Consider the following 57,671-nt stretch of genomic DNA (forward strand, 5'->3'; position numbering starts at 1 on the left):
AGGCACCGCCTCACTTAAAGTCCGGATGTATGGCTGCAACCTTATCCCGTCTGTGTTTTCACGAATTGAGTGCTTGGCATACTGGGGGCGTCCATGTATGAGCAGGCTTGCCCTGCGCTGGGCTGCGGAGCAGCCCCATTCCAGGCGATGTGATTTCAGCTGACACTCCGACGTGCCTGGGTGTGGGGCCGCTTCGCAGCCCAGCGCAGGGCAAGCCTGCTCACCACGGAGTTCACGGCCTCTCCCCAGCGCTACTCACGCTTAGCTCCGCTTGGGCAATGTCCAATTCGGCCGAATGAAGTGGCAGGTATACTTGGTGAAATACCCGGCAGGAGTTCATACTCAATGTTTGCTGTTGTTCTTACCTATTCATGCGCCTAGCTGCGAAATTGCACACCTGATTGCATCGGAGCTGACCCACTCGTTTGCATTGCACTTGACCAGGAGTTTGCATTTCGACTGACCACCGACTGCATCAGATTTGACCAGCACACCTAGTAACTATGATCGGCAGAGAACTCTCGCCTAGCGCGTCAATTTTTGGGTAGGGCTCACGTACTATCTGAGGAATGGGTCATCACATAGACACTTTCCACAAGCATCCGCGAACATTTGACCGTCCGTTTTTGGCCGACTCCCGCCTGGACCATCTAGCGGAGAGCGGCCAATAGCGGTCAGCCAGTTAGCGGACTGGCTGCAAATTTAGTTAGTCATACCCTCGACAAACACGACTCGAGCATCGAAAGCGAAATGCTCTTTGAATTCATGTGCGTAGCGGGGATTAATCCATCGTATGTATATACGTTCAACCGATTTAGGGATTTTAGCGCACAGATTCGAAAGCAACATACCATCCGAACCACTTAAAAAAAGGTCCTTGGCATCGAGCCAAACCTCACGACAATTTGATAGATCACCAAGAGGCATGTAAGAGAACGCGTAGCCGCGAAGATCTTCGGCTGTCAGCATCAAAGTACAGAAATAGCTCTGGCGAAGCTCACAAGAAAGTTCCTTCAACCTAAAAACCAGCGATTGCGATCCATCTTCCGCATACCAATTAACGTCAACGATCCCACTACCCGATGGCCCATACGCGCTTAGGAACGAAGCCAGATCCCTTTGACCGCCCCCGCTCACTTTCATCTTTTGAAATTCAGTCAGAGGATTGAACACTCTTCCATCGCTATCTAGTGTGATCTCTTGCGCACCTCCCCGAAGTTGAATTCGAGATGACTGCCCCCACTTAACCGAATTCTCAACCATTTCCTTCAAGACAGCGATCAGGTGGGATCTAAATCCAGCGTCATAGCTGACTCCAAGAGAACACTTATTGACAAACCCACCAATCTTTTCAGCGTACGTTCTGTTTCCCATTAACTGATGTACAGAGGCGTCATCGAGAATATCAAGCATAGGATCATCTCCATTCTCGCCAATATACTCGCTGAGCACTTTTGATACCGAAAGCCCCTCGGTACTTATGAATTCCTGTGCTAGGTGGCAAGCAGCGATTGCAGCAATTTTTGCGGAGTATACTTGTGCGTTCTTTGTGCCAGCAGTACCTCCGCCTTTGTCACTTGGCGACTTGGCGAAAATCCAAGGGATCTCTCTCTGATTACATTGAGCTGCAACAGGCTGACCCTCCATGTCCCCGCCAACTGCGCTGCTGTCGGCACCGAATAACGTCGAGGCGAACGACTCGTCTTCGGAAAAGACTTCCCCGCTATATACCGTACCCGTGACAATCTTCGACGATATCCCCAGCGCCTTAACACTTTGGTTGAACCTCGGCGTAACCGCACCAACGATCCTGCTCAACTGTTCGTCGTCGATACGTGATGACAAAACAGGTTGAGAGCGCAGCTTCAAGCTTCCCTCCTTCGCAACAAAGTCTATAAGGGAAACAATTTTGTTCGAAATAGCTACATCATGCAGGTCGCCAACTGCGGAGTTTCCGTAGCAAAAACCACTGAGCACGACGAGTCGTGGACATAGTGTTTGCAACACCTCAGGTAACAACATCCCTACTGACGCCTTTCCATGACTGCCCCGCTCTGCGCTAAGTAGGCAAACGGGATACCCCGCTAGAACACCCACCCTAAGACGCTGCAGGAGACCGATAGCCTTGCGCTGCATCTTAACGCCGCAAATGTTCAGCGCTGAGATCAGCGCATCCCTCTCTATATCGTTGGAGGTCACAAATAGGATTGTATGATTACGAAGCTCGAGGGATAGCTGCATTGAATTGCTCTCAGTTCGACAGAGGTTTCGGGTTTAGCGTTGACGTAGGAATTCCGCCTAGCGTGAATATTTCGTTTGAATTTAAAGACTCACCCAAAGATAGAAAGGGCGTGCCATAATAATTCTTGATTACCCGCTAAGCGTTTGCAATAGGCCGACTTCCGCCCGATACGTCGGTCAGAGAGCGGCCATTAGCGGGTGTCCGCAGTGGAGAGGTTGACTCTCCGTCTCTCTGCGGAGCAGCATTCTCGATATGCCCGTATGAAACGTTTCTCTTTGCTTCGGACACTCACAGGTGAGCCAGTCGTCATCGGCAGATACTAACCGTGCCCCGACTGAAGCGTCGGGCAGAGAGCGGCCACAAGAAGCATCCAACAATGACCGATAAGATATAATGCGGACGACCATGCGCTCTATGCATCAAATAGCCCCTGAATTAAAACCACGATAGCTCTGTCAGGGAAAGGTTATTTTTGCTATGAAGAGAAACAACCTGGCTACATTAAAGCTCGCAGCTAATGCAGCCAGGTCAACATAAATCTAATCGAATAGATCAAGCTGTGGCTTGACTGTCAATTTAACAGCTACAAGCGAGCAATCGTCCGTCGGCACCAGTCGCACGATACGTCTTCGCAAATTTGCCGCAAACCGACTTGGATCTTCCAAAGTGCTCTCAAGAAAGCGCGGCCTCAATTCCCATGGATGATAAGCGCCATCAGACATAATGAACAAGCTGACACTTCCATCCTGTGCACAAACTTGATCATACCTCAAAAAAATCTCTTGGAAGTGCAGGTTGATTTTTTTTGATATGGCCGAAAACAGCGTATTTTTTCCGCTGGCTTCTTTGAGCTCAGAAGGCTTGTATAAACCTTCGTCTATAAGCATCTGGTGTTGGGTATGATCTTTAGTGACCTGGATAAGCTTACTATCACTTTTCAGATAAACACGACAGTCTCCAACATGACCTATTTTTATACCCTTTTCTCCCGCATAGCAGAAAGTTAAAGTGGTCGCGGCTTCATAGTAGCTAGGATCTTCATGAGTAAGATTTGAGACGCGAACTTTGATCTGTTCAAAGATTTTTTCAATAGCATCAGTGCTTTCGAAAGCCGACGGCTGCAACCCTATCAAATACTCGATAGCAGACTCGGATGCGCTGCTTGCCCCAGCATAAGACCCGACACCATCTGCAATCGCCATAAGAAAGCCACTTCCTACCTTGCGTGGTGGTAGAACAGAATCTTCATTTTTCCGCGCTACCTCTTTTGGAAATGAGAATACACTTGAGCTTAATAATTTTATCATTTCGGCTCTCCTGAGATGGCGGCGACAAGCTCATTTCGCATTTCTTGAACTTCTGCGTAACGATCGGGGGGGCGCCGGGCCGTACTTTTCATATAGACTTTATGAACGCCTGGATTTTCCAGCATTTCCAGATCCTCTAGCAGAACCCCGAGAGCAAAAATATCCGTTCTCTTGCTGTAATCGCCTGCAATGGATATCTCAGGAGCCATATATTTCGCGGTGCCCATTGCTGTTGCAATTTTCGTGATAACTTCTGATTCTGAGCTTTTGTCTAAATTCTTAACCAAGCCAAAATCTGACACCTTGTAAATACCATCTTTGAACCGGAGAATATTGGAGGGCTTTATGTCGCGATGTAGATAGCCCATAGAGTGTAAGTATATAAGGCCATCCGCAACCATTAGTAGCACATCGATCTTCTGAGATGTGGTGAGCGTCCCTTTTTCGATGTCCTTCTGCAGATCGCCAGCCGCGAGATCCATAATAAACCATGGCAGGTCTGATTTAAGATCGCACAGATATATGTTAGCTACATGAGTGTGCACGCAGGAAGCTTGATATGACACCTCACGGGCAAAACGTCTTCGGAACTCAGCGCGAAGTTCTGGATCAAGATCACTTAGGGATTTTCGCGCATACTCACCGCATCTATGACCATCAATATTGAATAGCTCAATTTTCTCTACAAATCCGAAGCCGCCTTCCCCGATTTTTTCAATTATTTTGTATTTGTAGTTTCCGTGATAGCCATCCATTCCCTGATCCACGCTGTAACGATTAGAACCGACTGGGTTGAAATTCGATGTTAATAATACGCCGCGTCAGTGATGCTCGCCCACGGACGGTATCATAATGCCATAGAACATGTGCGCTGCGTGTTCAATGCCCCGCACCTCCACACGAGCACCAAACTTTTACGACCGGTGGGCCGATGCCTTCGGTAATCGAGGTGCAAACGGTTGCCTGATCGCGTCCCAATTTGCTGCTGGCCTGGGTGAATTTATAGCTTGAATCGACCTGCATAGCGGATTGACTGTTGGCCGGTATCGTTCGCTTGCCAACGTCCGCTTCTGGCCGACCTGCGCCATTACCTCGCCGATTTCTACAGTCCTATTGGGCATCCTTCGACTGATCCCGAACTGATGATTCTATGCTGATCGTGGGCTATTGCTACGGCATTCGCTCCGAGCGGCGGTTGTGCGAAAAGGCGCATTTGAACCTGGCGTATCGTTGGTTCTGCCGGTTGAGCCTTGAAGACGAAATCCCCAACCACTCGAGCTTTTCAAAGAACAGACACGGCCGTTTTCGACTCGACCAGCGAGTCAAACATTTCGCCATTCATACGGCTCAGCCTTCAAGTCGTTCCACATCAATTACCGCGGCGATGTCCTCGCGGGGAATGGTTTGTCCGGTGCCCTTGAAGGTGTGGGTGAGGTGACATTCTCCGTCATCCGAAAGCAGGTAGGCCCAAAGTGACGCACAGTAGTCCTCGATGTCAGTCGTTTTCCCTTTGAACTTGACTACGACAGGCTTCAGTCGCTCTTCGATGACACCGCGCAGGTCGACAAATCCGCCACTTCCGCAAAAGCTGCTAGACCATAGATCTTGGACTGCCTCTGGTACGCGGTATCGGATGCCGCTTTCACTGGTGCTTGCAGCAGTGAAGGTGTTCCACGCGTAAGGGCCCGTGCCCTCAGCTGTAGACCCTTCATACTCGCTGCGAAGCTTCACAATACCCTCAGCCCGCTGTTTTGCAGTTGGTCGTTTTTCGGGGGGTACCCACTCCATGATCTTATCCAAGAAGCGCCCCACGCCTTGCGAGGAACCCAACAACCCCTCGGCAAACCACGAGTCGCACCCCGCATAACTCGTCGAGTGGTAGTAATACGCGTGGGTGATGTCATCGCGCGGGTAGGCTTTTAGCAGGTGCCAAACAACCCCATGGAACTCCGGTCGCTTAATTTCAGAGTACACCTGTGCGATTTCCAGCACTGCCGGGGCTAGAAGCACTCGTTCGATCTCATCGGTAGAAACCGCGTAGATCTCAGCAAGAGAGCAAATGGCGTCGTGTCTGTTGTCACAGCTCGGGATAAAACTCATCTCAGGCTCCCAGCCTTACCTTTGCGATAGGGCCGGGAGGATATCAGGTTCGATATCGCCGGATAAGTCCCGCAAACCGACCTTTAAGCGTCGAGCCGTCCTCCAGCTCGTGCTCCATTAGACCACCCTTGGATTGTATGTGGCCAGTGCAGGAGGCGTTTCTAAGCATACCGCCAGGATCAATCCCCGGTGGTAGATGACCAATTGCGTTACTTGAGGTCTGAGCTGTAGCTAGCACGGATGCAATTGGCTGTCATTGGCAATGCAAATGAGTGGTCAAGTCAGTGCAATTACGCACCTAGCTTTGCAGAATTGTTTGAATGGCAAGCACAAAGGCAGGCGGGAACACCTTGTCTCCATGTTCATTTTGAATACCACCATCATCCGTGATGCTGAGGCCTTGTTGCGCCAAGCGGGAAGGGTCAATACCTTTGCTAAGCGCATTTCGCAGGCGAGGCGACAATTCGGGAGATGCCGCGACCGGAGCGGGTAAGGTAGCGGGGGCCTCGGGCGATGTCGGCGTAATAGAAGCTCCGACCTGAAGCCCCTTAAAGGCCGCGTGAAGGTTGTCGTTGGTAACCTTGAGCCGCTTGGCCTCGTCCAGTGCGACCCGGAGAGTTGCTCGGATGCTGGGGTCGGTTATCAGCTCCAGGGCCTGTTCGACGTTTGACTTGCTCTTGGCCACATATCGGGTGGAGCCGCTGACGGCATTGGCGAAGGCCGTGATGATTTCCCGGTAGTACGCGCCTTGGGTATTGCGCAGGCTTTGCGTCTTGGGCCCGCCGATGGACTCCAGGCGCCGACCCACTTCGGCCAGCGAATAGTCGCGGTCGCCATCGTCCCGTATCGCGTTCAGCACCTCCCAGACTTTATCAAGGTTCTCAACTTTCGAGGATTTGCTGGCGGCAGCCCGGTGGGCCTGATATAGCTGTCGCGCATCCTTCAGAATATCCGGGGCAGTGAGGGGGAGGCCGTTGCTCATCATACTTGCTCCAACAAATTTGCCGATTGCGCAAAGCCGAAGGTCTTGGGCTTCATGAAGTCCAATTGGGTAGCGAAAGCCTTGTCCAGCCCCACGGCGTGCAAAGTCGTTCGCCCATCTACCAAGGCATGCACTGTGTTGGCCTCCAGCCGAGCATAGAGGAATTGCCCCATGGCATTGGCCACGTGCAAGGCGTCTTCGTCATCCAGCAAGGAAAACCGGGGCTCATGGCCAGAATTTCGCAGCATTCGGTCAAACAGGCGAGCGCGCTCTAGGTTGGGTTGCCGCCAATTGATTTTCAGCCCGTCGAAAAGGGTGGCATTAACGCAGATTCGATTCAGCTGCTCGAACTCATGGCCTTCCGACAAGACCGCTTCAAGCTGACCAGTGCCACCCGCCGCGACCAGGGCCAAACCATCACCCTTGTCTTGGGCTGCAATGCGGATGCACTGCTCGGTAAGCGCATACGCGGCTTGTAGGCTTAAGGCGATTTCGTCCACCTCAGCCGTAGAGGACTCAAAGGCGGTCTCTGCAATCTCTAGCTCGCGTTGTTTATGGAAGGGGGCACCACCACTCAAGGCGTCAGCGTGAGCATCCGACAAGGAATCAAACCGTTCCTGGGCTTTTTCGAAGGTGAGCGATGCCTTCTTCAGCCGATACGACAAGTCATTGACGTGGGCCTCCAGTCCAAATAGGAAGGCCGGGCCTGTCATGAAAAACCGGCACCGTGCACAATTAGATGCACCGCCGGGCACTGCCTGAAAGCGGGTGACATTACTGGTGAGGTCTTGGACCACCAAGCCTTCGTGGCAGCGCTTGGCCGCGACAGGGCAAATGCCATGGTCCATCACCAATAGGCCTACCCCTGTGCCGCCGCTTGCCGCATCGAGGGCGGAGGGATGCCGGTAGGCCGCCGCCTGCTCCAGTTCCTGGCGGCTTGCACACTTGATGAAGCCCGCCATTTCAGCTTGGGATTTGCGTTGCCGCTCCAGGAGCGCCTCGTCCATGCGAAGCGTCAAAGTTTCCACGTGGAGCTTGGTGTAGTAGAGGGTCATGAGCACCGTCGCATGTCCCACAATCTTCATCAGGTACTCGGGCGGCACGCCCTCCTCGTACATGGCCGTAATAAGGGAGACCCGAAGGCTATGGAGGTCAAAGGTAGCTGTAGAGGGTTGGCCCGTTTTCTTATCCCGGGTCAGCACCAAGCGAATGGGGTCCCCGTTGCTCAAAGTTTCCCCGGCATCGGCCAGCCGGCGTTCCATCTCGTCCATCAGCTTGAGCCACAGATTGCGGATACGCACGTCGGTCACGGGCAAGTCGGGCCGGGTTTGGTTCGCAGGGTCCCGGAACAGGAAGTAATTCGCGCCCATCTTCTCCAGGTCCTCAACGTGCTTGACCTTTTTGAGCTCGATGATGTCGGTCCAAAGGGTGGGGCCCTTCACGGGATTGTATTTTTCCTGCCAGTCCCGAAACTCTGACAAAAGGGTCAGCGCATCATGCTTTTCCCAGGGCATTACGTAGCCCTTGACTTCCTTGTCGGCATCACCGGTCTTGTTCGTGTTGAAGTAAAAGACGGAGCCATCGGTTCCATCTTTTCGCTTGTATTTTCTGAATACCCCGCGTTCTACGGGCTCGCCACCGGCTTTGGGATGGTGAAGCCCTAGGTTCGTGTCCCAAAGGCCATCCTTGCCGTAGCGATAGGTATCGCCCTCTCCACTGTCCAGCATGCGCACCTGATAAGTCCGTGCCGGCAGCAGAAGCTTGATAAGAAGCGTGTACGCCCGCACCGGGCTCCAGACGGTCTCGTATTGCCCCGCTACCGGGTTAAGCCACCGGAAGGTATCCTTGATTCGTCCAGCCTCCTTCGCCCAGGCAAAGTCGTTTTCGGTCAGGATATGCTTGGCAAGACTAATGAGCCGCGTAGGCATGGCTTCCCGATGAGTCTCCCCTTGATTCACGTTCTTATAGGTGCCTTTGGGCAAGGGGTTCGCAAAGCCCGGCCTCAGGATAGGGACCTCATTATCATCGGGCTGAGCACAGACCTTAAACAGCACCTCATTGTGAAATTCATGAAGGACCGTCATGGTTTGCCGGCCCTTCCTGCCAGGCACCACATAAAGCTCAGTGGGCCTCCGGCGGATGTCAAAATAAGCGGCGGGGTTTCGAGGCAACTCCGGATGTTCGTGGTAATGCTTCAAGAAATTGTTGACCGACGACTTGCGCCTCTTGAAGTTGGCCGGGTTCGCTTCTAGGTGCTCAATGGCCAGCCGGACCCAATCGGCCATTTCAGGCTCTTTGGCAAGCAGCCAGTTGAAGTTGTCGTCCCGAGCCAAATGGCCCATCTTGTTCTTGAAGAAGCCAAAATCGTCGGGAGTCCAGTTGATGGCCACAACAGGATATTGCTCACGCAGCATGCCCAGGACAGGCTGTATCGCTACGGAGTGCAGCTTACCCAATCGACTGCGCTCAACCGTAAGCTGAAAGGTTTCGGGAGTAATGTCGCCAATATCTTCGATTCCACACCGGCTAAGCAGGTTGTCCAACAGGAACCGAAACTTTGCAGTGTCCCCAAAATTGGTGTCTTTGCTTTCAAGGTCGCGGCTTAAATATGAATGAATTGTTGTCAGATACGCCGGGGGTGCGTTGCCGAATCCAGCATTTGATATATGTATGGTAGGCATGTTGAACGGCCTTTGATTGCGGCCAGGCCACGCAATGAGCCCCGCATGCCATAGCTGCACCAGCAATTCGACCAAGATGTGCTGGGAATATTTCGGGGGCTTAATTTCGGCATGACGTTTATGCTCGTTCACCAGCAGGTTATCGAGGGCTTCCGCAAAGGATTCACGCGTAACGCAATGTGAAAGTGCCCGAACTGCATTCTGCAAAGATTCTGGCGGACGGCGCCGAACCCTCGCTACGATAGACAATCGAACAAACCAAGATTCGATAATGCCAGGCAGCGGAGTCGGGTCCCAGTGCGGATTCACTAGGTATCGATTCAAATCATTGTTCACATAGACGGTGCGCCCCGTTAGCGAACTGACCGTCGTGGTGTAGTCGTCGAGATGGCAAATCGAGGTCATTCCGTGTCCTTAAACGAAGGGAGTGCTGTCACTGTGAGTTTTCCGATGGCAGCCACCACCTTGGCCAGGCCCACCTGCCGATAGACATCCTGGCTCTTGGCATTCAAATGGTGCATGGCCACTTGCCCCTCTTTGTCGCCGAGCCCCAGGTCATTGAGCCATTGGCCGTAGCGATGCCGAAGGCCGTGGCTCGTGGTGCCGGCCCATTTGGCAGGGAGCAAGCCGATTCGGCGTACTGCGGCTCTAAAAGAGTCGTCGAAGCCCTCGACGCCGAGAGGTTGGCCATCCTGGGTCAGAAAGGCCCAGGGCACCTGCGGCGTCACCGGGCGCACATACTGGATATACATGCGCCAGAGGGTCAGGAACAAGCGGCCCGCGTTCTTATCAATCCAGAACACCTGGTAGGCCTTGCGCTCCCGATGGGTCAGCAAGCACCCTTTCCACCCGGAATGGCGGCGGCCTGTTTCCTGCGTGAGGGGCTTTCTGCCGCCACAAAAACGCTGAAGAAAATCGGCTCGATTGGTTTTGCGCTTACTGCCGGTTATCGGGTCGATATAATCCACTAGCCCATCCGTGGGTTCATGGACCAGCACAAGCGCAATCGAGGAGTCATCCGGATCGGTGTATACGTCATCAACCCATAGGTGCAGAGGCTCCGAAGGCCGACAACCTCCATACGTACAGAGAAGCGTAATCAGTATGTCGCGTAGGTTGTACTTCACCCAGGGGCGCGTATCCGCTTTCCGGCCTGGGTTGATAAACCCTTGCCATATCAAGTCATCGAGACGCTCCGCCGGGAAGGCCTTGGCTTCTGCCAAAAAGCCATTGCGGTCTCGGGGCAATCGCGCTTGTCGCCCCCGGTGAGAAGATTCCTCCGCCCGAGTACGACGCTTCGTATGCGCGAGGAGCGAGGCCGCCTTCTGCTTGTTCCACTTGCGCCAGAAGATAAGCTGGTCCGCCGGGGAGGCTTGGTGATGAATCGGATTCAGCATCGTGGCCCCATGGCGCTGATTCAGCCAATCACTGAACTCCAACAAGGCTCGGGTAAGGCGCTTGGCATTTTGCTGTGAAGTCGCTGTCCAGTTAAGCCCGTAGGCATCGACGCCCGCTTGGTAAGTGCCGAACCGCAGGTCATGGAGAAACGCCGTGTACAGCAGGCTGCGCTTGGGGGTGTCCGTGAACTCATGGGCGCGCACGGACAGCCATTCAATGAACCGCCCCGTCGCTTGGGCGTAGGTGCGTTCCATTGACAGGGAAACTAGCTTCTCCCGGAAGAACTCAAGCAGTTGCTCAAGCGGAGAAACGCCCACGATAAGAAGCACCGTGGACGCGAAAGCACGAATCTTGTCCTGAACCAGGACCGTTTCCGTATAAATCATCAGGGAGACAACATCCTCTTTGACCTGCTATGAAATTGAGCCGGTAACGCGTTGGCCCTCAAGTAGCCGCATGCCAGTCATCTTAACGAAGGTGGCGTAATCCATGGGGCGAGTCAGGAGGGATTCTGCGTTAGGCAACACGAAAGCCCAGGCGTGACCCGTCGCTTCGTCATAAACTAGCTTGAAGAGGCGCGTGGGCTTCCAGACGTTGTTCTTCCCTACTGTCTCGTGACCTTCATCAAAAATGGGACCGGAGAACACGAACACATTGCCCGAAGCGCGGAGCGCGTACTTGCGGGTGTCCTGCTCAGCCTTATTCCACGTTTTTCTGTTGGACGAAGGGTCCTGCGGCACCATATTGGAGAGCGCGAAAGACTGTGCCATCGCATGCTGGTCGGCGGAATCGGCTGCCGGGCTAAGGTGCCCTCTATCCACGGCGGGTTGCTGACTACGGTAGTCACTCAACTCGGCGCGACCACTGGTGGGGATGCGGGGGTCAACAAAGAACTCATTGGTGCGCTCCTCGCCCTTGGCGTCCCGCAGCCGTGAAGCTGAGAGTCGTTCCACCACCACCACCGGGGTCTTGCTGGTCTGGGAATAGAGGACCGCAAAACCGTTCGAGCACAAGGCCATAGGCTTCATGCCCACTGGCACACTGGCAAGGTCAAGGGGCTTATTACCAGGAAACTGGTCAGCACATGCCTCGAAGGAGTTCTGACGCTGCTTTGCCGTATAAAGCGCAAGCGCTTCGTCGGCCCCCAGGCTACCCGAGCGGTATTCCTTTTTCTCGGCATGGTGCGGCAGCGCAAAGTCCAGCAGGCCCCGCGCATCAGCAACCCCCACTGAGAGGGAAAATACGGCAACAAGAGCGGCGAGGCACTTAGTCATTTTCATTAAAATCCCCGAATTTTGATGCGTATATCGCATTGAGTACAGATACTCAAGCGCAAGCATTATGGTTAGGTGTTGAGTATGGTTCTGACCGGATATTTTTGGTGGCCGCGGTCCATTGCCGGCTGCACGCCACGGTAGTCGCTCAACTCCGCGCGCGCGCCCTTGGGAATGCGCGGGTCCGCGTAGAAATGGTTGGTTCGCTCTTCGCCTTTGGCGTCCTTGAGCTGGCGGGCGTTGAGGCGCTCGACCACCACCAGCGGTGTCTTGCTGGTTTGCGAATACAGCACCGCAAAATGGTCGGAGCACAGCGCCAGGGGTTTGAGGCTGGCGGGGACGGTCGCGGTTTTGATCGGTGTCGCGCCGGGGAATACATCGGCGCAGGTGTCGAACGACAACTGCCGTTCCTGGGTGGAATAAAGGTCTATCGCGCCACGGGCATGTGCCCCGGCCGAAAACAAAACAAAGGCCGATAGCCCAACTGCAATTTTGCGTAGGTACATGGATTGAATCTTCGAAAGAGAGCGACGCGGCAGGCTCCGCGTACGGAGCCAAGTGAATGATATTTCGAGGATTATGGACTAACAGATGTCAGATTAGTGCCCGAGCGACGTAGGTTTTCCCGCACCCCGCGCGCCCGGCCTGAAGCCATGGGCGCTGGCCGCCCAGGTAATGGCAAACGCCACGCCGACCAACAGCAGCATCGCCCACGCAAATGCGGCCACGCCCCATGTGTCCAGCAGCACGCCACCCACTACGCCGCTGCCCGCAATCGCGCTGTTCCATGCCACCACGTTCAGCGACAACGCCACATCCGCGCCATCACCCGCCGCGTCCGCCAGGGCGGTTTGCAACAAGGTCGCAGCGCCGCCGAAACTCAGGCCCCATACCGCCACGCCGAGGTAGATCACTTGCGGCACGTTCCCCAGCAAGCCCAATAGCACGCTCACCGCCGCAAACGCCGCCAAGCTCACCAGCACAGTGTTGCGTAACAACGGTTCGACCAGTCTGGCCGTGACCCCAATACCCACCAACGCAGCGATGCCGAAGACCAGCAACACCAGATCCACCCGCTCGGCCAAGCCTGCCGGGGCCACGAACGGGGCAATGTAGGTGTAGAGGATGTTATGGGCCAGCATCCAACTGATCACCACCGCCAGCACCGGGCGCACGCCCGGCGTGGTCAGCACCTTGCGCAATGACAGGCGCTGATGCGCGGGCTGCGGCGCAAAGTCCGGGACCTTCACCAGCACCCAGCCGATCAGCACCAGGCTCACGCCCGACATCAGGCCGAAGGTGGTGCGCCAGCCCAGCAGGCCACCGAGCCAAGTGCCCAGCGGCACACCCAACGACAGCGCAATCGGCGTACCGACCATGGCCAACGCCAGCGCCCTACCCTGTTGCTGCGGCGCGACCATCCGGCGGGCATAACCGGCGAGCAAGCTCCAGGCCAACCCTGCCGCCACCCCGGCGAAGAAGCGCGCCACCAGCGTGACCCCATAGTGGGAGGACAACGCGGTGATGGAGTTGAACAGCAGGAAACCGGCGATGGTCAGCAGCAATACGTTGCGTCGGCGCCAGCCACGAGTGGCGATGGTCATGGGGATCACCGCCAGTACTGAACCCAGCGCATACGCGGTGACCATCTGCCCGGCCATTGACGGCGAAATCGCCAGGCCGTCGCTGATCAACGGCAACAGGCCAGCGGGCAGGGTTTCGGTGACGATGCAGATGAAGCCGGTCATCGCCAGGGCGAGCAAGGCGCCGACGGGCAAGCGGTCGGACGAAGCCGATAACGTCAGTGAGGGGGTCACGGGAAACTCCTGGGCAAGTTGATTTAAATACTGATCGATACAAATGTTGCAGGCGGGCGCAGCGCGTTGTCAACGACTTATGTATCGACTAGTATCTATTTCGCTTTCCGAAGGAGACCTCACATGGCACAGATGGGCCGCCCGCGTAATTTTGATCGCGAACAGGCTGTGGAACAGGCGTTGCATCTGTTCTGGCAGCACGGCTATGACGCCACGTCCCTTGCCCAGCTCAAAGCGGGTTTGGGCGGTGGCATTTCCGCACCGAGTTTTTACGCCGCTTTCGGCTCCAAAGAAGCGCTGTTCGAGGAATGCGTGCAGCGCTACCTGTCCACCTACGCCCAAGTCACCGAATGTTTGTGGGACGTATCCCTACCGCCGCGCCAAGCCATCGAAACCGCGCTGCGCCAATCGGTGCGTATGCAATGCGAAGACGGTCACCCCAAGGGCTGCATGGTTGCACTTGGCGTGATGAGTGCGCCCAGTCCGGAAAACGCGCGGGTAGCGAATGCGCTGACCCAATCGCGACTGCGCACGCGGGCGGGGATTGTGGCCTGTGTGGAGCGGGCCGTGCGTGAAGGTCAGTTGCCTGAAACAACCGAAGCTGCGGTGATGGCTACCGTGTTTGACAGCTTTTTGCAGGGAGTGTCGATCCTGGCGCGGGATAACGTGCCCCATGCAATCCTTGATGCCGCGATCAGCCAACTGTTGGTGACGTGGGACGCTGCGGCTTCTTCCGTGCCGGCCGCTGAGCCTGAAGTCGGTGGCGCAAAATAAAGGCGCTCCGAAGAGCGCCTTTATTCATTGCTGTATTACTGCTCGCTGATCGACTTCACTTCAGCCTTGTTCGCGCCGCCAATCGCAATGCGTTTAGGCTTGGCTTCCTCCGGCACCACTCTGAGCAGATCGATGCTCAGCAGGCCATTGGAGAGCTGCGCGCCCTGCACTTCAATGTGGTCGACCAGGCGGAACGACAAGCGGAACGCGCGCTGGGCGATACCTTGATGCAGGTAGGTGATGTTTTCGTCGTGTTCGCGTTTGCCGCCGGCGACGGTCAACACGCCTTTTTCCACCTGGATATCCAGGTCGTCTTCCACCAGGCCGGCAGCGGCGATCACGATGCGGTAGTGATCATCACCGTGCTTCTCGACGTTATGGGGTGGGTACGTGGTACCGGCCTCGCTGCGAAGCGCCGATTCGAAAAGGTCGTTGAAACGGTCAAAGCCAACGGAGTGGCGGAACAGTGGGGCCAACGAGAGAGTAGTAGCCATTGCAAAATCTCCTGAGTTTTCTCCAAGTGATTTGATACGCGACCCGTATTCGGCATCGCGTAAAACCTAAGTAGGTTCAGGGGAAAAAATTTCAAGCGACGACCCAAAAAAAATTTTCCTGCCGACAAACGGCTGTTTGGCCCCTCGGACTGAGGTATCAGAACAGGCCTATTCCGCAGTCTCGGCCACACCCTGATCCTCCCCCAGAAACCCGCCGCTCTGGTGATGCCATAACCGCGCATAGGTGCCGTTCCTCTCTAGCAACTCGGCGTGGCTACCTTGCTCGATGATGCGACCGTTATCCATGACGATCAGTCGATCCATGGCGGCAATCGTGGACAGTCGGTGAGCGATGGCAATGACGGTCTTGCCCTTCATCATTTCATCCAGGCTTTCCTGGATGGCGACTTCGACTTCCGAATCCAGCGCGCTGGTAGCCTCGTCAAGCAGCAGGATCGGAGCGTTCTTGAGCATCACGCGGGCGATGGCGACCCGTTGGCGCTGGCCGCCGGATAACTTGATGCCCCGCTCACCCACCAACGTGTCGTAACCGCAGTGGCCTTGTTTATCGCTCAGTTGGCTGATGAAGCCATCAGCCTGGGCACTCGCGGCGGCACTGCGGATTTGCTCATCGGTTGCATCGGGGCGCCCGTAGGCGATGTTGTCGCGAATCGAGCGGTGCAGCAGGGATGTGTCCTGGGTAACCATGCCGATGGCGCTGCGCAGGCTGTCCTGGGTAACGTGGGCGATGTTCTGCCCATCGATGCAGATCTGCCCTTTGTCCACGTCATAGAAGCGCAACAACAGATTGATAAGCGTCGATTTACCGGCACCGGAGCGCCCCACCAGGCCGATTTTTTCGCCTGGGCGGATGCTCAAGCTCAGGCCATCGAGAACCTGGCGTTCGCCGTTGTAATTGAAGCTCACGTTGTCGAACGTCACGGCGCCGCCGTGGGTGAGCAGCGTGGCGGCATCCGGCGCGTCCTGCACCTTGGGCCCGCGGGTCAAGGTTTGCATACCGTCCTGCACGGTGCCGATGTTCTCGAACAGCGAGGTCATCTGCCACATGATCCAATGCGACATACCGTTGACGCGCAACGCCATGGCGGTGATGGCCGCCACCGCGCCGGTGCCCACTGCCCCTTGGTGCCACAGCCACAAGGCATAACCGCCCGCGCCCATGATCAACGCAACCACCAGTGCCTGATTGACGATCTCGAACTGGCTGACCAGGCGCATCTGGCGAAAACCGGTCTGCTTGAAGTCCTCCATCGCCGCGCGCGCGAAATGCGCTTCACGCTTGGAATGGGAGAACAGCTTGACCGTGGTGATATTGGTGTAGGCGTCCGAAATACGCCCGGTCATGGAGGAGCGCGCATTCGCCTGCTCCTGCCCGACTTTGCCCAGGCGCGGCACGAAGTACCCCATGGCCAGGCCGAACAACGCCAACCAGGCAATGAAAGGCAGCATCAGCTTCGGGTCGAAGCCGCCGGCCAGTGTGATAAGCGCGATGAAGTACACACCGATTCCGGGGGCCATCTCGATTAGGGTGAACAGCACCTCGCGCACCGACAGCGCCGTCTGCATGACCTTGGTGGTGACACGGCCGGAGAACTCGTCGGAGAAGAACGACAGGCTTTGTCGCAGCATCAGCCGATGGAAATCCCAACGCAGCCGCAACGGCAGGTTGATCGCCAATACCTGGTGCTGCACCAGCGTGCGCAGCGCTACCAGCCCAATGCTGGTCACCAGCACGATACCGATCCCCCACAGCACCCGGCTTTCCTGCCCGCCTGCATCGCCGCCGGCTTGCCAGGTCGACAGCAGGTCCACCACCTGTCCGAGAAAAGCAAACAACCAGGCTTCGTAGATCGACACCCCGGCACTGAGCAGCGCGAGCGCAACGATATAACCCCGGGCACCACGGGTGCAGGCCCACAAAAATCGCGCCAGGCCCTCGGGGGGTGGAGGCGCCTCGTCGGGCGGGAAAGGGTCGAGGCGTTGTTCGAATGCACGAAGCATAGGGTTCTCCAGAACGATCTAGTGCGGGGATTCTGGCATTTAAAGCTTGGCTTGAGGGCGTATCGGGATAGAACCCTGCTCTGCAAGCAGGGTCTGCTCTTGAATCAGATCTCAGGAATACGTCGAATGTCAGCGCAAAACAGTCTTGTCATGCTCGCTCGAGGAGGCTACGCCGCTCGGGGAGTGCTGTATCTGATCATTGGTATCTTCGCGCTGCTGGCAGCACAGGACTCGACAAAACCGAAGGATAGCCACAAAAGTCTGGAGGCATTGCTCAGCCAACCATTCGGCTATTTTTTAATTGGGGTTGTGGTGGCGGGCCTGCTCTCATTTGCGTCTTGGCGCATGCTGCAGGCTACCCGTGATGTCGATCATCATGGCAAAGAACTCAAGGGTTTGGTGATTCGAACCGGCCTGTTTGCCGGGGGCGTCGTTAATGGCGCGCTGGCGTTTTTTGCATTGGGTCTGCTTATCAGCGGCATTAAAAGCTCGGGTAATTCCGGGGGGCAGGCCAAAGACTGGCTGTCCCATCTATTGTCCTCGGAACATTCGAACATGCTGGTTTACCTGATCGCCCTCATTCCGCTTGGGGTCGGTATTGCTCACATCATCAAGGGATGGAAGGCATCGTTCGAAAAATACTTTGAGGCCGATGAAGATGTCATGCGCTACGTGCGCCCCGTATCGCGATTCGGATTGATCGCCCGTGGCGTGGTGTTTTTAGAGATTGCAGTGTTATTGGCCATCAGCGGTTCCACTTATCAAGCCATGGACCCACCCGGCATGAAGGAGGCGCTGGACGCCCTCCAGAACCTACCCGCTGGGTGGTTGCTTTTGATGGTAATGGCCTTGGGGCTGATCGCTTTCTCGGCTTACAGTTTTTCTGAAGCCTTCTGGCGCAAGATCAATATGGATGTGCCGGGGGTGGCGAGAACGTAGGAGGCCACAGCCATCTATAGCGGGTTTAAAGACGCGCTTATGCTGTGCGCTTTGATCACTCCGGAAAAATCCAAGGCAAAAAAAAGCCTGCATCGCTGCAGGCTTTTCCCTATCTGGCTCCACGACCTGGACTCGAACCAGGGACCCAATGATTAACAGTCATTTGCTCTACCAACTGAGCTATCGCGGAATGCGCCGTATGTTACTGATTGAAAAGGAGAAGTCAAGCATTGACTGGCAAACGTGAGGATTAATTCCCCGGCCCGCCCGTCAGCGGCTGTTCTGCAGCCAGGTCCAGCCAGGCGCGGGCGGCCGGTGGCAAGTGGGCGTTGGCGCGCCAGGCCAGGGCGATGTGCCAGTCGGTGTGGGGCTCGTCCAACGCGACCAAGGCAATGCCGGCGTGTCGATGCTTGTGCGCCAACATGCGCGGCAGGAAGGCGACGCCCAGGCCAGCCGCGACGAGGTCGACAATAAAATCGATCTGCCCGCTGCGTGCCGTCACGCGGGGGGTTACGCCTTTGCGCTCGCAGGCCGCGAGGATCTTGGCGTTCAGGGCGAAACCGGCTTCGAACAGGATGAAGGGCGAGTCTGCCAGGTCGGTAAAGTCGATACACTCACGCCCTGTCAGGGGATGGTTCATGGGCAGCACGGCGATCAGCGGCTCATTGCGCACCGGTTGATAGTCGAAGCCCTCGTCAATCGGTAACAACAGTGCCGCCAGGTCGACCTCTCCTTCTTCCAGGCATTCGCGCAGGCGCTTGCTGCCGTATTCGGTCAGCTCAATGTCAATGTCCGGGTAGCGGCTGCGGTAGGTGGCGAACATGGTCGCAAACAGCACGCCGCAGCCTACCGGTGGCAAGCCGATGCGCAACATACCGCGCTTGAGACCGCGCAGGTCGTTGATTTCGCCGAGCAGGTCGCTGTGTTCGGCCAACAACACCTGGGCGCGACGGTAGGCAATTTCGCCGGCGGCAGTCAGTTGGTTGCGATGCCCAAGGCGGTTGAGCAGCGGCATGCCCAGTTCCTCTTCGAGGGTTTTGACCGCCTTGCTCACGGTGGACTGTGTCAGAGACACCACCTCGGCTGCCTGAGAAAAACCGCCTTGGCGCACCACCTCGACAAAGGCGCGCAGTGTTCGCAGATTCATCGGTATTCCTTTGGCGACTGGAAGCCAGTGATAAAAGTTGTTTTTATCATGCCAGAAGTTCGCTTATGGTGGAGCCACCTTGCCCTGTGGATTGACCGTTGATGATCATTTCGTCCGCCTCCGACTACCGCGCCGCCGCCCAACGCAAACTGCCGCGTTTTCTGTTCGACTATATCGACGGCGGTGCCTACGCCGAGCACACGCTGCGGGCCAACAGCGCGGACCTGGCCGACATCAGCCTGCGCCAACGCATCCTGCGCAATGTGGATAACCTCAGCCTCAACACCACCGTGCTCGGCCAGAAGCTGGCGATGCCGGTGATTCTCAGCCCGGTAGGGTTGACCGGCATGTACGCGCGCCGTGGCGAAGTACAGGCAGCCAAGGCCGCCGCCAACAAGGGCATTGCGTTCTGCCTGTCGACGGTGTCGGTGTGCTCCATTGAGGAAGTGGCATCGCAAAGTCCGCAGGCCATCTGGTTCCAACTTTATGTGCTCAAGGACCGCGGTTTCATGCGCAACGCGCTGGAACGCGCGCAGGCAGCCGGGGTGACGACGTTGGTGTTCACCGTGGATATGCCCACGCCGGGGGCGCGCTATCGCGATGCTCACTCGGGCATGTCCGGGCCGTACGCCGCCTCGCGGCGCATGCTGCAGGCTGTGACCAAGCCACAATGGGCCTTCGACGTGGGCCTGATGGGTCGCCCCCATGACCTGGGCAATATTTCCAAATACCTGGGCAAACCCACCCATCTGGAAGACTACATTGGTTGGCTGGCCAACAATTTTGACCCGTCGATCAGTTGGAGCGACCTGGAGTGGATCCGCGAATTCTGGAAAGGTCCGATGATCATCAAAGGCATCCTTGACCCCCAGGACGCCAAGGACGCCGTGAGCTTCGGCGCCGATGGCATCGTGGTGTCCAACCACGGCGGCCGCCAATTGGATGGCGTGCTGTCCACCGCCAAAGCGTTGCCAGCGATTGCCGAGGCCGTGGGCGATGACCTGACGGTGCTGGTGGACTCCGGCATCCGCTCCGGCCTCGACGTGGTGCGCATGCTCGCCCTGGGCGCCAAAGCGTGCCTGCTGGGGCGCGCGCCCTCCTACGCGTTGGCCGCCGACGGCCAGCACGGGGTCGAAAACCTGCTGGATATTTTCGCCAAGGAAATGCGCGTAGCCATGACCCTGACCGGTGTGACCTCAATCGAGCAGATTAACGCCGACACCTTGGTACAAGCAGCCAAATAACCGGCGCGGGCCCTCCACACCTGGGGCTGGCCTGCTACAGCGACCATTGATTCGTAAGGTTTTTTATTAAATTAAACGAAGTGGCATGAATCTCGCTCTAACCTGTTCCAAGCAGGTCCAGCGATGACAAGACGTGCGGCGGTGCCCAGGGGTTAAAACCCACTGTAAAGCGGTTTAGACTGTTTCCATGTTTTACGAAACTGACGGAACAGTAAGACCCCGGCACTCGCCACACGCATCGGGCCTGTAAGACTCTTAGAGGCCAAACGGTTATGAAAACACCTACCCAGACCAACGCAATTGATTTCGACACAGCCAAATTGCAACGTCTGGGCTTTGGCCAGCCGTTCCCGCCACCCCGCCGCCCCACCACCGTCGCTCAACTGCGCCAGCAACTGGGCCTGCAATTGCAGACCAGTCTGGAACCGGAGCGCATCCTCAGTGTGTTCTTCCGTGAGATCCAGCGCCTGGTGCCCCTGGATGCCCTGCATTATCGTCACGACGCCGCAGACCTGCGCCTGGAGTTCGGCCAGCGCGGCCATCACTCGGTGAGCTACAGCCTGAGCCACGAGGGCGAGCATCTGGGAGAACTGATCTTTCGCCGTAACCAACGCCTGAGCGAAGAAGAACTCGGCCAGCTCGAATCGCTGCTGGCCACCCTGCTTTATCCCATGCGCAATGCCCTGCTCTATCGCGCGGCCACTCGCAACGCCCTGCGTGACCCGCTGACCCAGACCGGCAACCGCATCGCCATGGATCAGACGCTGCAACGGGAAATCGACATGGCTCGCCGGCACCTGAACCCACTGTCCCTGCTGATGCTGGACATCGATCACTTCAAGCACATCAACGACACCTACGGCCACGCCGCCGGCGATAACGTATTGCGCGAGGTGGCGGCTGTCATCAAGGCGCAGCTGCGTAACGTGGACATGGTGTTCCGGTTCGGCGGGGAAGAGTTTCTGGTCCTGCTGTCCAACACCAGCCGGGAGGCAGCGGCGGTGGTCGGGGAACGCCTGCGCAAAGCGACCCTGGCCCAGGACTATTGGGCCGACGGTAAACGGATTGAATTGACGGTAAGCCTGGGCTGCTCGACATTGCTGGCCGCCGAGTCGGCCGAGAGCCTACTGCGCCGGGCCGATAACGCGTTGTACGTGGCCAAGCGCGAAGGCCGCAATCGCTTGGCAATGGCGGGGTAAGCACCCCGCCACCGCGTTACATCAGGCTTCGCTGGCGACACGCTCCTGGCGCTCGCGCACAGGGGCGCTGGCGAGGCTGACAGGCTTGTCTTTCTCAAGACGCATGCAGCTTTCCAGGAACAGGTACATGTAGTCGTAGCTCTTGCACACGGCTTGGCGCAGTTCCACCTGCAAGGCCTTGCTCGGGTTCATCCCGGCCAGGGTGCAGATGATTTCCAGGGCTTCCCACGGGTGCGCGTCATCGTACTGGGCGTGCATCTTCAGCCACTTCATCGCCCGTTTACGCTCCTCCTCAGGAAAGGCCGCGGCGTAGACACCCGTGGAGCAGACCACGGCCGACCATTCCCCGGTCGCCCCTTCGATTGCGTAGTTGGTGGCGGCAATTGCCACGATCAACGAATCGGCCGAGCTGGTATGCCAGCACCAATGGCTCAGTGCATGCAACTCCGGCGGCACATGCTGGGCCTGCAACTCTTCCAGGCTCACCCCATGGGCGTGCGCCCAATTGACCCAATAGTCGGCATGGTTGAGTTCCACGCGAATATTGCGCATTAGCCAGCGCCGCGCCATATCCTCCCCAGGATGGCGGGCAAACTTAGTCTTGGTGAGGTTTTGTGCCATGTACAGGGCAAACTGTTCTACCACGGGCCAGCCACCGATCAAGTAGTGACGCATGGTCCGCGCGCTGAGCGTGTTGTCGCGCATGCGCTGGTACAGTTCGTGTTCGACAACCCGGCGCTTGCTCTCGCTACAGTCCTGGATCAGTTGCTGTGCCCAGGCAGGGTAACTTGAGGCTTCCATCAGCGGGCCGGTTCTGTTGAATGTGTCGATCACTATAAGGCTCCTTTTTAAGTGTGATGTTTACAGACCGGCAAATGTTTCAGCGGAATGTGCCGGGCGCCTTGAATAACAGGGGCTGCGGCCGCACAGGTCGACATTGCAAGCTATCAAAGGTAAACAACTGCGGTCGTTCGATCAGGTAGCCCTGAGCGTAATCCACCCCTATTTCGAGCAGTGCCTGTTCGATTTGGGGTGTTTCGACAAACTCGGCAATTGTGCGCTTACCCATGACGTGGCCGATGTGGTTGATCACTTCGACCATGGCGCGGTTAATCGGGTCGTCCAGCATATCCTTTACGAAACTTCCATCGATCTTCAGGAAGTCTACAGGTAAATGTTTCAGATACGCGAATGAGGACATTCCGGCACAAAAATCATCAAGTGAGAAATGGCAACCTAAGGCTTTGAGTTCATTAATAAAACGAATTGCACTAGCCAAATTGGCAATCGCACTAGTCTCAGTAATTTCAAAACAAATCATTTCTGGCGGGATGCGATAAGAGGCGAACTTATCTCGTAAAAATCCTAAAAAATCGTCATCGCCGATGGTAATACCTGACAGATTAATCGCACACATGGCCATGGGCCGGCCCGGACGCTCGTGCAGGCAGCGGGCGATGATCGCGAACACATTCTCCACCACCCAGCGATCCAGAGAAGTGATCAGGCCATAGCGCTCGGCCGCCGGAATAAAACTCTCGGGCAGGATGATGCGACCGGCTTCGTCATGCAGGCGCAGCAGAATCTCGATATGCCCGCTGCCGCCCTCGGTGTGGTTCAAGGCAGCGATTTCTTGGGAATACAGGCAGAAGCGGTTCTCTTCCAGGGCCATGTGCAGGCGCTGCACCCAGGCCATTTCGCCGAAGCGCACGGACAACTCGGAGTCGTCGGCGTGATACACCTGCACGCGGTTGCGCCCCTTCTCTTTGGCCATGTAGCACGCCATGTCGGCAGCGCGTAGCGACGCTTCCAGGGTGGTCGGGGTATGGGAGATATGCACCAGACCGATGCTCACGGTGGTCACGAATGGCCGGCCTTTCCATACAAAATGCAGGCTTTGCACAGTGTGGCGCAGGCTCTCGGCGATCTTTTCCGCGGCCGCCGGCGGGCAGTTCTCCAGCAAGATGCCGAATTCATCGCCACCCAGGCGCGCCAGGGTGTCGCCCTCGCGCAGGTCCGATTGCAACAGCGCACAGATATGCCGCAACAGTTCATCGCCCGCCGCATGCCCGCAGGTGTCGTTGACCAGTTTGAACTGGTCCAGGTCGAGGAACATCAACGCGTGGCGCCCAACCTGCTGATGCGCCAACGGGTACAACACCTGCTCCAGACGGAATTCGAATTCACGCCGGTTGGCCAGGCCAGTTAGGGCGTCATGGGTCGCCTGCCACGACAGATTGGCGATGTACTGCCGTTCCTGCGTCATGTCGTGCAGCACCAGCACTGCACCACTGACCCTATCGCCACTGCGAATCGGCGCACCTACCAAGGTGACCGACACCGTGCTGCCGTCCAGGCGCTGGATGGTCTTGGCATGCTCACTGCCGCCCCTGAGCTGGCCTTTGACGATGTGCTCGATCAGGGTGAAGCCGTCAGGCTGGGCATTGTCGTCCAGCAAGTTGAACAGCGCCGCCAGGGGCAAGCCCTGGGCCTGGCTCGACTTCCAATGGGTGAGTGCCTCGGCCGCCGGGTTCATGTAGGTAATGGCACCGTCGACGTTGGTGGTGATCACCCCGTCGCCAATCGACGCCAGAGTGATCTGCGCCCGCTCCTTTTCCACCTGCAGCGCTGTGGCGAACGCATGGCGCTGGCTCAATAACTTGTGGGTGCGCAACAACGCCAGCACGATCAACCCCAGGGCGGTGGTCAGGTTGGTGATCAACAGCAGGCGCAGGATCACCCGCGAACCTTCGCCCAAGGCATCGCTGAAGGCTTTGGCGGCGGGGGTAACGCCGTCGTTGATGGCGGTGATACGGACCTTCCATTGGCGCACATCGTTGGCGTTGACCTGGTCGGCGCTGATCGCGGCGTGCATCTCCTGGGCCAGGTTATCCAGCTGCACCAGGTAGCTATCGCCCACCGCCCACAACTCGATGGCCTTTTCCAGATAGCTGAAATGCCGGAAGTTCAGGTACAGCCAGATCACGCTCGACACATCGTCCGGGTGGTTGCCGCCCTTGAGTATTCCCAGGCGCGCGGCGTCGAGGTCAGGGGTTGGGCGGTCCAGGGCAACGCGCAGTTCGTGCCCGCCCTGAGGCACGGCGATGGCGTGCTGGTATTTGAGGTAGGTGACTTCGTCGCGGTTGTCGGCGTACAGCGTGAGGTAATAGATGGCGTCTTTCTGGCCCTTGGACCATAGACTCTCGCCGCCCACGTAACCACGCACAGCCGACAGCACATACAGGCTGCCACAGCCCAGCAATGCCTGAAACAGCACGACTGCGATAAAGGGCCACACAATGCCCAGCAGCCGAGGCGTTCCGAAAGTCCGCTTTCGCTTCATGAAGTCCCTTGCATATGCACTGCTCAATACGCACGCTAAAACCCGCTTCCCTGCCACAGCCTAAGCTAAATCAACGTACTTGTTGCAAGTGTCCATAAAGCTTGGCGTAAAGGCCGCCATCGGCGATCAACTGCTGGTGGTCGCCATCTTCGGCAATGTGCCCGCCATCAAACACTAATACCCGGTCCGCCTGTTTTACCGCCGACAGACGGTGGGCGATGATCAGTGTAGTACGGCCACTGAGAAACCGCGCCAGCGCCTGATGCAAGTTATATTCGGTGGCGGCGTCCAGAGCCGAGGTGGCTTCATCGAGGATCACCACTTTGGGCTCGGCCAGCACCATCCGCGCAATCGCCAAGCGCTGGCGCTGCCCGCCGGAGAAACGCACCCCGGAACGCCCCACCACACTGTCCAACCCCTGAGGCAGGGCCCTGACGGTGGCGTCCAGCTGGGCGATTTCCAGCGCCTGCCAGCAAGCCTGGTCACTGCGTTCGCGGCCCATGGTCAGGTTGGCGCGCACCGTGTCGTTGAACAGCGCCGGGTGCTGCAACACCACCGCGACGTGCTCGCGGATGGTCTCCAAGCCAATCGCCTGCTGGGTCGCGCCGCCAAAACGGATGGTGCCGGCCTGGGGCGTATAAAGCCCCAGCAGCAGTTGCACCAACGTACTTTTGCCGCCGCCGCTGGCGCCGACGATGGCGACTTTCTCACCCGGCGCGATGCTCAGGTTCAACTGATCGAGCACCAACTCTTCGCCGTAACCGAAATCCAGCCCGCGCACTTCGATGCCGACGGTGTCGTGCCCGCTGAACGGGTCTTCGCCGCCGACATACTGCGGTTCATCGGCACGCGCCAAGAGTTCATTGATGCGCGTCAGCGCACCGCCCGCTGCGTAATAGGCGTATTGCAGGTTCAGCAATTGCTCCACCGGGCCGATCATGAACCACAGGTAGCTGAACACCGCGAGCATCTGGCCGATGGACAGGTCGGAAAACAGCACGGTAAGCATCGCCGCGGCGCGGAAGATGTCGATGCCGAACTGGAACAGCAACCCGCTGGCGCGGCTGGAGGCGTCGGTTTTCCATTGCGAGTGGATGGCGTAGTCGCGCACTTCCTGGGCGCGCTGGCCGAGCCGCCCTAGAAAGAAGCCCTGGCGGTTGCCGGCGCGTACCTCCTGGATGGCATCGAGGGTTTCGGTCAGGGCCTGGGTGAAACGCGAAGTGCTGTCGTTTTCGAGTTTCTTCAGGTGTTTGACGCGCTTGCCCAATTGCACCGTGGCGTAGATCACCAGCGGGTTGAACAGCAGGATCAGCAGCGCCAGTTGCCAGTGCATCCACACCAGGATTGCCGAGGTGCCGACCAGGGTCAGCATCGCCACCAGGAAACGGCTCAGGGTTTCGCCAACGAATTTGTCCAGCGTGTCCAGGTCGGTAACCAGGTGCGTGGTCACCGTGCCGCTGCCCAGGCTTTCGTATTCGCCCAGGGAGATGCGTTTGAGCCGTTCGATCAGGCGCACGCGAATGCGGTACACGATGTCCTTGGCCAACCGTGCGAACAGCCGCGCCTGCACTACGTTGAACAGCAGCGCGCCGCAGCGCAGCAGCAAGGTCACCAGCAGCATCAGGCCGATGTAGCCCGCGGCTTTCTGCCAACCCAGGGGCAGCGCGTGGTTCATCACCTTGAGCGCAGCATCGCCACGGCCCAGCAGGACTTCGTCCACCAGTAACGGCAACAGCAAAGGGATGGGCACGCTGCACAGGGTCGCCAGCACGGCGACGCCATTGGCGATCCACAGGGATTTCTTGTGACGCAGGGCCAGGCGGCGAATTTCCGCCCAGGTCAGTCGGTCGGTGCGCTTGGGCTGCTCGGGCGTGGCGGGCTGGTCATGCACAGGCGCCTCGCTTCAGCCATCGGGCCAGCAAGGGCGACAACTCGGACAGCGGCTGATAACCATTGGTCAGCAGCGCCAACTGGCCGTCGCGCTCGGCCAGCAGCGTCGGGAAACCGGCGATGCCCAAATCCTGCACCCAAGTGAAATCGGCGGCCGTGGCGGCGTGTTGCTCGGCGCGATCGAACTCGCCGGCAAACTCGATACGCGGGATGCCGGCCTGTTCGGCCAGCTCCACCAACACCTTGGCCAGGGTCACGTCGCGGCCTTCGACATAGAACGCCTGCTGGATCAGCCCCAACAGCTTCCATGCGCAATCCGGCGCCAGGCTGCGCGCGGTGACGATGGCGCGGCACGCAGGCTCCGTGTCATAGACAAAGCCATCGGGCAGCGCCCCTTCGCGCTTGAACGGCTGGCCGGTGGCGTCGGTGACGGCTTGCCAGTGTTCGAGAATATAGCGCCGCGTGGTCGGTTCCAGCGCCGCGCCGCTGCCGGTGCGCAAGCCGCCCACCACCAGATGTACGTCGACGCCGGCCACTTGGGCCTGCTCTACCAGGGCCTGCGCCACCGGGGCAAAGCCCCAGCACCAGGAACACATCGGGTCCATTACGTAGAGCAGGCGCGCGGACATGGCTCAGGCCTCGGAAGGGGTTTGCTTGTAGTTGTAGCCAATCGGGTGTGGCATGTTGCGGGCCTTGGCCAGCTCAATCTGCTTTTGCCGGTCGATCGCGCTGCGACGGGTTTTCTCCGGCAGCTTATCCCAGCAGTGCGGACAACTGATGCCGGCCACATAGTGTTCGGATGCGCGGTCGGAGACACTGACCGGGGTACGACAGGCATGACATTGATCGTAGTCGCCTTCGCTCAAGTCGTGGCGCACGGTCACGCGGTTGTCGAACACAAAGCAGTCGCCCTGCCACTTGGTTTCTTCCTGCGGCACTTCTTCGAGGTACTTCAGGATGCCGCCCTTGAGGTGGTACACCTCATCGAAGCCTTCGCTGAGCATGTAGCTCGAGGCTTTCTCGCACCGAATGCCGCCGGTGCAGAACATCGCGACCTTCTTGTGCTTGGCCGGGTCGAAGTGGGCTTTGATGTAGTCAGGAAATTCGCGAAAACTGGTGGTTTTCGGGTCGATCGCGCCTTCAAAGGTGCCGATGGACACTTCGTAGTCGTTGCGGGTATCGATCAACAACACTTCCGGATCGCTGATCAGCGCGTTCCAGTCCTTGGGATCGACATAAGTGCCGACCTGCTTGTTGGGGTCTACGCCTTCGACGCCCAGGGTCACGATCTCTTTCTTGAGCTTGACCTTGGTGCGGTAGAACGGCTGCTCGTCGCAGTACGACTCTTTGTGGTCGAGGTCGACCATGCGCGGGTCGGTCTTCAACCAGGCGATCAGGCCATCGATGCCTTCGCGGCTGCCGGAAACGGTGCCGTTGATGCCTTCTTCGGCGATCAGCAGGGTGCCTTTGATGCCGTTGTCGACCATCGCCTGCAACAGGGGCTCGCGCAAGGCGACGTAATCTTCAAGGGTGACGAACTTATACAGTGCCGCCACGACAATCGGTTGAGTCATGGGTGTTCTCTCCAGGTGGCTACCCTCGTAAAGGGTGAACCGGATGCAAAAAAACGCGGGCCAGGCCGCGCGGCGCGCATTCTAACAAAACCCCGGCCGCGCCGCATCGACACTCAGTCGCCGATATTTCCTCGACACCCGCGCGGCATTGGCCGACCTCGGCCGCAAAACCTGCGTGATAGCGTCTGGCGTTGCCCATTGGATCCACTGGTGGGCTCACTGGAAGATCGTTGTCATGCACACTCTAAGCAGTCCCCTATTGGCCAGACTGCTGGACCGGCCCGCCCCTCCCGGCGAGGGGAAGGTCGACTTCAGCACGGCCCTGCATCAGCTCGGCGTTACCAGCGTCTTTGACATTGTGCGCCTGCCCCGCGCCGACTTCATCCGGCAACTGGCCCGCCTCAACGATGACGATGGCGCCCAGGCCTACGACACCGCGCTGGCCTACGCCACCCAGCTGCAATGGCTGTACGAGCTGCAGCCGACCGACACACCGCCCGCGCGCAGCAAGCGCGAGCTGGACGCGAGCGGGTCATCCCTGCTGGCTGAAGACTGGGCCAATGCCTGCGCGCCCGATGCGCTTGCCGCGCTTGATTCGCCGGTGGCTTATCTGCGCACGCTGTACCTGTTCGCGCGGCAGCTGGAACAGAACGGCGTGGGCACCTGCGATAAAGTCCTGCTGAGCCAACGTCGCCCGGATCTGGAAGCGCTGGTGATCGACCACGACAGCACCTTCACCCAGCGCCCCCTGCTGACGCTGGTCGATGACATGCTGCGCAAACACATCAAATACCACCATCCGCGCCAGAAGCTGTATCGCCTGCTCAGTACCCAGCACTACCCCCTGACGCTGCCGTATCACCATCACCACTATCAATGCCGCCTCGGGCTGGCCGGCACCCGGCACCGCGTGGGCGAATTGAATTACCGCATCAGCAAACGGCTACCGTTCGATGCCGCCGGCAGCGCGCAATATGGCTGGGTACAGATGCACAACCCCGATGTGCAATGCCTGTTAAGCGACCTGAACCCCGGACTACAAACGCTCCTGCTGCAACCGCCCCTTGAAGCCGGCACGTTGTTTCAAACCTGCTTCGGCCTGGCTGGCGCACCGCAGACCCTGCAAGCGCTGCTCGACGCCACCGCCCTGAATACCGCGCAGTTGCACGCGTTGCTGGCAGAGGAACGTTTTGCCCCCCATGCCTCCCCCTCGGCCAAAGATATGCCGTTGCCCCTTTACGGGGCTCGCTATGTCAACGCCACCGATGAGTCGCCGATGACGGTGGCGAGTAATAACGCGCAGTTGCTCAATATCACGGATGAGCGCTTCGATCGCCTGCAGCGCATGATTCGCCTGCAACGCGGGGTCGATTTGCCATTTGCCGAACTGGATACCTTGATCGTCAGCGCCATGGCGTGTGAACGGCCGATCAACGCCCACCTGCGTATCAGCCACAGCACCCTGCGTGCGCTGGGAGTGTTTCGCTACCTCAATCGCCGCTATGCACTGACGCCCCTGGCGTTCAGCGCCTGGCTTGATCGCGTGCCGTTGCAGGCCAGCGCCACTGCGCAACCGTTGTTCGACCAGGTGTTCAATCCCACACCGGTAGGCAGCCAACCACTGCCGCTGGACGACCAGGTTTTGGATACGCCGACCCGCCAGCGCCTGTGCGCCGCGCTCGAACTCACCGACACGCCGAACTCGTTGCACCTGCTGATCGACGCCTGCCCCACCCCGGTGTTGCGCAACCTGGCGACCTACTCGGCGCTGTATCGGCAGGCGCACATCGCGCGCACCTTCGGCTTGTCGGTGCAGCACTGCCGACAGCTGGCAGACCTGCTCGGCCCTGCGACGTGGAGCCACTTGACCGCCCCGACCTTGCGCAGCGGGGAACGTGTTGCCGCAGACTTTCTCGACGGGCTTATGCAACTGGATTGGGCCGTCACTTGGCTAAAGGACAGCAACACCAGCGTCCCCCTGTTGCGCCAGCGTCTGTTGCTGGAGCCGGTCAGCGATAACCCGGCCCTGGCGCGCTGGGTCGATTTGCTGCGTCACCCCCCCTATGAACTGCCATCGGCCTGGCAACTGGCGCCGTTGCCGCAGCCGGCCGCAGCCGACAACCTGCCCCCCATCGAATGGACCGGCGTGCTCGCCCAGGCGTTCGGAGCGTCAGCGGACCTGTCCCAACCTCGACAACCCTCGCTTGCCCTGGACCAGGCGATTTCGACCCTGAGCCTGAGCCCGGCGCCCGCCCAAGACGCAGTCCTCAAACAGCAAGCCAAGGATCGACTGACGCCCTGGCTGCAACGCATCGCAGACAAAGGCCAGCGCGTGTGCATCCAGCAGTTACTGGATACCCCGGTGCCGACGCCCTACAGCAAGGAGCTCACGCTTTACTACAACCAGTTCCTCAACAGCGCAAAAACCCCGCCCGCGCTCAAGCACCTGATCCTGCTGGCGCCGGATGTCACCACCCTGCTGGGCTTGCCGGTGAACGACACGTCATTGCGTCAACTGCTGCTCAACCCCCATTGGCTGGACCGCGCGCTGGCGCCGTCGACCCTGCTCGAACTGAACCTGGGCACTCTGTATTTGTTGCAGCGCTTCAAGGCGTGCTGCGACACCTGGGGCCTGACCCAGGACGAGCTTCTGGACTTCTTTCGGCGCGCCAACGGCAAAGGCGCGCAGCCACTCGACACACAACTGAGCCACTGGCTGGGCTGGAGCGAAACAGAACTGCGGGTGCTCACCGATACCTTGCCCACCAGGCGTGTCACGGCCATGGATCAGTTGGATTGGATCCTGCGCTGCCACCAAGCGTGCGCCGCCACGCGCCTGGCCTGCCAGGCCCTGCTGGACGCAAGCCACCTGAGCCTCTCCAGCGACTTCAGCCAATGGAAGGCCCTCGGCGAAGCGGTCATTGCCGCGCGCCACTAAGGGCCGATTCCCACCCGGACTCAAGGAATGACTATGTCTGAGCCCCTCGAACACCGTCTCAACGAAGCCCGCCGCGATGCCATGCTCGGCTTCTACCTGGCGCATTGCATCAGCGCCCCGTTGAAAACCACCCTGCGTACCCCAGAGGATCTGTACGACTATTGGCTGCTGGATGTGCAGGTCAGCCAGGCCGTGCCGAGCAGCCCGGTGGCCAGTGCGATCACCAGCCTGCAGCACTACATCAACCGCATCCTGGGCGGGCTGGAACCTGGCTACGACACACAGGGCCCGTCGCCTGACGAAGCGCGCGCCTGGCAAGACAGCCTGCGCACCTACCCGCTGTGGAGCGCCAGCCAGCAACTGCGTTACCAGCCCCACCACTTCCTCGACCCCGCGCTGCGCGAGGACAAGAGCGCCAGCTTCGAGCAACTGGAAAACGACCTCAACCAGCACCGGCTGCAACCGGCCACGGTGCAAAGCGCCGTGCAGGGTTACCTGGCACGGTTCGAACACATCGCGCGCTTACAGACCCTCAACGGCTACATCGATGGCGACGTGCGACAACTGGACACCAGCACCTATTACTTTGTCGGCAAGTCGGTCAGCGACGACCTGTATTACTGGCGCTCGCTGGACCTGTCCAAGCGCTCCAGCGCCAACCCCAGGGCACCCGCGCCTCGGGCATGGAGCGATTGGAAGCCGATCAACCTGACGTTTTCCGCCGACACTCCGGCCCACAGTGTGCGGCCGGTGCTGTTCAATCAGCGCCTGTTTATCGTATGGGCCGAGTGCATCAAGCCGGCGCCGTATCACGCCGTGCACGGCCCGGTAAACGACAATGGCGAAGACGAGGACGACGATGAAAAACAGCGCCACGCCGAATGGCTCAACAGCCGCTTCGTGAAGTTGCGCCTGTGTTTTTCCTATCAAAAACGCGATGGCAGTTGGAGCCTTCCCCAGGTGGGCCTGGAGGAACATTGCGTCACACGCGGGATCAATGCGCTCACCCCCGAACAACTCAAGCGCATCACCCAGACCATTGCGGTGGTCGACAGTCGCAGCCCCCAAAGTCTGTTCCTGGGTATACGCGCCAACACGTTGAACCATGGCGGCGAACAGCCGGGGGAGTTCTTTCAAGCCATCAGTGTCGATCAGGCACTGGACGTCAAGGTGGTGGCGTCCGCCGGCAGCCCGGGGCGTTACAAGATCGTGCCGGGCTCGGCCATTGCGCTGGAAACCATCCGTCTGCTGGAGGCTTACGAGTCTACACAGAACACACCGTTGCAGACCGCGCTGCTCGGAGGGCTCGACGAAGCCAATGTGTTTTCCAGCGCCTTGCTGCCGCCATTCGCCCACCGTTACTTCGGGTTGTTCTTCGACATCAACAAAGACAGACTGCAATTCAAGGCCAGCCTGACGGATGACTACACCGAGCCCGTGCTGGCCCTGACACCAGAAGGCTCGCCCCAGGCCCCCTTGAAAACCTGGGATTTCGAAGCCAGAAGCCAAGACATCCTCGACGCCGACAGCATCAGCACCACGTTCGACCCGATCACCAGCGAAGTAGTATTCACCTCGAAAACCGCCAAGCGCTTTTTGCAGACCTACAAGGTCACCCTCAAAACCCGGCATGCCGAAGCGAGCATTACCTTGGTCACCGAGTCAGCCATGCACGATTCGGCCATGGCCGATGTCGAGTTGAGCGAGGGCTCGGCCATCATCCTGGACAGCACGATCGTCTCGGACGTCGACGTCACGCACTACGCGATGTTTTTCAAAAACCCCAAGACCGGCAAGACCTTCGCCAATGCCATCTATGACAAAGGCAGCCTGTTGCTCACCCTGACGGGCCGAGCGAAGGCCGCTCAGGATTGGCGCGCCGGGCAAGACGGGACCAAGAACGTCACCGAGTATTCGCTGGAAGGCAAATTCATCGCCAAGAATGCCTTCCTGCATTTATATGCCCATGCGCAGGACAACGTGCTGGCGATCCTCGACCGCTACAGTGACTACGGCCTGCCGGGCGATCAATCCTCCAGCAAAAAACTGCACTTCGTGAATGACTTGCGGTTGGTGTACAGCAGCGCGTCGATGCCCATCCGGCTTTATCGCCACGTCATCATGCAGTCCCGGCTCAAGGACCGGCCCACCCCGCACGCGATCAGCAACAACACTGCGCAGATCCTTAACTTCACCGACAGCGAACACGAAAGCCTGGCCGGCTCGGCACCGGAGTTGCCGGTCGGGCACGTCACGACCACGCGTATCAAACTGCCCAGCGGGCAACCGTCTTCGGCGGTCACGGTGATCCACGGCGTGATTACCCTGGAGAGCCAAGAGGATGGCGCACGGGTGCTGGGGTATGCGCTCAAGGCCGTCACCTGCACCCTCAGCCAATCCCTGAGCATTACCCAACCGGCCCGTTCCCCGCGTATCAGCTCCCTGCGCGAGGAAAGCGGGGAGCGCCTCGAAGTCCTCGATTTTTCCGCGAGCCTCAAACCGTCGCTGCCGGCGATCCCACTGAACAGCCGCCTCGCCAGCCAACTGTTCAAGAGCGCCACGGCTGCGCTTGATCCGCCGCTTGCCTGTGGTTTCACAGCGGTTGACGGCGTTGCGGCGCAATCGGCGGACTTCCACGGCGCGCACGGCCAGTACCTGCGGGAGCTGTTGATCTACGTACCGTGGACCATCGCCCATCAGCTCAACCGGCAACAGCAATACGCCGAAGCAGAACGTTGGCTGCACAGGCTATACAACCCTCGCCAGCCGCATACCGGCACGCTGAGCGCGCTGACAGCCGCCCCTGTGGAGCTGAGTTACGCCTGCATGCAGCCCGAGCGGCCCCATGAGCTGGTCCTGAGTTTTCCGCGTTACCTGCGCAAGGCATTGCATTTGCTCAATGTGGATATCCTGATCAACCGCGGCGATGCGGCCTATCGTCAGTTAAGCCCCGACAGCCTGGCCGAAGCCAAGCTCTGGTACCGCCAGGCGCAGCACCTGCTGGGCACGCGCCCGACGCTGACCCGCGCCGATACTTGGACCCCGCGCGCCCTCGGTGACCTGGCCAGTACCGCAGCGCTGGCCATACGCGCGCTGGAGCACCAACCGGAGTACTTGCGCTCGTTGTCGCGCCAGTGTGTCACCTTCGGCCAGCGCGCCTGGCTTATGGACAGCCCCAACCTGCATCGTCCTTTAAGCCCGCAACAGGTGGCGCGTTGGGACACTCTGGAAGCTCGCCTGCACGGCTTGCGCACCCACTTGGACATCACCGGCAAGCCGTTGCGCCCGTCGTTGTTCGCCGCGCCTTTAGCGCCTGCCGCGCTGCTCGCGCGGGCGGCGCACAGTGCCATGGGTGGCGCCGAGGCACCTCTGACGACGCGCCCGGAAGTCGGCCACTACCGCTTCCAGGTCATCGCCGGGCACGCCATGAATGCGGTCGACAGCCTGGCGCAGTTCGGCGCCACGCTGCTGGCGCTGATCGAACGCAAAGAGCAGGCGCACCTGCTCGACGTGCAACAACAGCAGGCTTGGGAGCTGGCCAGCCTGGTGGTGACCCAGCATACCCAGGCGCTGGCGATCGACGAAAAAAACCGCCAAGCCTTGCTGCACAGCCGCGCGGTGATCAAGGGCCGCCTGGACTTCCTGACCCATCGGCTCAACGAAGGCATCAGCGCCGGTGAAATCGCCGCCGGCCAGCAATACCTCGAAAGCGCCGCCTGGGAGCGCAAAGTGGCCATCGCCGGCATGGGCGCCGGTGCCGCCATGCTGGCGCCGAACATTTTCGGCACCGCCTTTGGCGGCATGCGTTTTGAGGGGTTGTTTCAAGGCTATCAGGCGTTCGCCCAGGGCGAGGCCAACGCTGCCCGCGCCAACGCCAACGAGCTGGAGCGCACCGAGCAGTTCAACCGGCGCGCCCAGGACTGGGCCCATGCCGAGCAGCAAGCGCGCCTGGAACTGGCGCAGATCGACGCCCTGCTGCATACCCAGGCCGAACAGGAAAAAGCCACCCGCCTGCACCTGCGCAGTGCCCAGACGGCCCTGGCCCAGGCCCAGTCGACCTATCAACTGCTGAGCACCCGCACCGCCCGGGCCCAGCTGTATGAGTGGCTCAATACACAGTTGGGCACTTTCTATTACGCCCTGCATGACAGCGCCCAATCACTGTGCCTGGCCGCCGAGGCGTGCTGGCAGTACGAAACCGCCGAACAGCGCACGTTCTTTTCCACTGACAGTTGGCGCCAGGCCCACCACGGTTTGCTGAGCGCCGAAGCCTTGAAGTTGAACCTGCTGCGCATGAATGCGGCGTACCTGCAACACACGCCACGGGAGCTGGAGATCAGCAAAACCGTGTCGCTGCGCCATCGCCTGATCGAGTGCGGGGTGATGGTTCCGCAGATAAGTCCAAACACCTTGCCCACCAAGACCTGGGCCGATCACAAAGCCGCGCTGGTGCAGCACGGCACCCTGTGTTTCGAGTTGACCAGAGCGCTGTTCGATGAGGATTACCCTGGCCACACCTTGCGCCGCATCAAGCAGGTCAGCCTGTCATTGCCCGGCACCCTGGGGCCCTACGAGGACATCAAGGCCACCCTGACCCAAACCCGCAACGAAGTGGATAGTGCCGGTGGCGGCCCGCGTACCGAATGGCGCGCGCGCCAGCAGATCGCGTTGTCGCGGGGGCTGGACGACAACGGCCAGTTCAGCCTCGACTTCGACAACGACCCGCGCTACCTGCCGTTCGAATACACCGGTGCCGTGTCCTCCTGGCGCCTGGATTTTCCCCATCCGCAACGCCAAAAAGACCTGCTGGAGTCGATCACCGACATCATTGTGCATGTGCGCTACACCGCCCGACCTGCGAGGAGCGACGCATGAGTACCCCCGCTAATTCATCACCTATCCAACTGCCGGCGCTGCCCAACAGCGGCACGCCACCAGGCGCCGCCAAGGGCTGGGCCCCTGTCGGCACCGACGGTGTCGCGCACCTGGAGATCGCGCTGCCGATCAGCCCCGGTCGCGGCTACGCACCGGCACTCGCCCTCACCTACCGTAGCAACGCCGGCAACAGTGCGTTCGGCTTCGGTTGGGACGTCAACGTCGCGGCCGTGACCCGTTGCACCCGGCGTGCCGTGCCGAGTTACACCGAGGCCGACACCCTGCTGGGGCCGGACGCCCAGGCATGGATGCCTGAGTGCGACGCCAACGGCACGCCGGTGCAGACCCAGCGCGACACCTTCAATCAACAGGCGCTGGGCACGACTTACACCGTCACCCGCCACTTCCCCAGGGTGGAAAGCGACTTCGCGCGCATCGAACATTGGCACTCGGCCCTCGACCCCGCCGGCTTTTGGCGGGTGCAGGCCAGCGACGGCACTCAGCACTTGTACGGCAAAACCCTCGCGGCGCGCATTGCCGACCCCGAACACCCCACGCATGTGGCGCAATGGCTGCTGGAGGAAAGCCTCAATGCGCACGGCGAACATATCGGCTATCGCTATCAGGCCGAAACCGATACCCGCACATTCCCCCATGACAGCCGAGCCCAGCGCTATCTGCACAGTGTGTATTACGGCAACGTCAACGCCCGGGAAAAAGCCACGCCGTACCTGTTCAAGACCGACGACCTCTCGCGCCAAGCCTGGCACTTTCATCTGATATTCGACTATGGGCAGCGCAGCGCCGCTTTCGACCAGGTGCCTACCTATGCGCCGACCACTGACTGGGCCGTGCGCCAGGACCCGTTTTCCCGCTACGCCTACGGTTTTGAACAGCGCACGTTGCGCCTGTGTCGACAAATCCTGATGTTTCACGCGTTCCCCGACGAGCCGGGCATGGGGCCCGACCCAGTGTTGGTCAAACGCCTGCTGCTCGAACATCACGTCGGCCGCAATGGCTTGACCCAGCTGATGGCCACCCACGAGCAGGCGGTGGATGCCCACGGCACGCTCAGCTATCAACCGCCCCAGGAATACCTGTACCAGAGCGTCGCATTGAAGCTGGACAGCACACGTTATCGACCGTTCGAGGCGTTCCCCGGCCATGGATACCAGTTGCTCGACCTCTACGGCGAAGGCGTGCCGGGGTTGGTATACCGCACTGACCACGCCTGGTATTACCGCGCGCCCCTGCGGGCCGTGGACGCCGCCGACGCCGATGCCATCGGTTACGGCCCGGCCCAGACGTTGCCGGTCAAACCGGAAATCGGGCCGTCGCGCCCGCGCGTCCAGGCGTTGCTGGATGTGGATGGCGACGGCCGCCCGGAGTGGGTTACGGCGCAACCGGGCATGCGCGGTTTTTTCCGGCTTGACCCACACCCGGACGAAGCGCGTTTTATCCCTTTCGAGGCATTGCCCGTGGAGTTGCTGCACCGCGACGCGGTGTTCGCCGACTTGATGGGCAGCGGCTTGGCCGACCTGGCGTTGGTGGGTCCGCGCAGCGTGCGCCTGTATGCCCATCGACAAACCGAGGGGTTTGCCTCCGGCATCGAGGTGGCGCATGTGGTCGAGGACGATGACTTGCCTTCATTGAGCCCATCACCCAGCGATTGGGTGGGCTTCAGCGATGTGCTCGGCAGCGGTCAGCCGCACCTGGTGCGCATCCGCCACGACGAGATCAAGTGCTGGCCCAACCTGGGCCGTGGCCGCTTCGGCAAGGGCCGGGTGCTGGCCACACTGCCGTTCCGGCATAGCGCGTTCAACCCGGCCAATGTGTTGCTCGCCGACTTGGATGGCTGCGGCGCCAGCGACTTGCTGTACCTGACTCCAGATGCCGTACGCATCTATCTCAACCGAAGCGGCAATGGGTTCTCCGCCACGCCGTTGCTGTTGCCCTGGCCCGCCGGGGTGCAGCACGACGAACGCTGTCAGGTCAGCCTGGCGGATGTACGCGGGCAGGGTTTTGTCAGCCTGGTCATCAGCGTCATGCACCCGCGCCCGCGTCACTGGATCTACGACTTTTTCGACGCCAAACCGGGACTGCTGCGTTATATGTGCAATAACCTGGGCACGGTGGCCCAGGTGAGATACCGCAGCAGCGCCCAGGAATGGCTGGACGAGAAAAAGGAGCTTGAGGACGCCGGAACGCGTGCCGTCAGTCGGTTGCCGTTCACTTTGGACCTGGTCAAACAGCACATGCAGCACGACGAAATCACCGGTAACACGCTGACCCAGCATTTGAGCTATCGACAGGCGTATTACGCCGCCGACGAACGTGCATTCCACGGCTTCGGCCTGGTACTGCAACGGGACAGCGACCTCCCCGCCGACGGTTTGCTGAGCAAGCGCTGGTCCCACACCGGCCAGGCGCTCGACATGCCCCGCGACGGCTACAGCACCCACGACCCTGACGAAATCACCTTGGGCCCGACCTTACTCGGGCAGCACACCACGCCCAACACGGCGCAGCCCACCGACCACCAAGACCGCCTGATCACGGCCCCCACGCTCCAGGAACGGCGCGAGGCCGCCTATGCGCTCAGGGGCCTGCCACTGCGGGAGGAACTGTTTGCGCTGGATGCCGCCGACGGCGTGCCGTTTTCCGTGCAGCAACATCGCTATCTGGTGCGCCGCCTGGCCCCCGCACACGGCGCACAGCCCTGGGCACGGCTGTTGCCGCTGAGGCTGGAGAACGTGGAGTGCCGCTACGAACAGGTGCGCGACGATCCGGTGTGCCAACACCAACTCAACCTGCGCTGGGACGCCTATGGTTGCCCGGTGCACAGCGTCACGGTGCACCACGCGCGGCGAAAAACCGCCGACGACACGCCGCCGGCACACCTCACCGATCCCCACGCCCAACAATGGTGGCGGGATACCCACGACAGCGCGCAACAGCGTTATTACCTGAGCGAAACCCTGAGCCAGTGGATTCATCACGATCAACCGGATCAATGGCGCCTGGCCCTGCCCTATCGCCATCGCACCAATACCTGGGCTTTGCCCAAGGGCGAAGCGGCGCACGGCCTCACGGATGCGGCCGTGCGCTATGAACGCTTTATCGACCGCCACAGCGGGCCGCTGGGGCCGCAAGCACCGCGTGAACTCAGTGGCTTGTCGGTACAGCACTACCGCGAGCCGGGCGGCAAGGGCAAAACCCTCGCGCCGGGGGTCGCCACGTTCCAGGCCCTCAGCGACCACCTGGAAACCGCCGAACTCGATCCCCAAGCCCTGGCTGCGTACAGGCAGATCCCCAGCCTGCCGGGCCAGCCGACGTGGGACACCGACAGCCAATTGCAGGACCTGGGCTACCAGCCCATGGCGGTGTTTTTTTTCGCCAACGCGGCGGAACAAAGTGCGCCGCCGCACGTGTGGTCGGTACGCCGGCAGTTCCCCCGCTACCTGAATGCCAAGCGCTTTTATCGCCTGCGCAGTTGGCGCCTGACCGAGGATGCGGGTGAAACCACGCTGGATTACGACCCCTATTGGTGTCACGTCAGCCAGATCACCCAAGCAGACGGTTGCGTGACCCAGGCCACTTACGATTACCGCGTGCTGCTGCCCGTCAAGGTGGTGGACCCCAACGGCACACAGCAGGAGGTGCGCTATGACGGCTTCGGGCGGGTAATGGTCAGCAGTATTCATGGACAGGAGGCTGGCAAAGCTGTGGGCTTTGCGCCGTTGTCCTCCCTCGGCGGTACGCGGGCGCTGCCGATGGCCCAGGTGATGCAGACGCCGGAGACCTTGCTCAACGGCGCCGCCAGTGCCTGGGTATATGCGCCATTCAGTTGGATGGGCACCCTTGCCCAGGCCGACCTGCGCCCATCATGGGTGAGCCAGAACTACCTGCTGCCGGGCGGGCAGATCCGCGCCACCGCCCGGCTGCGTCTGAGAAAGATCGGCGCGGCCGCCAGCCAGGAACAGCAGGCCCTGTACCGCTTGATCAACCAGGCGCAGCGCGAGCCGGTGCACTGCCTGATGCTGCAGGCCGATCGTTACCCCGACGACCAAGCCAGGCAGATTCACCAACGGCTGACCCATTGGGACGGCTGGGGTCGCGCATTACAAAGCAAGCAGAAGACCGCGCCCGGCCTTGCCTACGCCGTGGCAGCGGACGGCACATTGATCGTGGAAAACCAGCGCCTCCAGCAGGTCAGCGCTGACCCGCGCTGGCGCGTGAGTGAACGGGTCGAATACAACCCGCGAGGTTTGCCCATCCGCGTATACCGGCCGTATTTCGCCGACCGGCCTGGTTTTATCGACGACGCGTCACTGCGCAACTTCGGCGTATGCGACCAGCACGTCTACGATGCAACAGGCCGCCTGGTGCGCACGCTCAACGCCAACGGTTCGCTCACGCGCAGCAGCTATTGGGCCTGGTACACGGTCAGCGAGGATGAAAACGACACCGCCGAGTCGTGAGCCGCGCGGCTGCCAGGGGACCGAACAAGTCCTTGGCAGCCACGCCTGGCGTCAGCGCCGGTGCGGCTGACGCACGCCTTCCACGCGATAGTGGCTGCCGCCCAAGTGCCTGAACATCAAACGGTAGGCGCCACGCCCGCGCGTCGCGGCATAACCGTGCAGGTCTGCCGACCACAGGCGATCGTCGTGCTGATGCCAGTGAATCGCGCCAAACCGACGTTCACGCAGGTGGCTGAGGGTCAGGGCAATACTGCGTCCGGCACGGCTACGAGGGTCGATATCGGCCACGGATGCGCTGTCGATGCGCATCACCGGCAGCGCGGCAGAGCTGCCCGAAGGCGCCATGCCCGGCACTGCGGCGCTGGACTGTCGGCCTCGGCGCGCACGCCCGCCGCTCGCCGCCTGCGTCGTCGCGACAACCTCGAAGGTGCCGCCCCCCCCTTGCGCAGCGCCGGTGGGGGACAACGCCCGAGCGGGGCCACGCAACACGAGGGTGCTGAAGCCCATGCGTCTCATCTCGGGGCCGGGGTTACGCGTATCCGTCAGCAAGGTATCGACCCGTCCGGTTCTATCCACCGGCCCCACATAACCCAATACGCGGTCTTCCTTCACAGACAAATAAATCGAAACGCCCTCTTCACCATGGCGGCGCTCATACGCGAAGTTGACCAGCCGCTCTGTTTCTTGGTGGCTCAAACCCGCCTGCTGGGCCAAGTCGAGGGCCAGTTCCGTGACCGACCGGGCGAACTGTTGCTCGGCCTCCTCATCTGCCCTGGCCATGGCCTGGGGCTGCATTTCACGGTAACCGCGCAGACGACTGGCGCCGAACAACAGCCCTCCGATCAGCGCGCCCACGGCTGCGCCGCTGGCCGCGTCGCCGTGCAACGTCCCGGCACTCAACCCCATCAAGGCAAACAGCAACAGGATGATCAGCCCGCCCACTATGCGTGTGGTTTCCGCAGCGGCCGGCTGAAGGCCCATCACATCGACAAGCGTAACGGGGTTGTTATTGGCCATCAGGTAGGGGTTCGAGCCGTCGCCAGCGCCCGCCGGGTCGGGGTTGATCCAGCGCTGCAACCACGGCGCGTAGTAGCGAAAACCGTAATAGTACAAACCGCTGGCATCGCGCTCTTTGCCGCAATAACGCCGGCTTTTCTCGTGCCCCTCCAAGGCATTGCGCGACGCCCACCACGCCGTGCCGCCAAACGGAAAATAGCTCTCCTGGCTGAGCAACTGCGCCTGTTCGTCCAGCTCCAGCGTATGGCTGGATTGATGGTCCGTCAGGCAAAAGCGCAACGCTTCATGGCCGGCGCCCGCATCCGGCCCCTGCTCCCATTGCAGCACCTCGACCGCGCATGGCCCCGCCTCGACGCGCAGCACATTCAACTGACGGGACGGGCTGTGGCGGACCTCCAGGCCCGGCAAGTAATAGACTCGCGCCGTTTGCCGCTGCCCGGCGACTTGGCGATGGATAAGCTTGAGGGCGCGCTGACCATCGCTGGCATAGACGTAGGTTTCCTCATCGTCGGGCTCGGCCTCGCGTTGCACGAGGGTGACCTTGGCCAATTGGTTACGCACGTTCCAATGCATCGGCTGGCCCCGCGCCAACCATTGCTGGTTGCCATTGGCATCAAAACCCTGGGCCGAACTTTCGTCACGCAGCCCACGGTTGCTGTCATCCGCCACCTGCAAGGTGCGTGTGTAACCGCTGCCCGTCGACGGCGCATGGCGCAACTGGGTCAGGTTGCCGGCGGCGTCGTACTCATAGCGCTGGGTGTAATTGCGCCACAGGCCGCTGTCGGTCGCGCCGAAAGACACTTGCGCCGGCAACCCCGGGCCGATGCTCGCCACCGCGCTTTCACGCCCCGTGGCCTGGATCAACTGGTACAGCGAATCGTAGGCGTAGTGACTGGCGGCCTCGATTTGAGTATTGCTGTGCCACTGCGTCGGTTGCGCCTGATCCAGCAGGCTGACCACGTTGCCGACCGGGTCGTAGGCGTAGCGCAGGTCCTGCAAAAGCGCCGAAGTGTCCCCCGCGCGCTGCGCGGTCAAGCGTTGCAAGCGGCCATCCTCGACGCCGTAGTGCGCCTGGCGGCTCACCCCGTTGCCCAGCAGCGCCGATTCCAGCTGGCCGGCGGCGTTATAAAGGCAGCGCTCGATCAAGGCTTTGCGCGCGCCGTCCTTGAAACTGAGGCTGCTTGTTTGCAATTGCCCGTCGACGCCATACAGGAACTGCCGGCTATTGCCCCTGGCGTCGATCTGCTCCAGCGTGGCGCCCAATGCATCGAACCGCCAGCGCGTGGTGTAGGCCTGGTTTTGCAGGAGCCCATCCTGGGCGGCGGCAGCCTGTGGCCAGTCGACGTCAGCGCCGAGCTGGCAAAAACGCCGGGTCTGGCTGAGCACCTGGCCCCCCATCCCGTACGCGTCAAACATCTGGGTGCCCGCCGGGTCGGCATGCCGCAGCAGGCGGCCGTTGCGGTTCAAGGCGCGATGTCCTTCGGTAGGCGCGGCGTAGACCAGCCGCTCGACACAACGCGGTTGCGCATCCGTGGCGGCTTGCTCGAACACCGCCACCGGACGCAGCAGCGCATCGTACTCATGCCGCTGATGGGCGCCGCGCCCATCCCACGCCTGCACCACCTGCCCGGACGGCGCGGCCAGCAGCAGGCGCAGGCCGGCGTCCACGTCCTGACGCCGCACTACCGCGCCGGACAGGCTATAGAGATAACGTTGGTTGGGTTGGGTTTGCAGGCGCGGGTCCCACTGCTCCAGCACAAAACCGTTGGCACTGTGGACAGCACGTCGCACGCGGGGCGTGGGCGCATCCTCGGCACTGGCACGGTGGTAAGCGACGTTGCGCACTGGCAGACCACGGGGGTCGAACGCCGTCAGCGAGGGCGTATTGCGATGAAGTGAAGCAGGCATGGACTCATGACTCCAAGGACACAATGGTCACCTGAGCCTAGGGAGCCTGAACGGGGAGCGGCGGTAGCCGGGTATGTGGGCTTCAACCGGTCAACACCGGTTGAAGCCCGCCACATTACGCGTGCCCGCCAGCGCAGGTCGGCGAGGCCGGCGCTGCGTCGATGGTCGCCCATTCTTCGAGCGTGTAGGTGTGCAGCGCCAGCGCATGAAACTCGCTCATCAGGTCACCCAATGTGGCGTAGACCTTTTGATGGCGCTTGACGCGGTTAAGCCCGGCGAACTGCTGGCTGACCAACACTGCCTTGAAGTGGGTCTGCAACCCACGGCTGTGCATATGGCTTTCGTCCAGCACGCTCAGGTGATCCGGGGCCAGGGCGGCAAGCGCCGTTTCGATACGCTGTTGCATAGTCATTGCTGCTTACTTCTTCTTGGCCGGTGCGGCTTTTGGGGTCAGCTCGTTGGTCATGTCTTCCAACAGCTTGTTGACCACCGGTACGGCGCTTTCCAGTTTGGCCTGGGTCATCTGAGCCGATTGCTGGGTCAGTTGCGGCATTTTTTCCAGGACTTTCTTACCCAGCGGCGACTGGTAGAACGCGACCAGGTCCTTGAGTTCGGATTCGCTGAAGTTGGTGGTGTAAAGCTTGACCATGTCCGGCTTGAGCTTCGGCCAACCGATGGCCTGGTCCAGGGCGGCATTGGCCTTGGCCTGGTAGCTGTCGAGCACCGATTGCTTGGCGGCGGGCGCCTTGGTCTGCTCGAAACGCTGGGCGAACATTTGCTGCACTTGCATGTACACCGGGGTACCCAGCTTGTCGGCATGGGCCAGGGTCAGGAAGGCTTCGGCACTGGCGTTGTGGCTGGCGGTATCGGCAAAAACCTGGCCGCTGGCGCAAACCAGAGCAACCGCGGTACAGATGGCACGAAGACGAGTCATCGAGTTTCCTTTCTAGCTGGCGAGGTAAAACCCCAAGGGCGACCATTCTGCGCCTAAAAAACCTCGCGGCTCAACCCCACCCCTTGTCAGCCCTGGTTTTGCGGGGCGCAGACGCCAGTGAAGAAAGTTTGTGGAACCCATCTGCGTGCCCAGGGCCTAAACTGACCTCTCTCGACTGGATAAGGAGGATGCACGATGAGCCGTATCGAAACCGACAGCCTGGGCGACGTAGAGGTGCCGGATGACGCCTACTGGGGTGCGCAGACCCAGCGCTCGCTGGTCAATTTCGCGATTGGCGAGCAACGCATGCCCCTGGCGGTTCTGCATGCCCTGGCCCTGATCAAGAAAGCCGCGGCGCGGGTCAACGACCGCAATGGCGACTTGCCCGCCGACATCGCGCGCCTGATCGAACAGGCCGCCGATGAGGTGCTCGACGGTCAACACGACGATCAATTCCCCCTGGTGGTGTGGCAGACCGGCAGCGGCACCCAGAGCAACATGAACGCTAACGAAGTCATCGCCGGCCGCGCTAACGAGCTGTCCGGCAAGACCCGTGGCGGCAAGAGCCCGGTCCACCCCAACGACCATGTGAACCGCTCGCAAAGCTCCAACGACTGCTTCCCCACAGCCATGAGCATCGCCACCGTGCAGGCGGTGCATCAACAACTGTTACCGGCGATCACCTACCTGTCCGGCGGCTTGGCGGAACTCTCGGCGCGGCATATGAACCTGGTGAAGACCGGCCGCACCCATATGATGGACGCCACGCCGATCACCTTCGGTCAGGAAATCTCGGCGTTCATCGCCCAGCTCGACTATGCCGAAAGAGCTATCCGCAGCGCCCTGCCCGCCGTGTGCGAGCTGGCCCAGGGCGGTACGGCGGTGGGCACCGGGCTCAATTCCCCTCAGGGTTTCGGCGAGGCGATGGCTTCCGAGCTGGCGGCGCTGTCCGGGTTGCCGTTCGTTACCGCGCCCAACAAGTTTGCCGCGCTGTCCGGCCATGAGCCCCTGGTGACCTTGCACGGCGCGCTGAAAACCCTGGCCGTGGCGCTGATGAAGATTGCCAACGACCTGCGCCTGCTGGGCTCGGGCCCGCGCGCCGGGCTGGCCGAGGTGAAACTGCCGGCCAATGAACCGGGCAGTTCGATCATGCCGGGCAAGGTCAACCCCACTCAGTGCGAAGCGCTGTCGATGCTGGCCTGCCAGGTGCTGGGCAACGACGTGACCATCGGCATCGCAGCAAGCCAAGGGCACTTGCAGTTGAACGTGTACAAGCCGGTGATCATCCACAACTTGCTCGAATCGATCCGCCTGCTGGCCGATGGCTGCAACAACTTCCAAGAGCATTGCATCGCCGGGCTTGAACCGGATGCCGGGCAGATGGCCGAGCACCTGGAACGCGGTTTGATGCTGGTCACTGCGCTCAACCCGCATATCGGCTACGACAAGTCGGCGCAGATCGCCAAGAAAGCGTACGCCGAGGGCCTGACGCTACGGCAAGCGGCGCTGGACCTGGGCTACCTCACCGACGCCGAGTTCGACCAGTGGGTGCGCCCGGAAAACATGCTGGAGGCGGGGCATTAAGGCGCCATGCGCAATCGCCGGGCCTTGAGCCCGGCGAACAACGACGGCGCCAGGGCAACCGCCGCCGAGCCCAATACCACCACCACCGCGCCGAAATAGCCGAGGGCGTTGATCTCTTCGGCCTGCACATAGTCGGGCCACAGCCACGCCGCCAGCGCTACCGCGACGAAGGTCACCAAGGGCGTGAGCGCCAGGGTCGCGCTGACCCGCGACGCCTCCCAATGGGCCAGGGCTTCGGCGAACGCGCCGTATGCCACCAGGGTGTTCATGCAGCACGCCAGCAGCAGCCAGCCTTGCAGCAGGCTCAGTTGCAGGGCTTCCAGCGGATGCGCCCAGGGGGTCAGCAGCACGGCGCAGCAGAGATAAATCACCATCATCACCTGCAACGAATTCCACACCGTGAGCAACTGCTTTTGGCCCAGTGCGTAGAACACCCAGATGGAGGTGGCGAGCAGCACCGTCAGTACACCGGCGGTATAGGCGCCGAGGGAGGTAAGCAACTCCGTCAGCCGCTGGTTGAAGAACAGCCCGAACCCGACAATCAGCACCACCAGGCCAATCACCTGGCCCAGGCTGAAGCGTTCCTTGAACACAAACACACTGGCGATCATCAGAAAGATCGGGCCCATTTGCACCACCAATTGCGCCGTGCCGGGGCTGAGCAGCTTGAGGCCCACCAAATACAACACGTAGTTGCCCACCAGGCCGCACACCGCCATGGCCACCAGCCAACCGCCCTTGGGACCCAACACCTTGCGACTGGGCAAGCGCTTGGTGGCGGCCAGGTAAACGAACAGGCAACTGCCGGCCACCGTCAGGCGAAACCAGGTCACCGTGATCGGGTCCATCACTTGCAATACTTGCTTGAGTTTGATCGGCAAAATGCCCCAGAGCAGCGCGGTCAGCAGGGTCAGGAAGAAACCGTAGACCCAGCGGCCGGAAGAGATATGCATGAGTGCCCCAAAAAATGCCAGAGGTGGAGGAGCGGCCATTCTAGGGGCAAGCGCACGCATTGGGATACGGTGCTGTTTAACGGTGGGAGAGGCCTCGCCCCTCCCACCTGTGGGTTAGCGCACGGCTTCGAACAAGCCGGTGGCGCCCATGCCGCCGCCCACACACATAGTGACGATGCCGTAACGCAGGTTGCGCCGCTGCAACTCGCGCACTAGGTGACCCACTTGCCGCGAGCCGGTCATGCCGAACGGATGACCGATGGAGATCGATCCACCGTTGACGTTGTATTTGGCGTTATCGATGTCCAGGCGGTCCCGTGCGTACAGGCACTGCGACGCGAATGCCTCGTTGAGTTCCCACAGGTCGATGTCCGCCACTTGCAGGCCCTTGGCCTTGAGCAACTTGGGCACCGAGAACACCGGGCCGATGCCCATTTCGTCCGGCTCGCAACCGGCGACGGCGAACCCACGGAAAAACGCTTTGGGCTTGAGCCCCAGCTCCAGAGCCTTGTCCAGGCTCATCACCAGGGTCATCGAGGCACCGTCGGAGAGTTGCGAGGAGTTGCCCGCCGTCACCGAACCGTCTTCGGCAAATACCGGTTTCAACCCAGCCAGGCTCTCCAGGGTGGTGTCGGGACGGTTGCAGTCGTCACGGTCGACCACGCCGTCAAGGATCTGCACCGCGCCGGTGTTTTTGTCTTCGACTTTGTACTTGACCGCCATGGCCACGATTTCATCGTCGAACAAGCCGTCCGCCTGGGCCTGGGCCGTACGTTGCTGGCTTTGCAGGGCGTAGAGGTCCTGGGCTTCGCGGCTGACGTGGTAGCGCCGCGCGACGATCTCGGCGGTCTGGCCCATGGGAAAGTAGATGCCCGGCACTTGCTCCTTGAGCAGCGGGTTGATCAGGTTATCGGTGTTGACGCTTTTCATGGTCAGGCTGATGGACTCCACGCCGCCGGCAACGATGATGTCGCTGCAGCCGGAAGCGATCTGGTTGGCCGCGATCGCGATCGCCTGCAACCCCGAGGAACAGAAGCGGTTGAGGGTCATGCCTGCCGTGCCGGTACCCAATTGCGAGAGCACCGCCACATTGCGCCCGATGTTGTAGCCCTGGGCGCCCTCGTTGGAACCGGCACCGACGATGCAGTCTTCCACACTGGCCGGGTCGAGGCCGTTGCGGCTCAGCAGCGCGTTGACGCAATGGGCCGCCATGTCATCGGGACGGGTCTGGTTGAATTTGCCGCGAAAGGACTTGGCCAGGCCGGTTCGCACGCTGTCGACGATCACTACTTCACGCATGGGCTACCTCGATCTTGTCATTGTTGGGAGATGGATCGAGGATAGATCCGCACCTGCCAGACCGCGATGATCATTCATCCGGCGTATGCAAAAGCATGGCTCGGCGGGGGCGCTGAGGAGGTGATGAGCCCGCTCGCCACAGCAAGCCAGCTCACCACCACGCGGTCCGGTCTGTCATACAGGGCGTGATTATTTTTTGGTCTTTTTATCGTGCTTTTCGGACTGGGCAAACGCATCCTCCAACGCGCGGTTGATGGTGCGCAGCACCTTGACCCGCGCCCAGCGCTTGTCATTGGCTTCCACCAATGTCCACGCCGACACCTCGGTGCTGGTGCGGTCGACCATGTCGCCCACGGCGGTGCGGTAGTCGTCCCACTTGTCGCGGTTGCGCCAGTCGTCTTCGGTGATTTTGAAGCGTTTGAATGGGATCGACTCGCGCGCCTGGAAGCGCTCCAGTTGGGTGTCCTTGTCGATGGCCAGCCAGAACTTGACCACGATCACCCCGGCATCGCGCAGTTGCTCTTCGAAATCGTTGATCTCGCCATAGGCGCGCATCCAGTCCGCCGAAGTGCAGAAGCCTTCGATACGCTCCACCAGCACGCGGCCGTACCATGAGCGGTCGAACACGGTGAACATGCCGCGCGCCGGGATTTTCTGCCAGAAGCGCCACAGGTACGGCTGGGCTCGTTCGTCTTCGCTCGGCGCGGCAATCGGCACGATGTGGTACTGGCGCGGGTCCAGCGCCGCCGCCACGCGACGGATGGCGCCGCCCTTGCCCGCCGCATCGTTGCCTTCGAACACCGTGACCAGCGCGTGCTTGCGCATGCGTTTGTCGCGCATCAAACCGGAGAGGCGCGCCTGCTCGGTGATCAGCTGTTCTTCGTAATCGTCTTTGTCCAGGCGCAATGTCATGTCGAGGCTGTCGAGCAGGCTCTTGCGGTCCACCGAGGCCACCAGCGGCGCGGGGTTCATGCCGCTGCTCCTGGCCTTGGCCATTTTCAGAGCGTTTTGCAAGCCTTCGAGGAGGATCTTGCCCACGGTCAGGCCACGGTAATACGGGTCGACCCCTTCGATCACATGCCAGGGCGCATAGTCGCGGCTGGTGCGGCGCAGCACGCGCTCACCGAAATGCACGAACTTGTCGTAGGTTTGGGACTGTTGCCAGTCCAGCGGGCTGATGCGCCAGCTGTGCAGCGGGTCGTCGGCCAGGGCCTTGAGCCGTGCCTTCATTTGCTTCTTGGAGAGGTGGAACCAGAACTTGAAGATCAGCGCGCCTTCGTCGCAGAGCATTTTTTCCAAACGTTCGGCGCCGGCGATGGCCTGGTCGAGCCGGGCATTCTTGATCTGGCCGTGTACGCGGCCTTGCAGCATCTGGCTGTACCAGTTGCCGAAAAACACCCCCATGCGGCCCTTGGCAGGCAGTTGGCGCCAGTAGCGCCAGGCCGGTGGGCGCGCCAATTCTTCGTCGGTCTGCTGATCGAAGGTGCGCACCTCGATCAGGCGCGGGTCCATCCACTCGTTGAGCAACTTGACCGTTTCACCCTTGCCCGCCCCTTCTATGCCGTTGATCAGCACGATTACCGGGAAGCGTTTTTGCTGGTGCAGTTCGTACTGCACCTCCAGCAAGGCTTCGCGCAGGGCCGGGACTTCGGCGTCGTAGATGGCTTTGTCGATGGCGTGACCGATTTCGGCAGATTCGAACATGGGCGGCTCCGTTCCAGAAGTGAGCAAGACTAGCGGATTGGGCAACGCCGTGCGGAAGGAAATTCAACGCGCCCTTGCTGTGGGTCAATTCAAATGGGGTTGATCGGCTAGAATGGCCGCCTTGCTTTCGCCTGCTTAGTTATGAGCCGCCCATGACCTCCGTATCGCCCAATGCCCAGCTCGACTGGGACGCAGAAGGTCGCCCGCATTCGCGGGTGTTCGACGACGTGTATTTCTCCGACCAATCGGGCCTGGAAGAAACCCGCTACGTGTTTCTGGAACAGAACCGCCTGCGCGAACGCTTCGCCGCCCTCAAACCGGGGGAGCGCCTGGTCATCGGTGAAACCGGCTTCGGCACCGGCTTGAATTTTCTCTGCGCCTGGCAGTTGTTCGAGCAGCACGCCTGTGCCGACGCGCGCCTGCACTTTATCAGCGTGGAAAAATACCCTCTCACCCACGCCGACCTGCAACGCGCCCTCGCTCTCTGGCCGCAGCTGCAACCGTTCGCCGCGCGTTTGCTGGCGCAGTACCACGCCATCCATCCCGGTTTTCAACGACTGCTGCTGGACAGCGGCCGCGTGACCTTGACCCTGCTGATCGGCGATGCCATGGAGCAATTGCCGCAACTGGACGCCCAGGTCGACGCGTGGTTTCTCGACGGGTTCGCCCCGGCCAAGAACCCCGACATGTGGACCGCCGAGCTGTTCGCCGAACTGGCGCGGCTGGCGGCCCCTGGCTCGACCATCAGCACCTTCACCAGCACCGGCTGGGTGCGACGCTTGATCAATGCCGCCGGGTTCAAGATGAAACGCACGCCAGGCATCGGGCATAAATGGGAGATCCTGCGCGGCGAGTTTCTCGGCTGGCCGGCCGACACAGCGGCGCCAGCACCGATCAAACCCTGGTTCGCGCGCCCCGCGCCGGTCTACGGCGAACGCAGCGCGTTGGTGATCGGCGGTGGCCTGGCCGGTTGCACCACCGCCGCCAGCCTCGCCGCGCGCGGCTGGCGCGTGCAATTGCTGGAGCGCCACGCGGGCCTGGCCGAGGAAGCTTCGGGCAATCCCCAGGGTGTGCTGTACCTCAAGTTATCGGCCCACGGCACCGCGTTGTCGCAGTTGATCCTCAGCGGGTTCGGCCACACCCGGCGCCTGCTCGAACACCTGCACCGTGGCGTCGACTGGGACGGCTGCGGCGTACTGCAACTGGCCTTCAACGCCAAGGAAGCCGAACGCCAGGCCCAACTGGCAGCGGCGTTCAGCCCGACGCTGTTGCATGTATTGGACCCGGCCCAGGCCCAGGCCCGGGCCGGGGTGGCATTGGAACACGGTGGGTTGTTCTTCCCCGAAGGCGGTTGGGTGCACCCGCCGGCGCTGTGTGAATGGCAGGCACGGCACCCGTTGATCGAGGTGTTGCAACACCGTGACGTGCTGGCGCTGCAACAGGTCCAAGGCCAGTGGCAGGCCCTCGACGGCGACACCGTACTGGCCAGCGCCAGCGTGGTGGTGCTGGCCGGCGCCGCCGAAATCAAGCGCTTCCCGGCCAGTGCCGAACTGCCGCTCAAACGCATTCGCGGGCAAATCACCCGCTTGCCGCAGACCGTCGCCAGCCAAGCCCTGGCCACCGTGGTCTGCGCGGAGGGCTACGTGGCTCCACCGCGTTTGGGCGAGCACACCCTGGGAGCCAGCTTCGATTTCAAGAGCGACGACCTGGCGCCGACGCACGCCGAACACCTGGGCAACCTGGACATGCTGCGGGAGATCTCCGAAGACCTCACGCAGCGCCTGAACGCCGACCAACTGCCCGTTGAACAGCTGCAAGGCCGCGCCGCGTTCCGTTGCACCAGCCCCGACTACCTGCCGATTGTCGGGCCACTGGCCGAGCGCGGCGCGTTCGACCAGGCTTATGCCGCCCTGCGCAAGGATGCACGCCAGATCCCCGCCACTGCCTGCCCGTGGCTCGACGGCCTGTACATCAACAGCGGCCATGGCTCGCGCGGTTTGGTCACGGCGCCGCTGTGTGCGGAACTGCTGGCGGCCTGGCTGGATAACGAACCGTTGCCACTGCCGCGCAGCGTGGCCGAAGCTTGCCATCCGAACCGTTTCGCCTTGCGCACGCTGATTCGTGGCAGCGGCGCGTCATAACCCCAGCCACCCTGTGCTGCCATCCCCACCGCGCGGCCAATCAAGGCCGCGTGGGCCGACAAGGCCCATTGCCTTATAACGTATTGTTCTAAAACTCCCACAATCTGCTCGGGTCAGTCTCTGGGTACCCGCCGTTTTGGCGCGCGGTACTTCTATCCCTCCCCAACGGAAAAACCGGTAAGGAATTTATGTGCGGATTAGCTGGTGAGTTACGTTTCGATGCCCAACCTGCCGACCTGGCTGCGGTTGAGCGCATCACCCATCATTTGGCGCCACGCGGCCCTGACGCGTGGGGCTTCCATGCCCAAGGGCCGATTGCCCTGGGCCATCGCCGCCTGAAAATCATGGACCTGTCGGATGGCTCCGCCCAGCCGATGGTCGACGCTCAACTCGGGCTGTCCCTGGCATTCAACGGCGCGATCTATAACTTTCCGGAGCTGCGCGAGGAACTTGAAGCCCTCGGATACGCGTTCTATTCCGGAGGCGACACCGAAGTGCTGCTCAAGGGTTATCACGCCTGGGGCGAAGCGCTACTGCCCAAGCTCAATGGCATGTTTGCCTTCGCCATCTGGGAGCGCGACGCGCAGCGGCTGTTTATCGCCCGCGACCGCCTTGGCGTGAAGCCGTTGTACCTGTCGCGCACCGGCCAGCGCCTGCGCTTTGCCTCGGCATTGCCGGCGCTGCTCAAGGGCGGCGATATCAACCCAATCCTCGATCCGGTGGCGCTCAATCACTACCTGAATTTCCACGCCGTGGTGCCAGCGCCGCGCACCTTGCTGGCGGGCATCGAGAAGCTGCCTCCGGCCAGTTGGATGCGCATCGACGCCCAGGGCAACATCGAGCAGAAAACCTGGTGGACCCTGCCCTACGGTCCCCATGACGATGAGAAACACCTGACCCTGCAAGACTGGACCGACCGTGTACTCGACAGCACCCGCGAAGCCGTGGCGATCCGCCAACGTGCCGCAGTGGATGTGGGCGTGCTGCTGTCCGGTGGTGTGGATTCGAGCATGCTCGTGGGGCTGTTGCGTGAAGTCGGCGTGCAGGACCTGTCGACATTTTCCATCGGTTTTGAAGATGCCGGCGGTGAGCGCGGCGACGAGTTCCAGTACTCGGACCTGATCGCCAAGCACTACGGCACGCGCCATCACCAATTGCGCATTGCCGAAAGCGAAATCATCGAGCAACTGCCGGCGGCGTTCCGCGCCATGAGCGAGCCGATGGTCAGCCACGACTGCATCGCGTTCTACCTGCTGTCGCGAGAAGTAGCCAAGCATTGCAAGGTGGTGCAGAGCGGCCAGGGCGCCGACGAATTGTTCGCCGGTTACCACTGGTACCCGCAGGTCGATGGCGCCAGCGATCCGTACGCAGCCTATCGCGAAGCCTTTTTCGACCGCAGCTACGACGACTATGCGGCCACCGTCGCGCCCAAGTGGCTGACCGCCAACGACGCTGCCGGCGATTTTGTGCGCGAGCATTTTGCGATGCCGGGCGCCGATGCTGCAGTGGACAAGGCCCTGCGCCTGGACAGCACGGTGATGCTGGTGGACGACCCGGTCAAACGCGTCGACAACATGACCATGGCCTGGGGCCTGGAAGCGCGCACGCCCTTCCTCGACTACCGCCTGGTGGAACTCTCGGCCCGTGTGCCAGGTAAGTTCAAACTGCCCGATGGCGGCAAGCAAGTGCTGAAAGAAGCCGCGCGCCGAGTGATCCCCAGCGAAGTCATCGACCGCAAGAAGGGCTACTTCCCCGTGCCCGGCCTCAAGCACTTGCAGGGCGACACCTTGAATTGGGTCCGTGAACTGCTGCTGGACCCGAGTCAAGACCGAGGCCTGTTCAACCCGGCCATGCTCGATCGTCTGCTGACCGACCCTCAAGGCCAATTGACCCCGCTGCGCGGCTCCAAACTGTGGCAACTGGCGGCGCTGAACCTGTGGCTCAGCGAACAAGGAATCTGATTGATGAAACCTCACGCCGCGGCTTACAGCCAACGTTTGCTGAAGGGCCAGACGCCGACCTATGAGCGCCTGCAAGCCCGCCTGGCCGAAGATGGCAGCCCCCTGGCCGCCGAGCCGATTGCCGTGCATTGCGGCTGGGGCCGCTTGTTGATCGGTCACACCTTCCCAGACCCGTCCAGCCTGGCCCAGGAACTGCTCAAGGAGCAGCCGGGCGAGCGCGATATCGCGCTGTATGTGGCCGCGCCCCAGCAGATTCTGGGGATCGACCCGCAGCAATTATTCCTCGACCCGTCCGACACCTTGCGCCTGTGGTTCAGTGATTACCGCCCGGCCACTCGTGTTTTTCGCGGGTTTCGTATTCGTCGCGTACAGAGCGAGGCGGATTGGCAGGCGGTCAACCGGTTGTATCAAGGCCGCGGCATGTTGCCGGTGGACGCTGAACGCCTCACCCCGCGTCATCAGGGCGGCCCGGTCTACTGGCTGGCTGAAGATGAAGACAGCGGCGCAGTGATCGGCAGTGTGATGGGGCTGAATCATCAAAAAGCCTTCCACGACCCTGAAAACGGTTGCAGCCTCTGGTGCCTGGCGGTCGACCCGCAGTGCACCCGCCCCGGCGTGGGCGAAGTGCTGGTGCGCCACTTGGTCGAACACTTTATGAGCCGTGGCCTGAGCTACCTTGACCTGTCGGTACTGCACGATAACCGCCAGGCCAAGAACCTCTACGCCAAGCTGGGTTTTCGCGCGCTGACCACGTTTGCGATCAAGCGCAAGAACGGCATCAACCAGCCGTTGTTCCTTGGCCCCGGTCCGCAGGCGGAGTTCAACCCCTATGCGCGGATCATCGTTGAAGAGGCCCATCGCCGTGGCATCGATGTGCAGGTGGACGATGCCGACGCCGGCCTCTTCACCCTCAGCCACGGCGGGCGCCGCGTGCGCTGCCGCGAGTCGCTGAGCGACCTGACCAGCGCCATCAGCATGACCCTGTGCCAGGACAAGAGTCTGACCCACAAAGCCTTCAAGGCAGCCGGGTTGAACGTGCCGTCCCAGCAGTTGGCGGGCAGCGCCGACGACAATCTGGAATTTCTCGACGAACATCAGCGCGTCGTGGTCAAGCCCCTCGACGGCGAGCAAGGCCAGGGCGTGGCCGTGGATCTGCAAACCATCGAAGAGGTGCAGCAGGCCATCGAAGCGGCGCGGCAGTTCGACAGTCGTGTGCTGTTGGAGAGCTTCCACGAGGGCTTGGACCTGCGCATTCTGGTGATCGGCTTCGAAGTGGTTGCCGCCGCAATCCGGCGCCCCGCTGAAATCACCGGCGATGGTCAGCATTCCATCGGCGCGCTGATCGAAGCCCAGAGCCGACGCCGCCAGGCCGCCACCGACGGCGAAAGCAAGATCCCATTGGACGCCGAAACCGAACGCACCCTCGCCGCTGCCGGTTATGACTACACCAGCATCCTGCCACGCGGCAAAACCCTGGCCGTGCGTCGCACCGCCAACCTGCACACCGGCGGTTGCCTGGAGGACGTCACCGCAATCCTGCACCCCACGCTGGTGGACGCCGCCGTGCGCGCCGCTCGGGCCCTGGACATCCCCATGGTGGGCCTGGACCTGATGGTGCCCGCCGCCGATCAACCCGAGTACGTGTTTATCGAAGCCAACGAACGGGCCGGCCTGGCCAACCACGAGCCGCAGCCAACGGCCGAGCGATTTGTAGACCTTCTATTTCCACACAGTTAGAAGCCTCGAGTTACAAGCTGCGAGCTTCAAGAGTAGGGCATTACCGGCAAGCCTCAGATACCGCTTTTAACTTGAAGCTTGCAGCTCAACGCTTGCAACTAAAGGAAACCTTTATGACCCGAACCATTCCCGAACCGGATCTCAACTACCTGCAAAAAGTCCTGCTGGAAATGCTCGCCATTCCCAGCCCTACCGGTTTTACCGACACCATCGTGCGGTATGTGGCCGAGCGTCTGGAAGAACTGGGCATTCCATTTGAAATGACCCGGCGCGGCACCATTCGCGCCACCCTCAAAGGTCAGAAAAACAGCCCGGACCGCGCAGTGTCGGCGCACTTGGACACCATCGGCGCCGCCGTGCGCGCGATCAAGGACAACGGCCGCCTGACCCTGGCGCCGGTGGGCTGCTGGTCGAGCCGCTTTGCCGAAGGCAGCCGCGTCAGCCTGTTCACCGACAACGGCGTGATCCGCGGCAGCGTGTTGCCCCTGATGGCCTCCGGGCACGCATTCAACACCGCCGTGGATGAAATGCCAGTGAGCTGGGACCATGTCGAACTGCGCCTGGACGCCTACTGCGCGACCCGTGCCGACTGCGATTCCCTGGGCATCAGCGTGGGTGACTACGTGGCATTCGACCCACTGCCCGAGTTCACCGAAAGCGGACATATCAGCGCCCGTCACCTGGATGACAAAGCCGGCGTCGCCGCCCTCCTCGCCGCGCTCAAGGCGATTGTCGATAGCGGCGAACCGTTGCTGATCGACTGTCACCCGCTGTTCACCATCACCGAGGAAACCGGCAGTGGTGCGGCGGCGGCGCTGCCGTGGGATGTGAGTGAATTCGTGGGTATCGACATCGCGCCGGTCGCCCCCGGTCAGCACTCCAGCGAACATGCGGTGAGTGTGGCCATGCAGGATTCCGGCGGGCCGTACGACTACCACCTGTCCCGGCACCTGCTGCGGCTGGCGGCGGATAACGAACTGCCGGTGCGCCGCGACCTGTTCCGCTATTACTTCAGCGATGCCCATTCGGCGGTGACCGCCGGCCACGATATCCGCACCGCGTTGCTGGCATTCGGCTGCGATGCCACCCACGGCTACGAACGCACCCATATCGACAGCCTTGCCGCCCTGAGTCGTCTGCTGGGTGCGTATATCCTCAGCCCGCCGGTATTCGCCAGCGATGCGCAACCGGCCCAGGGTTCACTGGACCGCTTCAGTCACCAGATCGAGCACGAAACGCAGATGGAGAGCGACACGCGAGTGCCGTCGGTGGACAGCCTGGTGGGTCAAAAGTCCTGACACTGGCAACTGGGGTCCCGGCGCAGTAGGATCGCCGGGATCCAACACCCGAGGCTTGTATGCTGATTCCCTACGATGCACTTGAAGTCGATACCCTGACGCGCCTTATCGAAGACTTCGTGACCCGCGATGGCACCGACAACGGTGACGACACGCCCCTGGAAACCCGCGTGCTACGTGTGCGCCAGGCGCTGACCAAGGGCCAGGCCCTAATTGTGTTCGACCCTGAGAGCGAACAGTGCCAACTGATGCTCAAGCACGACGTGCCCAAGCATCTGTTCGATTGACGGAGGATCTTCAGGGGTTGGGGACTGCCGCCGGGTGTGTGGCGGCAGCTTGGCGTTTGCGGATTTTCTGATGCACCTCGGCGCGATGAACATTCACCCCGGCCGGTGCGTGGATGCCGAACTTCAC

The 57,671-nt window shown here is 60.7% G+C and carries 37 protein-coding genes, 1 tRNA gene and 2 pseudogenes (1 of these 40 running past the window's edge); 14 read left to right on the forward strand and 26 right to left on the reverse strand.

Annotated elements, in window-relative coordinates:
- Positions 1-702 precede the first annotated feature (702 nt).
- The 3 genes from FIV35_RS07020 to FIV35_RS07030 all read right to left on the reverse strand — a co-directional run bounded on the left by FIV35_RS07020 (position 703) and on the right by FIV35_RS07030 (position 4,304).
- Entirely contained in the window at positions 703-2,241 is a 1,539-nt protein-coding gene (locus FIV35_RS07020) for a phosphorylase family protein (protein ID WP_034138759.1), read from the reverse strand.
- Between the two features lie 540 nt (positions 2,242-2,781).
- Positions 2,782-3,549 (reverse strand): PP2C family protein-serine/threonine phosphatase, encoded by a 768-nt coding sequence (locus FIV35_RS07025; RefSeq protein WP_034138760.1) that lies wholly within the window; start codon positions 3,547-3,549, stop codon positions 2,782-2,784.
- Entirely contained in the window at positions 3,546-4,304 is a 759-nt protein-coding gene (locus tag FIV35_RS07030) for a serine/threonine-protein kinase (protein WP_034138761.1), read from the reverse strand. Before FIV35_RS07030 ends, FIV35_RS07025 begins: the two co-directional genes overlap by 4 nt.
- 315 nt (positions 4,305-4,619) lie before the next feature.
- On the opposite strand from FIV35_RS07030, the pseudogene FIV35_RS07035 reads away from it, so the two are divergent.
- Positions 4,620-4,858 (forward strand): annotated as a pseudogene (locus tag FIV35_RS07035) (transposase); the annotation flags it as partial.
- A gap of 38 nt (positions 4,859-4,896) precedes the next feature.
- Here FIV35_RS07035 and FIV35_RS07040 read toward each other — a convergent pair.
- The 7 genes and pseudogenes from FIV35_RS07040 to FIV35_RS07070 all read right to left on the reverse strand — a co-directional run bounded on the left by FIV35_RS07040 (position 4,897) and on the right by FIV35_RS07070 (position 13,801).
- On the reverse strand, positions 4,897-5,649 hold the full coding sequence (locus FIV35_RS07040; RefSeq protein WP_034138762.1) for a hypothetical protein: 753 nt from the start codon (positions 5,647-5,649) through the stop codon (positions 4,897-4,899).
- A 298-nt stretch (positions 5,650-5,947) separates the two neighbouring features.
- Positions 5,948-6,631 carry a gamma-mobile-trio protein GmtX gene (gmtX, locus tag FIV35_RS07045; RefSeq protein ID WP_034138995.1) on the reverse strand — a complete coding sequence of 228 codons (684 nt, stop codon included), beginning with the start codon at positions 6,629-6,631 and terminating at the stop codon, positions 5,948-5,950.
- Positions 6,631-9,717, reverse strand: a complete 3,087-nt coding sequence (gene gmtZ / locus FIV35_RS07050) for a gamma-mobile-trio integrase GmtZ (RefSeq protein WP_034138763.1) — start codon at positions 9,715-9,717, stop codon at positions 6,631-6,633. Before gmtZ ends, gmtX begins: the two co-directional genes overlap by 1 nt.
- The gene (gmtY, locus tag FIV35_RS07055; protein ID WP_034138764.1) at positions 9,714-11,096 is read right to left on the reverse strand and encodes a gamma-mobile-trio recombinase GmtY; all 1,383 of its coding nucleotides are present in this window, start codon (positions 11,094-11,096) and stop codon (positions 9,714-9,716) included. The genes gmtZ and gmtY overlap by 4 nt, the downstream gene beginning before the upstream one ends.
- Before the next feature lie 27 nt (positions 11,097-11,123).
- Entirely contained in the window at positions 11,124-11,990 is an 867-nt protein-coding gene (locus FIV35_RS07060; RefSeq protein ID WP_034138996.1) for a DNA/RNA non-specific endonuclease, read from the reverse strand.
- Positions 11,991-12,088: 98 nt separating this feature from the next.
- A pseudogene (locus FIV35_RS07065) lies at positions 12,089-12,490 on the reverse strand (DNA/RNA non-specific endonuclease); the annotation flags it as partial.
- A 93-nt stretch (positions 12,491-12,583) separates the two neighbouring features.
- Positions 12,584-13,801, reverse strand: a complete 1,218-nt coding sequence (locus FIV35_RS07070; RefSeq protein WP_034138765.1) for an MFS transporter — start codon at positions 13,799-13,801, stop codon at positions 12,584-12,586.
- A gap of 123 nt (positions 13,802-13,924) precedes the next feature.
- Between FIV35_RS07070 and FIV35_RS07075 the strand changes: the two genes are divergently transcribed.
- Positions 13,925-14,575: a TetR/AcrR family transcriptional regulator gene (locus FIV35_RS07075; protein WP_034138766.1), complete on the forward strand. Its 651-nt coding sequence runs from the start codon at positions 13,925-13,927 to the stop codon at positions 14,573-14,575.
- Positions 14,576-14,610: 35 nt separating this feature from the next.
- Here the strand turns inward: FIV35_RS07075 and FIV35_RS07080 are convergent, their stop codons facing one another.
- A complete protein-coding gene (locus FIV35_RS07080) occupies positions 14,611-15,069 on the reverse strand; it encodes an Hsp20 family protein (protein WP_034099277.1) in 459 nt (152 codons plus the stop codon).
- A gap of 168 nt (positions 15,070-15,237) precedes the next feature.
- A complete protein-coding gene (locus tag FIV35_RS07085; protein WP_034138767.1) occupies positions 15,238-17,091 on the reverse strand; it encodes an ABC transporter ATP-binding protein in 1,854 nt (617 codons plus the stop codon).
- Between the two features lie 126 nt (positions 17,092-17,217).
- Here FIV35_RS07085 and FIV35_RS07090 point away from each other — a divergent pair, with 126 nt between their 5' ends.
- A complete protein-coding gene (locus FIV35_RS07090) occupies positions 17,218-18,030 on the forward strand; it encodes a DUF1206 domain-containing protein (protein ID WP_034138768.1) in 813 nt (270 codons plus the stop codon).
- Between the two features lie 114 nt (positions 18,031-18,144).
- Here the strand turns inward: FIV35_RS07090 and FIV35_RS07095 are convergent.
- Together FIV35_RS07095 and FIV35_RS07100 are read right to left on the reverse strand one after the other, a co-directional pair.
- Positions 18,145-18,220, reverse strand: a tRNA-Asn gene (locus tag FIV35_RS07095).
- Positions 18,221-18,280: 60 nt separating this feature from the next.
- Complete coding sequence (locus FIV35_RS07100) at positions 18,281-19,177, reverse strand: LysR family transcriptional regulator (protein ID WP_034138769.1); 897 nt, start codon at positions 19,175-19,177, stop codon at positions 18,281-18,283.
- A gap of 101 nt (positions 19,178-19,278) precedes the next feature.
- Between FIV35_RS07100 and lldD the strand changes: the two genes are divergently transcribed.
- The gene (gene lldD / locus FIV35_RS07105; RefSeq protein ID WP_034099282.1) at positions 19,279-20,421 is read left to right on the forward strand and encodes an FMN-dependent L-lactate dehydrogenase LldD; all 1,143 of its coding nucleotides are present in this window, start codon (positions 19,279-19,281) and stop codon (positions 20,419-20,421) included.
- 272 nt (positions 20,422-20,693) lie between these two features.
- Positions 20,694-21,620: a GGDEF domain-containing protein gene (locus tag FIV35_RS07110; protein ID WP_034138770.1), complete on the forward strand. Its 927-nt coding sequence runs from the start codon at positions 20,694-20,696 to the stop codon at positions 21,618-21,620.
- Positions 21,621-21,641: 21 nt separating this feature from the next.
- On the opposite strand, the gene FIV35_RS07115 is transcribed toward FIV35_RS07110, so the two are convergent.
- From FIV35_RS07115 to trhO, 5 genes are all read right to left on the reverse strand, one after another.
- On the reverse strand, positions 21,642-22,421 hold the full coding sequence (locus tag FIV35_RS07115; protein ID WP_373873652.1) for an iron-containing redox enzyme family protein: 780 nt from the start codon (positions 22,419-22,421) through the stop codon (positions 21,642-21,644).
- 79 nt (positions 22,422-22,500) lie between these two features.
- Positions 22,501-24,963, reverse strand: coding sequence for an EAL domain-containing protein (locus FIV35_RS07120; RefSeq protein ID WP_083377790.1), 2,463 nt, complete (start codon positions 24,961-24,963; stop codon positions 22,501-22,503).
- A 70-nt stretch (positions 24,964-25,033) separates the two neighbouring features.
- Entirely contained in the window at positions 25,034-26,854 is a 1,821-nt protein-coding gene (locus tag FIV35_RS07125; protein WP_034138773.1) for an ABC transporter ATP-binding protein, read from the reverse strand.
- Positions 26,847-27,482 carry a DsbA family protein gene (locus tag FIV35_RS07130; RefSeq protein ID WP_034099292.1) on the reverse strand — a complete coding sequence of 212 codons (636 nt, stop codon included), beginning with the start codon at positions 27,480-27,482 and terminating at the stop codon, positions 26,847-26,849. Before FIV35_RS07130 ends, FIV35_RS07125 begins: the two co-directional genes overlap by 8 nt.
- A gap of 3 nt (positions 27,483-27,485) precedes the next feature.
- Positions 27,486-28,427, reverse strand: coding sequence for an oxygen-dependent tRNA uridine(34) hydroxylase TrhO (gene trhO, locus FIV35_RS07135; RefSeq protein ID WP_034099294.1), 942 nt, complete (start codon positions 28,425-28,427; stop codon positions 27,486-27,488).
- A gap of 235 nt (positions 28,428-28,662) precedes the next feature.
- Between trhO and FIV35_RS07140 the strand changes: the two genes are divergently transcribed.
- Genes FIV35_RS07140 through FIV35_RS07150 form a run of 3 tightly spaced genes read left to right on the forward strand, consistent with a single transcriptional unit; the run spans position 28,663 to position 40,721 of the window.
- The gene (locus tag FIV35_RS07140) at positions 28,663-31,365 is read left to right on the forward strand and encodes a Tc toxin subunit A (RefSeq protein ID WP_034138774.1); all 2,703 of its coding nucleotides are present in this window, start codon (positions 28,663-28,665) and stop codon (positions 31,363-31,365) included.
- A 33-nt stretch (positions 31,366-31,398) separates the two neighbouring features.
- Positions 31,399-36,240: a Tc toxin subunit A-related protein gene (locus FIV35_RS07145; protein WP_034138775.1), complete on the forward strand. Its 4,842-nt coding sequence runs from the start codon at positions 31,399-31,401 to the stop codon at positions 36,238-36,240.
- Positions 36,237-40,721 carry a SpvB/TcaC N-terminal domain-containing protein gene (locus FIV35_RS07150; protein WP_034138776.1) on the forward strand — a complete coding sequence of 1,495 codons (4,485 nt, stop codon included), beginning with the start codon at positions 36,237-36,239 and terminating at the stop codon, positions 40,719-40,721. Before FIV35_RS07145 ends, FIV35_RS07150 begins: the two co-directional genes overlap by 4 nt.
- A gap of 51 nt (positions 40,722-40,772) precedes the next feature.
- Here FIV35_RS07150 and FIV35_RS07155 read toward each other — a convergent pair whose 3' ends face one another.
- The 3 genes from FIV35_RS07155 to FIV35_RS07165 all read right to left on the reverse strand — a co-directional run bounded on the left by FIV35_RS07155 (position 40,773) and on the right by FIV35_RS07165 (position 44,580).
- Positions 40,773-43,646, reverse strand: a complete 2,874-nt coding sequence (locus FIV35_RS07155; protein ID WP_034138777.1) for an RHS repeat-associated core domain-containing protein — start codon at positions 43,644-43,646, stop codon at positions 40,773-40,775.
- A gap of 115 nt (positions 43,647-43,761) precedes the next feature.
- The gene (locus FIV35_RS07160; protein WP_034138778.1) at positions 43,762-44,058 is read right to left on the reverse strand and encodes a BolA family protein; all 297 of its coding nucleotides are present in this window, start codon (positions 44,056-44,058) and stop codon (positions 43,762-43,764) included.
- Between the two features lie 6 nt (positions 44,059-44,064).
- Positions 44,065-44,580, reverse strand: coding sequence for a DUF2059 domain-containing protein (locus tag FIV35_RS07165; protein ID WP_032885944.1), 516 nt, complete (start codon positions 44,578-44,580; stop codon positions 44,065-44,067).
- Positions 44,581-44,775: 195 nt separating this feature from the next.
- Here FIV35_RS07165 and FIV35_RS07170 point away from each other — a divergent pair, with 195 nt between their 5' ends.
- The gene (locus FIV35_RS07170; protein ID WP_034099307.1) at positions 44,776-46,164 is read left to right on the forward strand and encodes a class II fumarate hydratase; all 1,389 of its coding nucleotides are present in this window, start codon (positions 44,776-44,778) and stop codon (positions 46,162-46,164) included.
- On the opposite strand, the gene FIV35_RS07175 is transcribed toward FIV35_RS07170, so the two are convergent.
- From FIV35_RS07175 to pap, 3 genes are all read right to left on the reverse strand, one after another.
- Entirely contained in the window at positions 46,161-47,117 is a 957-nt protein-coding gene (locus tag FIV35_RS07175; RefSeq protein ID WP_034138779.1) for a DMT family transporter, read from the reverse strand. The genes FIV35_RS07170 and FIV35_RS07175 overlap by 4 nt on opposite strands.
- 114 nt (positions 47,118-47,231) lie before the next feature.
- On the reverse strand, positions 47,232-48,416 hold the full coding sequence (locus FIV35_RS07180; RefSeq protein WP_034138780.1) for a thiolase family protein: 1,185 nt from the start codon (positions 48,414-48,416) through the stop codon (positions 47,232-47,234).
- Positions 48,417-48,605: 189 nt separating this feature from the next.
- Positions 48,606-50,120, reverse strand: coding sequence for a polyphosphate:AMP phosphotransferase (gene pap, locus FIV35_RS07185; protein WP_034138781.1), 1,515 nt, complete (start codon positions 50,118-50,120; stop codon positions 48,606-48,608).
- 152 nt (positions 50,121-50,272) lie between these two features.
- On the opposite strand from pap, the gene mnmC reads away from it, so the two are divergent.
- The 5 genes from mnmC to FIV35_RS07210 all read left to right on the forward strand — a co-directional run bounded on the left by mnmC (position 50,273) and on the right by FIV35_RS07210 (position 57,544).
- Entirely contained in the window at positions 50,273-52,261 is a 1,989-nt protein-coding gene (gene mnmC, locus FIV35_RS07190; protein WP_034138782.1) for a bifunctional tRNA (5-methylaminomethyl-2-thiouridine)(34)-methyltransferase MnmC2/FAD-dependent 5-carboxymethylaminomethyl-2-thiouridine(34) oxidoreductase MnmC1, read from the forward strand.
- 188 nt (positions 52,262-52,449) lie between these two features.
- Positions 52,450-54,222, forward strand: coding sequence for an N-acetylglutaminylglutamine amidotransferase (locus FIV35_RS07195; RefSeq protein WP_034138783.1), 1,773 nt, complete (start codon positions 52,450-52,452; stop codon positions 54,220-54,222).
- 3 nt (positions 54,223-54,225) lie between these two features.
- Positions 54,226-55,959, forward strand: coding sequence for an N-acetylglutaminylglutamine synthetase (ngg, locus tag FIV35_RS07200; protein WP_034138784.1), 1,734 nt, complete (start codon positions 54,226-54,228; stop codon positions 55,957-55,959).
- A 113-nt stretch (positions 55,960-56,072) separates the two neighbouring features.
- Positions 56,073-57,257, forward strand: a complete 1,185-nt coding sequence (locus FIV35_RS07205; RefSeq protein ID WP_034099320.1) for an osmoprotectant NAGGN system M42 family peptidase — start codon at positions 56,073-56,075, stop codon at positions 57,255-57,257.
- 59 nt (positions 57,258-57,316) lie between these two features.
- On the forward strand, positions 57,317-57,544 hold the full coding sequence (locus FIV35_RS07210; RefSeq protein WP_003192759.1) for a YheU family protein: 228 nt from the start codon (positions 57,317-57,319) through the stop codon (positions 57,542-57,544).
- A gap of 10 nt (positions 57,545-57,554) precedes the next feature.
- Here FIV35_RS07210 and csrA read toward each other — a convergent pair whose 3' ends face one another.
- A protein-coding gene (csrA, locus tag FIV35_RS07215; protein ID WP_034099321.1) for a carbon storage regulator CsrA crosses the window boundary here: on the reverse strand, positions 57,555-57,671 show its 3' portion. 87 nt of this gene lie beyond the right edge of the window; the window shows 117 of its 204 coding nt (coding positions 88-204); its start codon lies off the right edge, out of view — the gene reads right to left on this strand; the stop codon is at positions 57,555-57,557.

The sequence above is a fragment of the Pseudomonas rhodesiae genome, assembly GCF_007858255.1.
Lineage (GTDB): Bacteria > Pseudomonadota > Gammaproteobacteria > Pseudomonadales > Pseudomonadaceae > Aquipseudomonas > Aquipseudomonas rhodesiae.

Bases quoted from the DNA above. Each gene is read 5' to 3' on its own strand.
- FIV35_RS07030 (WP_034138761.1), bottom strand. From the start codon at position 4,304: ATGGATGGCTATCACGGAAACTACAAATACAAAATAATTGAAAAAATC.
- FIV35_RS07060 (WP_034138996.1), bottom strand. From the start codon at position 11,990: ATGAAAATGACTAAGTGCCTCGCCGCTCTTGTTGCCGTATTTTCCCTC.
- FIV35_RS07110 (WP_034138770.1), top strand. From the start codon at position 20,694: ATGAAAACACCTACCCAGACCAACGCAATTGATTTCGACACAGCCAAA.
- FIV35_RS07205 (WP_034099320.1), top strand. From the start codon at position 56,073: ATGACCCGAACCATTCCCGAACCGGATCTCAACTACCTGCAAAAAGTC.
- FIV35_RS07130 (WP_034099292.1), bottom strand. From the start codon at position 27,482: ATGTCCGCGCGCCTGCTCTACGTAATGGACCCGATGTGTTCCTGGTGC.
- mnmC (WP_034138782.1), top strand. From the start codon at position 50,273: ATGACCTCCGTATCGCCCAATGCCCAGCTCGACTGGGACGCAGAAGGT.
- FIV35_RS07145 (WP_034138775.1), top strand. From the start codon at position 31,399: ATGTCTGAGCCCCTCGAACACCGTCTCAACGAAGCCCGCCGCGATGCC.
- FIV35_RS07090 (WP_034138768.1), top strand. From the start codon at position 17,218: ATGTCAGCGCAAAACAGTCTTGTCATGCTCGCTCGAGGAGGCTACGCC.
- FIV35_RS07120 (WP_083377790.1), bottom strand. From the start codon at position 24,963: ATGAAGCGAAAGCGGACTTTCGGAACGCCTCGGCTGCTGGGCATTGTG.
- FIV35_RS07155 (WP_034138777.1), bottom strand. From the start codon at position 43,646: ATGCCTGCTTCACTTCATCGCAATACGCCCTCGCTGACGGCGTTCGAC.
- trhO (WP_034099294.1), bottom strand. From the start codon at position 28,427: ATGACTCAACCGATTGTCGTGGCGGCACTGTATAAGTTCGTCACCCTT.
- FIV35_RS07160 (WP_034138778.1), bottom strand. From the start codon at position 44,058: ATGACTATGCAACAGCGTATCGAAACGGCGCTTGCCGCCCTGGCCCCG.
- FIV35_RS07180 (WP_034138780.1), bottom strand. From the start codon at position 48,416: ATGCGTGAAGTAGTGATCGTCGACAGCGTGCGAACCGGCCTGGCCAAG.
- FIV35_RS07080 (WP_034099277.1), bottom strand. From the start codon at position 15,069: ATGGCTACTACTCTCTCGTTGGCCCCACTGTTCCGCCACTCCGTTGGC.
- FIV35_RS07150 (WP_034138776.1), top strand. From the start codon at position 36,237: ATGAGTACCCCCGCTAATTCATCACCTATCCAACTGCCGGCGCTGCCC.
- FIV35_RS07165 (WP_032885944.1), bottom strand. From the start codon at position 44,580: ATGACTCGTCTTCGTGCCATCTGTACCGCGGTTGCTCTGGTTTGCGCC.
- gmtX (WP_034138995.1), bottom strand. From the start codon at position 6,631: ATGAGCAACGGCCTCCCCCTCACTGCCCCGGATATTCTGAAGGATGCG.
- gmtZ (WP_034138763.1), bottom strand. From the start codon at position 9,717: ATGACCTCGATTTGCCATCTCGACGACTACACCACGACGGTCAGTTCG.
- FIV35_RS07195 (WP_034138783.1), top strand. From the start codon at position 52,450: ATGTGCGGATTAGCTGGTGAGTTACGTTTCGATGCCCAACCTGCCGAC.
- FIV35_RS07085 (WP_034138767.1), bottom strand. From the start codon at position 17,091: ATGCTTCGTGCATTCGAACAACGCCTCGACCCTTTCCCGCCCGACGAG.
- FIV35_RS07170 (WP_034099307.1), top strand. From the start codon at position 44,776: ATGAGCCGTATCGAAACCGACAGCCTGGGCGACGTAGAGGTGCCGGAT.
- FIV35_RS07100 (WP_034138769.1), bottom strand. From the start codon at position 19,177: ATGAATCTGCGAACACTGCGCGCCTTTGTCGAGGTGGTGCGCCAAGGC.
- FIV35_RS07175 (WP_034138779.1), bottom strand. From the start codon at position 47,117: ATGCATATCTCTTCCGGCCGCTGGGTCTACGGTTTCTTCCTGACCCTG.
- gmtY (WP_034138764.1), bottom strand. From the start codon at position 11,096: ATGATTTATACGGAAACGGTCCTGGTTCAGGACAAGATTCGTGCTTTC.
- FIV35_RS07115 (WP_373873652.1), bottom strand. From the start codon at position 22,421: ATGGAAGCCTCAAGTTACCCTGCCTGGGCACAGCAACTGATCCAGGAC.
- lldD (WP_034099282.1), top strand. From the start codon at position 19,279: ATGATCATTTCGTCCGCCTCCGACTACCGCGCCGCCGCCCAACGCAAA.
- FIV35_RS07140 (WP_034138774.1), top strand. From the start codon at position 28,663: ATGCACACTCTAAGCAGTCCCCTATTGGCCAGACTGCTGGACCGGCCC.
- FIV35_RS07075 (WP_034138766.1), top strand. From the start codon at position 13,925: ATGGCACAGATGGGCCGCCCGCGTAATTTTGATCGCGAACAGGCTGTG.
- FIV35_RS07210 (WP_003192759.1), top strand. From the start codon at position 57,317: ATGCTGATTCCCTACGATGCACTTGAAGTCGATACCCTGACGCGCCTT.
- FIV35_RS07020 (WP_034138759.1), bottom strand. From the start codon at position 2,241: ATGCAGCTATCCCTCGAGCTTCGTAATCATACAATCCTATTTGTGACC.
- ngg (WP_034138784.1), top strand. From the start codon at position 54,226: ATGAAACCTCACGCCGCGGCTTACAGCCAACGTTTGCTGAAGGGCCAG.
- FIV35_RS07025 (WP_034138760.1), bottom strand. From the start codon at position 3,549: ATGATAAAATTATTAAGCTCAAGTGTATTCTCATTTCCAAAAGAGGTA.
- pap (WP_034138781.1), bottom strand. From the start codon at position 50,120: ATGTTCGAATCTGCCGAAATCGGTCACGCCATCGACAAAGCCATCTAC.
- FIV35_RS07040 (WP_034138762.1), bottom strand. From the start codon at position 5,649: ATGAGTTTTATCCCGAGCTGTGACAACAGACACGACGCCATTTGCTCT.